Here is a 52,830-nt window from a genome sequence, read left to right as displayed (position 1 = left end):
CGTCGCGATCCACCTCAGCGCGCTCTCGCCACCCACCTTTCAGCGCGACGCCAAGCTAAAAACGCTCTGCATTATGCCGACGTCGGCATAACGTGCATTTCATGAGGAACGTGCTGGCGCATGCCGGCAAGAGCGGGCGCCGCGTCGCACGGCCTTCATCGCCACCGCCTTCGCCCAGGAGACGGCCGAGGCCGCCAGCACCCAATGACGCGCCGTTGCCGACCAGATCCGGCCGAAGGTGCCGAAGCTGGCGACAATCATGGACGATGCCGAGCCCAACGTGCTCGCCTACATGACCTTCCCCAAGGAGCACCGTGCCAAGCTGCATAGCACCAACCCGATCGAGCGCCTCAACGGCGAGATCAAGCGCAGGACCGAGGTCGTCGGCATCTTCCCCAACGACGACGCCATCGTCCGTCTCGTCGGCGCCTTGCTGCTCGAACAGAATGATGAATGGGCCGTGCAGCGGGCCCGCTACATGACGCTTGAGACCATCAGCCAGATGAGCGATGATCCGCTCATCAGCCTGCCGGCAGTGGCGCGCTGATCAGTCCGGCCCATGCCGGAGAGCACGGCGTCCAGTGCCGTCAGCTACACCACGCCAGTGGGCACGATCCGAGGAGTCCCGTCATGTCTAGAGAACGGTTTCTGAGAAGATCGACATCGGTGTTGACTAGGGCTCGGCGGCTCGGACGAAATATCCTGCGCTGGCTGGAGGGAGACAGCCGATCCCAACAGCTCAGCGACGAAGTTCTGTTTTGGAGACACTGGTTCTCCACTCAGGGATCATTCTGGCCAGAGGACTACAAGGAACGTCTTGACCCCAATTTACCAATTCAGGATCACGTTGGGCGATATGTCGACAGGTTGACGACCAACCCAGTTTGCATACTCGATGTGGGCGCTGGCCCCTTGACGAAGCTCGGCAAAGTGCATGCCTCGAAAGAGATCATGATTACTGCAACTGACCTGCTGGCATCAGAATATGATCAAGTTCTGAGAGATTTTGGGATCCAACCTCTAGTGCGAACAGTCTTCGGTGACGCCGAAAATCTTAGGACCCAATTTGGCGATTACAGTTTCGACATCGTGCATGGACAGAATTGTATAGACCACACGACTAGTCCACTCAAGGCAATACAACAGATGCTCTCGGTCACAAAACATGATGGTTTCGTCGTGCTTTATCATGCTGAAAACGAAGGAAAGACGGAATCGTACAAGCAGCTGCACAAGTGGGACTTCACATGTGAGAAAGGACATTTCGTTATCAGAGGGCCTGGACCGGGTGGGGATGCGGTAGATGCCACTAACGCGCTGGCCGCTCTAGGGTCTGTTGAATGTAGCTTGGACGACGGCGCGGTGCTTGTTGCAATCCGAAAGCATCCGCAAAGACGCCAGTGATATTCTGGCTAACCTGCTCGCAGGCGGCCTCCTATTTCGGGGGGCATGGGTTCAGATAGCGGTCACCTGAGGTATCGCGGGGTAACACTTCGGTTCCGCTTCGCTCCACCTCCAATCCTTTGCACCCACTGCACGCGTAGTGTCGGTAGCTTTTCAAGTTGTGCGGTTTTTGTAGCACATCAGCTGTCCGCTTTGGGTTGACGGTTGACCCCGGATGAAAGCGGAAGGACATCCGGGGGCCGCTTGCTGGTTCAGGTGCCTGCCGCGGCAGGCTCCTACGCATGGGCTTGTCGCTGCCCTTGCGTCGTTTCCGGTGAAGCGCCGACCTCGTGTCGAGACGCAGTCAAGGCTGGCCGCCGCGCTGCCGAGAGGGGGGCCGGCTGCGACGCTTCCAGGCCACGCCTTGAGGGCGTCGAGCACGGGTGCAGCATGGGTGAGATCGGCTCGCCGATCTCCCGGCCCTCGGCATCATAACGGCCGATGCAGCGCGGGCCGTGGAAGATGGCCAGCCCGTCGTCCGGATACTGGCTCGCGAAAGCCGTTGCAGGCGAGGCAAAAGTTCCGTTCTTCTCGATCTCGGGCTCAGAATTCGTCGAGATGTTCGTAGGCGTCGGCGCCGCCCGTGTGCGCGACCTGTTCGAGCAGGCACGCGCCAAAGCCCCGGCGATCATCTTCATCGACGAGCTCGATGCGCTGGGCCGCGCCCGCGGTGCGGGCCCGATGATGGGCGGCCACGACGAAAAGGAGCAGACGCTCAACCAACTCCTGGTCGAGCTCGACGGTTTCGACCCGAAAATCGGCGTCGTGCTGCTCGCCGCGACGAACCGCCCGGAAATCCTTGACCCGGCACTTCTTCGCGCAGGCCGTTTCGATCGGCAGGTGCTGGTCGATCGCCCGGACAAGCAAGGTCGCGTCCAGATACTCCAGGTCCACATGAAGAAGGCTAAGCTGGCGGCGGATGTCGATGCTGAAAAAGTCGCCGCGCTGACGCCGGGTTTTACCGGCGCCGATCTCGCCAACCTGGTCAATGAGGCGACCCTGCTCGCCACGCGCCGGAGGGCGGATGTCGTCACGATGGACGATTTCAACAATGCGGTCGAGCGCATCGTGGCCGGGCTCGAGAAGCGCAACCGACTGTTGAACCCGAGGGAACGCGAGGTCGTCGCCTATCACGAAATGGGCCATGCGTTGGTAGCCATGGCGCTGCCCGGAGTGGATCCCGTGCACAAGGTATCGATCATCCCGCGCGGCGTCGGCGCGTTGGGCTACACGATCCAGCGGCCGACCGAGGACCGATTCCTCATGACGCGCGAGGAACTGGAGAACAAGATGGCGGTGCTGCTCGGCGGCAGGGCGGCCGAGTGGATCGTGTTCGGGCATCTGTCCACGGGGGCCGCCGATGACCTGGCCATAGTGACCGATATCGCCCGCGCCATGGTCACGCGCTACGGCATGTCGGAAAAGCTCGGCCATGTGGCGCTGGAAAAGGACCAGCGCTCCTTCCTGAGCCCCAACCCACTTGCCGGCGGTCCGCGCGAGCACGATTACGGCGAGGCCACCGCCGAGGCTATCGACGCGGAGGTTCGCAGCATCGTCGACACAGCTTTCGCGCGAACCGTCGGCCTCCTCACTGAGCGACGGGATCTGCTGGAAAAGACGGCGCGCAAGCTGCTCGAAATCGAGACGCTAAGTGAAGCTGAACTTGCATCGCTCGTCGGAAACGTCTCGGCACCGGATCGCGCGACAACGGAGGCATCCGATCCGCAATCGGGGAAGCGACCGGTACGACGAGGCAAGGCTGCGGCTACAAACGTCTCGCGCCCCGCCGGGTGATGCCCTTGCCCGTCCCGACGGCAGATCCCTGGCATCGCCAATCTCGACGCGGCCTCCCCAAGTGACCCGTTCCCAGTGGCATAGTGTCGCTGCCAATCACTGAGATAGTCGCCCAGGGCCTGGCAACAACGAAGACCAGCACGGCCTCTCACACGCGCCGGGCGGCCGCAATCCGCGTCGCGCGGCGCCGGTTGACCGGCTTGTTCAGTAAAGGCTAATGAGGCAGCGTTACGCGACCGATCGTTGTGTCTGTTTTTCGGATTTGGCGTTGCTTTCGTCACGGTCCGAATCCGCCAGCTACGGTAAGGCTGAATGACCGACCACATTTGCCTCGAATTCGCCCCGATCATTGAAGAGCGGTGCTGATTGCAATGCTGGCGCCATCCGTTTACCAACTCTTGCAGACAAAACGAAGGCTCTTATGATCCAGGACAATGCCAGGGTCGGCGTCGTGGTGCCGATGTTCAATGCCGAGCGAACCATTCGCGCCACCTTGACCAGCATCTGCCAGCAGGATCATCAGGCGCTGGACATTATCGTGGTGGACGACGGGTCGACGGACCAGTCCGCCTCGATTGTGGCCTCCTGTGCTGAGAGAGACCGGCGTATACGCCTGATGAGGCAGTCGAACGCCGGTGTTGCGCAGGCCCGCAACAGCGGTGCGGCCTCTACCGATGCCGAGTTTCTGGCGTTCGTCGACGCGGATGATCTCTGGGCCCCTTCCAAGATCTCACTGCAACTGCGCGCCCTGCAGGAAGGCGGTTCTTCCGCGGGCCTGGCCTATTGCTGGTTTGCCCAAATCGACGAGAACGGCCGGGTATTCTCACTGTACAACCGGCCCGACGCCGACGGCCACGTCTTGCAACGGATGTGCAGAATGAATTTTGTCGGCAACGGGAGTTCGATGCTGATGCGTCGCTCCGCATTCGAGCGGGCGGGACAATTCGATCCTTCCCTGAGGGCCAGGAACGCACAGGGCTGCGAGGACCTTCTCATGTGCCTCAGAATAGCGGAAAATTACGAATTCCGCGTCGTGCCTCAGCACCTGGTGGGCTATCGGATAACGAACGTCAACATGTCGAGCGATGTCATGCAGATGCTTCGTTCATGTGAAATCGTCCTTGCCGAGTATCGCGAAAAATATCCGCAGTTCGGCAGCGATCTCGATGCGCATCTGGTCGACATGATCCATTGGCTTGCCATCAGAGCCTTGGTCGGCGGGCGGCTGTTCGCAGCCGGCGACCTGCTGAAGAGATACTTCGTCCTGGAACCGCGCACGGCAATTTCCCGCCTGCCCCACATGATCGACATGTACTGCCGGGCCAGGCTGGTTCCTCGCTGGGTCAAAATTCGAGTGAAGCGGATGCGAAACAAGAACGCCGAGTTTCGGCGCCTTTATGAAGAGACCAGCTGGTGAGCGCTTCCATTTCGAGCGCTTGCGGCGGCACTTCCGCCTGGCGGCGGCGTCTAGATGGGCGAGGCCGACCGTCGTCGGACTTAGGTTGGCTGCGGCGGTTCTCGAAGGCGTCACCTCGTGTTTGGGACCTAAGCGCCGTTTTCGACGAGAGCGGACGGATCAATACTCCTCGGACCTGACTCGTGAAGCTGGCGCGGCGTCGGGGTCTTGAGGGCCACCTGGACGCGCCTTCGAAGCCACTCCGGAGGAGCTGGCTGGCAGATGAAGGTCGGATCGGCGTCGAAAAAATGCCTGGAGGTACAGATGGAATGCGGTGAGGTCGGAACCATGCGCTGTTTAACGGCAAGCAGTCTCGGCACAAAGCGACGCAGCCGCCGCCACAGGTTTTGTGCGATCGGCTTTGCGAAGACATGAAACAGCGCGGCCGGATCGATCCGTGTTGCGTGGACAAACGGAGCGATGGCCGCGCGCGGCGACGTACGGGCGGCTTCGCTGCCATAATACGCTGAAGCCACGCCATCGGACCAACGAAACAAGAAAGACGCTAGCCCGGGATGTCGCGTGCGGACTGTTTCAAGGACGATGCGGTGCGATGTCAGCATGACGACATACTTGGTCGACATAGAAGACGGTGATCGCCGGTAACCAATCAGATACTCGGGAACGACATCATAATCGGAGATCGCGGCAATGTTGAGCTGCATCTGCAAGTCTTCGGCTCCTTGGGCTCCTGCGGCTCTGAGCGATGGGTCGTATCCCCCGGTTGCCGTAAGAACTGATCGCCTGATTAGCGGTGAACTTGCATTGCCAATAAAATTGTCAACCAGCAGCCAGTTGTGAACGTCCCCGCGAGCGAGAGTTGGCGGGGAGCATTCGATCACCAAATCATCATCATCGATGACCCGATACCATGCGTAGACAAGGCCGAGAGACGGCCGAGATTGGAAGAGGCCGTGCTGCTTCTCCAGCTTTGTCGGGTGCCACACATCATCCGCATCAAGCGGCGCTATAAATTCACTCTTCGCCGCATGAATTGCCAGGTTTCTGGCCACAGCAACCCCTTGGTTCTGCTGTCTCAGAAGAGAAATACGCGGATCACTTGTTGCAAATGTCTCGACGATCTCAGCGGTCCGGTCGGTCGACCCGTCATCGACCACTATGATCTCCAGCTGTTTGAAAGTTTGTGAGGCGGCCGACTGGATCGTGTTTCGGATAGTCTTTTCCGCATTGTAGGCAGGAATGATGACGGAAACGGCGGGTTGCATATCGAAAAAAACCTGCTTTTGATGAAGGATGAAAGAAAAGTGAGCGCCACCGGCCTAAATGCTAACATACTCGAGCGGGATAGTATCAAGCCGCGCCTCTCCCTAGCTACTTCAACGTCTGAGAACTCGCCCGATCTTTCGCACTTTCGGCGGCGACATGTGCCAATATGCTGGTTCCAAATCCGCCCAAACTTGTGATGCCTTCATGCTTTCTTTCATTCGCTCACCTCCGTGCCCGTGGCGTCGTGGTCTTATTGCGATCAGCTATATGCTTTGAACACTCACATGTTTGGCGTTTCTGCCGATCGGGATGGCATCCGCGAAGGGACATGAGCGTGGTTTTCGCGGTTCCCGCGGCTGGAGACCGATGGTGATCCCGCGCGTTCTCCTGCAGCTTGGTCGGCTGGTGCGGCGTCGACGCCTGCGCCGTGCTCCCATCATACTGATGTACCATCGCGTTGCAGACATCGCCGTCGATCCGTGGAGCCTGGCCGTCCATCCGGCGAGGTTCGACGAACAAATCGACGCGCTGACGCGGAGCCGGCAGGTGGTGCATTTGCATGAGCTGTTCGATGTCAACGCACGGGGAAAGCCAGGCAAACCGCTTGCGGTTGTCACGTTTGACGACGGCTATCACGACGTCTACAGCAACGCTCGCCCTATCCTGCAGCGTCACGACTGCCCGATGACGCTGTTTGTTGCGACGGGAGCAATCGGAAGCGGCAGGGAATTCTGGTGGGATGCGCTCACGCGCATCTGTCTTGAGACGTCTGAACTGCCTGACCAACTCGACATCACCATCGAGGGAGCCAGGCAGCACTGGCTTATCCCGAAGATGGTGGATCAGGCCGGCCGTGACAAAGTCTACCGGGAGGTATGGTCGGCGCTCCGAACACTGCCGTATGAGCGACAGAACGCGCACATCGAAGACATTGCGAAATGGGCGGGCGTTGGTCTCGACGCCAGGCCAGAGCACTGTATTATGACCCCCGGGGAGGTTGGTGACATCAGTGACGACCTGATCACGATCGGCGGTCATACGGTCAGTCATCCCACGCTTCCGGCCCATTCCTTCGCGACCCAGCTTCGCGAGATCGTCGACGGCCGTTCGGCCTGTGAGCAAATGACAGGAAAACGCGTCCTCTCTTTTGCATATCCATTCGGAGACCATGACGCTCTGTCGGTATCTGCCGTAAGGGAAGCGGGATTTGAGTTCGCATGCACGACGCGCGCCGGGTACGTTGCGCCCGAGGCAGACGTGCTGCGTTTGCCTCGATTGTATGTCGGCAACTGGTCAGGGGACGAATTCTTGCGAAAAATCGAGGATCATCTGTTCTGATGAACGCACAGCAGACTACCATCATCACCCCTCGACGCGGCTGGTTTGACCTCGATTTCTGGCACCTGTGGCGCTATCGCGATCTGCTGCTCCTGTTCGCGATGCGCGACATCAAAGTCCGCTACAAGCAGACCTTGCTTGGTCCGGCTTGGCTGATCCTGCAGCCCCTGGCGCTTACCGCAGCCTTGACCACCGTCATCAGCGGTATCGCGGGCATTTCAACCGGTGGCCATCCCGCGCCAATCTTTTATCTGACAGCGTTGGTGCTGTGGTCGTATTTTTCCCAAGTCGTCTCCACAGCGAGCCAGGTCTTCATTGCGAACGGTCATCTTTTCAGCAAGATCTACTTCCCGCGACTCGTCGTTCCCGTGTCGTCGCTGCTGTCGAACAGTGTGGCCCTGGCGATCCAGCTTGGCGTCGCATTGGCCTTCTTGCTCTGGTACCAGCTGACGGGAAAAGTGGACGGGTTGTCGTGGCGCCTCGCGTTCTTTCCGCTGGTGATCATCCAGGTCGCGGCATTCTCGTTGGCTGTTGGGCTTTGTCTAGGAGCGTCAACCGCGAAGTACCGCGATACAGCTCATATGACTCCCTTCCTCATTCAGATCTGGCTGTTCGTGACGCCGATCATCTTTCCTTTTTCGGCTATTCCCGAGCAGTACCGGACGCTGACCGGATTTCTGAATCCGCTCGCTGTCATAATTGATGAATGGCGCTGGTGCTTCTTCGGCACTTCGGCAGTCGGTGCGCCACAAATCGCGGCAGCGCTTGTCACGACCTCGGTCGTGCTGTTCATCGGCGTCGTGATCTTTCAACGCGTCGAACGAACGGCCATGGACATGCTGTGAAGAGAAATGATAACCCTTGCGGCCCCGTAGAGAGTGAAGGTCGCCTTTCGTCGGCCGCCGCGCATTCTGCACAATGGGCACGACGCCGATGCCATTGATCTCCGTCATCACGCCTTTCCTCAATGTCGAGCGGTTTCTTCCGGACGCGATCGAAAGCGTGCGCGCGCAAACCTTGATCGACTGGGAAATGCTTCTCATTGACGACGGATCATTCGACGGGAGCGTTGCAATCGCGGAGGCTGCAGCAACCGCAGATCCGCGAATCCGTTTCATTCGATCGAACGGCCGGCGTCGCGGCGCCGCCGCGGCGCGCAATGCCGGAATCGCGGCCGCGTCGGGCATGTTCTTCACGTTCCTGGATGGCGACGATATATTTGAGCCGGAAAAATTCGAGACGGAACTTGCGATCTTTGATGCGCATCCTCGCGCCAAGGTCCTTTACGGACCGACCCTGTGGTGGTTCCCCGATGAGCCTCACAGGAACTGGACCGACTCGATGCCACGCCAATCGGACCGTCTGCACATGCCGTCCGACCTGCTCGACCAGGTCATCGTGCGCCAGCGGGCTCATGTGCCGTGCATCTGCTCGATCATGGTTCGCCGCGAAGCTTTGGTAGCGGTGGGCGGCTTCGATGAGGCGTTCGAGCTCTACGAAGACCAGACCCTTCTAGTGAAGCTGCTGTTGCGCTATCCGGTGTTCGTTACATCCACGCCCACCGGCCGATACAGGCAGCACCTCGATTCGACATCGGCCAAGGCGACTGCTTCCGGCATCTACGATCCACTGCGCCCGCATGCTGCTCGCATCCGCTTCCTCGAATGGGTTGAGATGCATGCGTCGGCCTCGGGATTAATGACGCCGGAGTTGCAGCGGGCGCTCCGCTTCGCATTTGCGCACTATCCGGCCCAGCGTCGGCCCCTGACACTTCGCGATAGGTTTGACCTCGCCATCGAAGCCGCACGCCGGTTCGCTCCGCGGCTGACGCCACGCCGGTTCGCTCGGCGTCTGACGCCACGCCGCATCCTGTCGAAGGTGTTCAGGCTACTGACGAGAGCACGGAAGTAGTGGGCGGGACCGGGTGGCGCGGATTGGATCGCGACCGAGCCTGAGATGTCTGATATCAACGAACACCCGCCCGTTGCCTCTCTGCGAAGCTAAGGAGAATTTGGCTGTTTCATGATCGCAGTCGTCATAACAACTTACAACCACACTCGCTTTCTCGAGGAAGCCATTCAGAGCTGTCTTCGTCAAAGCCGGCCGATGGATGAAATTATTGTCGTCGACGACGGATCCACCGACAATCCGGCATCGGTTGTCGAGCGTCATCCGGGCGTGCGCCTGATCAGGCAGGACAATTGCGGGCTCGCGGCCGCCCGAAACACCGGACTAGCGGCTTCCAGATCCGATTACATCACCTTTCTGGACGCGGATGATCGTCTCCTTCCGAATGCCATTGAGACGGGCGTGCGAATGCTGGTTGCGCATCCAGATGCGGTTCTCGCTTACGGAGCTCATCGCTTCATCAATGGAAGCGGTGCGATCCAGTCAGACAACCATCACGTCGCGCTTGTTGAAGATCCTTATCTTCAGTTACTGCGGACGGGAAACTTCATTGCGATGCATGGGACCGTAGTTTATCGGCGGGAGAGGCTCGCGGCCATGGGCGGGTTCGACGTTTCAATGCGGTCCTGCGAAGACTATGAGCTATTCTTGCGAATCGCCCGGCGCGGTTCGATCGTAACGCACGACGATGTCGTCGCCGAGTATCGCATGCACGGCGACAACATGACGAAGAATCGATCGATGATGCTCGCTGCAGCATTGTCGGTGCTTGACAAGCAGCTAGCAGGTCCGGTTGACGACGATGTGCGTCTTGCAGTCCGCGATGGTAGGCGGTTCTGGAAGACCTACTATACCGGACAGTTGACTACTGATGCCTTGCGCGCGATCCGCGCCCAACCCGCCAAAGCGATTCGCATGCTGCGGCAGGCTTTGCAGATGTCGCCGCCGATCACGCTGCAAACGGCGGCATTTAAGATAACACGCAAGGTCGGCAGGCAGGTGCAACGGCTGCTCGGAGCTTCCGGCGCCGATTGGCGGGCTCCGCGCGTCGGTTCGGTGCGGTTTGGGGATTTCGCACGCACGATGCCGATGAGCCATTCATTTGGATATGATCGGGGCAAGCCAATAGATCGGTATTATATCGAGAATTTCCTACGATTGAATGCGGCCGACATACATGGCCGTGTGCTGGAAATCGGCGACAACAGCTACACGATGCATTTTGGCGGTGCTCATGTCGTCAAGAGCGACGTGCTGCATGTTGATCCCGATGATCCAAACGCGACCATCATAGGCGACCTGTCGCAGCCCGGAGTGCTGCCGTCAAACGCCTTCGACTGCATCATCCTCACGCAAACACTTCATCTGATCTACGACATGTCGGCCGCGGTCGCTGCACTGGCCGAAGCGCTCAAGCCCGGGGGCGTGCTGCTGCTAACTGTTCCTGGCATCACCCCGGTCGATCGCGGCGAGTGGGGCAGCACGTGGTTCTGGTCATTGACGCAGGCGGCGTTGGCGAAGTTGCTTGCGAAATCCTTCAGCACGGCGAACATGGCGCTCGAAACCCACGGCAACGTCTTTGCGGCAGTTTGTTTTCTTCAGGGACTCGCCAAGGAAGAAGTTTCTGACCAGAAGCTCGACGTCCGGGATACCGCCTATCCTATCGTTGTCACGGCGCGCGTCGTGAAGGACGGGCTGACCGCGGATCAACCCGGCAGTCGAACCGCAGATGTTACGGCTTGAGATCGATGACAGAATTGCCAGCCGTTGAGGTCCGAGGACTTTCCAAGCGCTACCGGCGCGGCGCGATCGGCGTGCGCTCATTGCGTGAGGAGGTCGAACAACTTGTCGCGCGTTTGCGCTCGCGGGAAGCCAAAGCTTCCCTCAACGAATTCTTCGCCATCAAGAACATCACATTTTCCGTTCCGACTGGCACCGTGTGCGGTATCATCGGACGCAACGGCTCGGGAAAGACCACGCTGCTCAAGGTTTTGACCTCGATCACGGCTCCGGATGAGGGCGAGGCAGTGATGCGAGGTCGGATCGGAAGCTTGCTGGAGGTAGGGGCCGGATTCCATCCGGATCTCGACGGGATCGAGAACATCTACCTCAACGGCGCGATCCTCGGCATGAGTAAAGCCGAGATCACGCGTAAGCTAGACCGGATCATCGAATTTGCCGATATCGGCAGCTTTCTCGAAACGCCGGTCAAGCGTTATTCGTCCGGCATGTATGTTCGGCTTGCCTTCGCGATCGCTGCTCATCTGGAGCCGGAGATTCTCGTCGTCGACGAGGTGCTTGCTGTCGGCGATGCTGAATTTCAAAGGAAATGTCTCGGCACGATGAAGAACGTCGCGGGTGAAGGTCGGACCGTGCTGTTTGTGAGCCACAACCTGGCCATGGTTCGGCAGCATTGCACAAAAGCGATTTATCTGGACCGCGGCCTTCTGAAGGATTTTGGCGAGGCATCATCGATCATCGATGCGTACCTGTCGAACACCGCCCCGAGCAGCAACGGATCCGAGCGCGTTGGCGATGATGACCTCTGGATGCAGGTGGCTATTGTGTATCCGGGTACGCGCGAGCGCTGCAGCCAGCTCAAGTTTGGCGGCGATTACGATTTTGTGCTGAAGCTGGGCGCGAGGAATTCGTATCACCGAAGCGTGGTTGCTATCAAGATTTTTGATCAGGAAGGCAACTTGATCTCTGTGCTCGAAAGCCTCGCGGAAGGTGTTGGTCAATTTGACATAGTAGGGCAGGCCAAGGTCGTATTTAGCGTGCGATCGTTGGGATTGTTGCCTGGCACTTATAGCGCTGGAGCGGCTCTCTTTTCGTGGGGAGAGGATAACGCGGGCCTCGACAGCGAGAACTTGCTAACGTTCGACGTTGTTGCAGCAACAGTCAATGACTCATATTGGCCATATCAGAAAGAGCACGGGATTGTGCGACTGTCGCATTCTGCCCAGTTGCTTAAGGTGGATTGAAGGCGCGTGAAGAGACGTCCTGGCGAATAAATCTTCGGTGTAGGTCAATCCGTCGACCGCGCGACCGCAACGCTGAAATCGCGCGCGCCCTGCAAAGACTGAAGGACAACCCGGGCTTGCGGGAACGCCTGGGTCGGGCATCGCGAAAACGGATAATTAGTTCCGAAAAATTTTAACGGAATCTTTGACCGCGCTGTCCCAGAATAGACGGCGCGGTCAAACCCCCAAACGGGCGGCGCTGGCGGCTCCGGCAATTCGCCATCCCGCGCCACTGTCGAGCCGCTACCACACTCCTTCAAAATACCAGCATCGGTTGAATCAACTGTTACCGCACGTGCTTGACGGTGCGTTTCCCAGTCCTTAGACTTTGATGGAACAGGGCCTTACTTCGTCCGGACCCCATCGTTCGATGGGAGAACCAACTGCGCTGGCGATCGACGGCTTAGCTTAAAAGCGCGGGTAAGCCGCAGTCGGCACTGCAAATCCGCTGTCCGACGCATAGAGCGCCACGCCCTTGGTGATGCGAACTTCATCCAGCCAGCCGTTCATATCTACGCCTCCAGCCGCCGCATTTTGAGCGTCGCCGGCACCGTGAAGAACCACTCCAAAGCGCCCCCAATCGAGCCATCTTGCCCATGATCCCGCGGGAATTGTCATCAAGCACCGCAAATCTGATAAAACGCCTCGATTGTGAACTGGCCGGAACCAAATTGCAGGCCAGCGCCGTTAGGTACTGGTGTTCCGGTCTCCGGCACCGTCGAAAAGGACAGAACTCGCCCCAAATTTGGACTGCGACGTGTCTAGTTGCGCGTTGCCGACGCAGGTGAGTGACCTAGCGAACGAGTTCTCGTCGGTCGAAGTTGTTGCCCCATCGGCCCCCATCGAAACCGCAGAGCAAGCCAACGCTGGAGAAGCTCGGAACAGCGACCGTCACGTTGATGCTGAAAAAAGCAAGATCAGCGGTGGCGTGTTTGCTCGACGGAATCGACTGGCGCAATCCACGTTGGACGCAGCGCTCGGCGAAGGCCGGTTAAGTTCGGCTAGGAGTGTTTCTGCTGGGATTTGGGCGCTGGACGTGGTAGCTTTGGCCATGTCCGAAACCCCCGCCGAGGTCGCTCTTCTCCGTGCTCGACTGGCTGCCTCCGAGGTCCGCTCCCGAACGGAGGTCGAGTTGGCCGAGGCGCGCGCGGTGGTCTCGACCTCCAAGGCGATGATCGCGCATCTCAGGCTGGAGATCGCCAAACTCCGCCGCGAGCAGTATGGCCCAACTCCGACATCGACCCGAGGGCCTGGCTCGCGGATGTGCTAGCCCGTATGCCGAACCTGCCCGTCTCGCGCCTGCTGGAGTTGCTTCCGTGGAAGTGGGCGCTCGGGACCGGGTACACCTCGGCTGTGCTCGTTGAGGCGGTGGCTGCGCATGATGCTTAACCTTGATTGGTCCAATAGCACATGGTGGCGAGATGACCCAACCTACGAAAGTTGGCCCCAAGCGTATCCTATCGGCCCTTCAAGGCCGTGGTGCACGAGTGGCAACGAAATTACATCTTACTCTTCTCTCCACGTTCTACGTGGCGCGCCAGACGTTATCAAGAAATGCCGATGCAAAGGCGAGACTGGGCAACAAGGCTAAGTGGACTATCGGCCTCCTCAACGAGCGTGATTGGCACGAGTCGTACCATTCCAGTGAGCCGGAGGCTGCTCAATTCCAAGTCGAGGCTCAGAACCCAGAGTGTCCCATATGGGATCCGATGATCACAAAATATTTATCGACAGAATCTCGTACCGACATTGCCATCATCGATGTCGGGGCCGGGGCAATCACCCAAGTTGGGTATACGCATCCCGGTAAGAACATATCCATCACGCCTGTCGACCCCCTCGCTGATCACTACGCTAGCGTGCTGCGCAAGAGGGGCGTCAAGCTGCCGTTCCCGACGATTAAGGGTGAGGGCGAGACGCTACTGAGCCAGTTTTCGCGGGCTAGCTTTGACATTGCATATGCGAGAAATTCTCTCGACCACACCTATGACCCAGTAGCCACGATCGCGAATATGCTCGAACTTGTCAGAGACGATGGCGTGGTTTTGCTCCGCCATTACCGAAATGAAGCCGAGGGCGGCGAATACCGAGGGCTGCACCAGTGGAACTTTGATTGCAAAGATGACCGGTTCGTCATCTGGAACAAGGACACGCATGTGCTTGTTGACAAAGTTCTCGGCCCGAATGCCAAAGTCTCATGTTCCGTTCATTTTGCACGAAAGGGAGAGTGGCGTGACGAAATCCTAGTCATGATTACAAAGGCTGCTTGAACCACCCTGGGTGAGAGGGAGGCTTGTTGGTTTAAGTCAGATAGAGGAAAATTTCTCGCTTACCGCAGTCGCCGCCGCCCTCGATTGCTTGTTGACCAGGCGGTAGGGCTCTTCGGCAAAAAAAGATCCTCACAACCGGCGGCGATACCAGGCCAGCGCCGTTTCGACGATACGGTCGATTCCGGATTGCTCAGGCATCCAGCCGAGTTCCCGGCTCGCCTTGCCGGCCGCGGCGACAAGCGCGGGCGGGTCGCCTGTCCTGCGCGGACCGTAGGCCACAGGAAGGCGCGTTCCCGAAGCCCGGCTCACCGCATCGGCCAACTCGTTCACCGTCGTTCCGGTTCCGGTGCCGAGATTGTAAACATGGACTCCCGGATCGCGCAAAAGCTTCTCCCCAGCCAGAACGTGAGCACGGGCGAGATCGGTGACGTGGACATAGTCCCGCACCGCAGTTCCGTCCCTTGTGTCGAAGTCGGCGCCATTAATGGTAAAAACCCGGCCCGACCTGATCGCCGCCTCGATAGCGAGCGGAATGACATGCGTTTCCGGTTCATGCCGCTCACCGACCTCGCCGTCTGGATCACATCCGGCCGCGTTGAAATACCGCAGCACAACCGCGTTGAGGCCATGGGCATCGGAAAGATTGTCCACCATTCGCTCTATGATGAATTTCGACCACCCATAAGGATTGATGGGAGACTGCGGATGCGTTTCGTCGATCGGAGAACGAACGGGGACGCCGTAAGACGCGCAGGTGCTCGACAAGATCAGCTTGTCGACACCGGCCTTCAGCATTTCCTCGAGCAAGACCAGCGTCCCAAAACTGTTGTTTCGGTAGTAGAGTTCCGGGCGCTCGACGGACTCGCCGACATAGGCGTAAGCGGCGAAATGCGCCACCACATCCGGCCGATAACGGTGCAGCGCTGCTGCCACCGCTGCAGCGTCGCAAATATCGCCATCGACAAGCGGTCCCCATTTGACCGCGTCGCGCCAGCCGCGCGAGAGGTTGTCATACGCAATGACCGACCAACCGGCACCGGCGAATGCCTTGCAACAGTGTGAGCCGATATAGCCCGCCCCGCCAGTGACCAACACTGTTTTCATTCGGCTGCAGCGGTCCGAGCGGATCCCGATGAGACCAAGCCTTCGAAATAGGCGATGGTCGTGGCGAGACCGTCGCGCAATGCGATCCTTGGCTTCCAGTTGAGCTCGCGCAAGGCACACCCGATGTCGGGCTGCCGCTGCCTTGGGTCATCGACGGGCAAAGGTAATAACCTGATCTCGGATCGGCTTCCGGTAAGTTCGATCACGAGATTGGCAAGTTCGAGCATCGTGAATTCGACCGGGTTGCCGAGATTCATCGGGCCGGTAACATCGTCGGCCGTGTGCATCAGGCGAACCAGACCGTCGATGAGATCATCGACGTAGCAAAATGAGCGTGTCTGCTCGCCGGTGCCGTACACGGTTATCGGCTTGTTTTGCAGTGCCTGCATGATGAAATTGGAAATGACGCGGCCGTCGTCCGGACGCATCCTCGGACCGTAAGTGTTGAAGATCCGCGCTACCTTGATCCGCAGCCTGTGCTGCCGCCAATAGTCGAAAAACAGGGTTTCGGCACACCGCTTGCCTTCGTCGTAACAGGAACGGGGACCTATCGGGTTTACCCTGCCCCAATAGTCCTCGGTCTGCGGGTGAATCTCGGGATCGCCATAGACTTCAGACGTGGACGCCTGAAGGATCTTTGCGCGAATCCGCTTGGCGAGTCCCAGCATGTTGATGGCCCCATGGACGTTCGTCTTTGTCGTCTGGACCGGATCGAACTGATAGTGAACCGGGCTTGCCGGGCAAGCAAGGTTGTATATTTCATCAACTTCTACGTAGAGCGGAAATGTCACGTCGTGGCGAATGATCTCAAAGGATCTGTTGTCGAGCAAATGCGCGACGTTTCTCCGACTTCCTGTGAAGAAATTGTCAACGCATACAACCTCGTGGCCTTCAGCAAGCAACCGCTCGCATAAGAACGATCCCAGAAAACCTGCGCCCCCTGTCACCAAGACTCGCTTTGCCTGCTGCATATTTGGGATCCTCACGCCAGTTCTTCACGCAATCGAATGCGCAAAGCCCTAGGGCGAGGATAGGAAAAAAATGCTGCGCCGAAAACACAAAATGTTAACGGACCTGAAATAGTCGCGTGAGGTATGCGCAAAAATACGCGAAAAAACCATTCGTTCGTCCGTTTTGACGGTTTCGTCCGAACGTCGGCTTGCCGGCAATCGGCATTTGGACCTGAACGCGCTGCGCCGCAGCATGATCGATTGTTATTAAGGGAGATGGGTCTTGCACAGTCTTGACCCGGCTACTATCCGCCGATGAACGCGTCGCGACTGGGGGTCAAAAGCTGACATATGCGATGTCCACTTTCGACCCCCTGCGTCCTCTCTCCGCTACGCCGGTTGCAACTCCCTGCGCGGCAGCCGCGGGAAGGCGATCGCCACCGCCACCGCGCCGAGCCCGACAAGGGCCGAGCCGATGAACAGCCAGGAATAGCTGGCATAGGCATCGAACACCATGCCGCCGGCGAGCGGGCCGAAGGCCATGCCGATGCTGGACAGCATGGTGACGGCACCAAACACCGTGCCGAGGATGCGCTGGCCGAAATATTCGCGCGCCAGCACCGCATAGAGCGGCATCACGCCGCCATAGGTGGCGCCGAAGATGACGGCGAGCGTGTAGAATTGACCAAGCTCGCTGACCGCAAGATAGGCTGCGATGACCACGGACTGTATCGCCAGACCGGTAATCAGCACCGGCTTGACCCCCAGCCGGTCGGCAAGCACGCCGTATAGAAGCCTGCCGCCTAAGCCCGCCAGGCCCTCGATGCTGTAGATGCTGACCGCCGCCATCGGCGCTATGCCGCACAGCATGGCATAGCTGACCATGTGAAAGATCGGTCCGGAATGCGCCGCGCAGCAGGCAAAGAAGGTCAGTGCCAAAACGATGAATTGCGGCGAGCGCAGCGCCTGTGGAACCGACATGCCGGTATCGTTGGCGGCAATATCGGCGGCGGCGTCTTCAGCGGCAGGCTTGGGCGGCTGGCGCACCAGCAATGCGGCCGGCACCAGCAGCGCCCATGCCGCGACGCCGATGACGAACATGGCGGTGCGCCAGTCATAGGCCGTGATCAGCCATTGCGCGAAGGGCGAGATCGTCATCGGCGCCACGCCCATGCCCGCCGAGACCAGGGAAACGGCCAAGCTGCGATTGGTGTCGAACCAAGCGACGGTCAGCGCGATCATCGGCGCGAAGAAGGCGCTTGCCGCGAGGCCGACGAGCACGCCATAGGTGATCTGGAAGACAAGCAGCGAGCCGGTGCGGCTGGCCAGCACCAGCGCCAGCCCGAGCAGCAACGCACCTGTCATCACCACGATGCGGGCGCCGTAGCGATCGTAAATGGCGCCCCAGGCGAAGCCGCCGAGGCCCATTACCAGGAAGTTCAGCGTCATAGCGCTCGATATGCCGGCGCGCGACCAATCTGTGTCGAGCGCCATCGGTTCGAGGAAGATCGCCAGCGAGAACATCGCCCCGAGGGCGACACAGGTCATCACAGCACCTGCCGCCACGATGACCCAACGATAGGAAAGGCTCATACTTTTCTCCCGAGATCGTTTGGACACGGCGCGACTTCTTTCAAGCTTCGTCACACCGCTTGCGTCCGAAGGACGATGACGACATTTCGAATCCTACAATCCGGTTGCATTTTTTATCCAGTCAGGAAATCGCGCCATTCAATTGCTCCATTGCATTGACCGTGCACCGTCCTGAGCTAGATTTCCAACCTGGCGATCAGGAGCTGTCAGGCATGGAACTTCATCGCGGCCGTCTCATCGACCACGTCCAGCTGGTGGTCAGGGATCTCAAGGCCAGCCGCCGCTTCTACGAGGCGGTTTTCAAGGTGCTCGATATTCCGATCGGCGGCAGCGCCGAGGATTATTTCTGGGCCGACGAGCTGTTCGTCTCCAGCATCGACAGCCGGGCGGCCAGCGGGCAACTGACGGGGCGCCACCACCTTGCCTTCCAGGCCAGTGACCGCGCGATGGTCGACGCCTTCTACAGAGCCGGCCTCGACGCCGGCGGCGCGGACAACGGCGCGCCGGGTGAGCGGCAGCACTACCATCCCGGCTACTATGCCGCCTTCCTGCTCGATCCCGACGGCAACAACATAGAGGCCGTCTTTCACGGGCCGGCCAACCGCAGCGCCGCTTCGGTGGAGATTACGTTTTAGCTCGATGACAGGTATTCTCGTTACGTCGCGCCGCGCCAGCACTTGATATTCAACTTCAACGCAGCGACGCTCAAAGGCTACCGCATGGCCATCGACGAAGCGCCGCTGTCTTTGCCACGGAGCTCCCGCCCTATCGCGTCAGCGCCGCCATCCGGCCCGCCAGGAACTCGACGAACAGCCGGGCGCGGACCGGTAGCTGTCGCCCATACGCATGGACGATGTGCACCGGCATAGTCGGCATCGCCACCTCGGGCAGAATGCGGACCAGACGGCCGGTGTCGAGATCGTCCTGCACGGCAAACTGCATCAGATGCGCGATGCCGGCTCCGGCCAGCGCCGCTTGCCGGATGGCGCCGCCGTCGTCCGTATCGAGCCGCCCGTTCGGCACGATCACCGCGCCGTCGGCGAAGGTGACCGGATAAGGCCGCCCGGCCATCTGATAGCGGACGGAGTCGTGGCTCTGCAACGCCTCGACCGATGCCGGCCGGCCGCGCCGTTCGACATAGGCCGGCGAGGCCACCAGCACGATCGGCAGATTGGCGATTTTGCGCGCGGGGAGCCCGGTGTCCGACAGCGTCCCCATGCGCACCGCTACATCATAACCTTCGCGGATCAGGTCGGCGTGACGGTCGGTGACGCTGAGCTCGAGTTTCAGTTCGCCGTGCTGCGCCAGGAATGCTTGTGCCCATGAGGCAATCAGGCCGCGCCCGAGTTCGACGGATGCCGTGACGCGCAGCAGGCCGCGCGCGGTATCCGCCATCTGGACGATGTCCTCGGCATCGTCCAGCGCTCTGAGCAAAGGCGCGACCCGCTCGTAATAGGCGAGGCCTTCGCTGGTCAGTGCCAGCCGGCGCGTCGAGCGCTGGATCAGCCGCACGCCCAGCCGCCGCTCGAGCCGCGCCACGCTCTTCGACACCGCCGACGGGCTGGAGCCGACCAGCCGGCTGGCGGCATGGAACGAGCCGGCATCGACCGTGCGCACGAAGGCGACGAGACCGGCGGTCTTTTCGAGGATGGTGGTCATTCAAGAATTCCAGGCACGAAAGAACCGATCGAGGTGATCCTAAATACGCTATCCGATCACCATTAAATACCGCTCATCATCGACAAAGGAGAGATTTGATGAGCAAGCTGAACGGCAAGGTCGCCATCGTCACCGGCGCCTCCAAGGGTATCGGCGCCGGCATCGCCAAGGGTCTTGCGGCGGCCGGTGCCGCCGTGGTCGTCAACTATGCCTCGTCGAGGGAAGGTGCGGACCGCGTCGTTGCCGAGATCAAGGACGCAGGCGGCCGAGCCGTTGCCGTCCATGGCGACGTGTCGCAAGTGGCCGACGTGCGCCGCCTGTTCGAGGCCGCCAAATCGTCGTTCGGCGCGGTGGACATCCTGGTCAACAATGCCGGCGTCTTCGCATTCGAGCCGCTGGAAGCGGTGACCGAGGCCGAATTCCACCGTGAGTTCGACACCAATGTGCTGGGCACCATCCTGACCATCCGGGAAGCGGTGAACCATTTCGGCGCCGGAGGCGGCAGCGTCATCAACATAAGCTCGGTCGCCAGCCTCAACCCGCAGCCGAACTCGCTGGTCTACGCCGCCACCAAGGGCGCAGTGGATTCGATCACGCTCTCCATGTCGAGAGAGCTCGGCGCCCGCAACATCCGCGTCAACGCCATCGCGCCTGGCGGCGTCGACACCGAAGGCCTGCAGCGGATCGGCATCGTCGGCAGCGAGTTCGAGAAGCAGGTCATCGCCATGACCCCGCTCGGCCGCTTCGGCCAGCCCGACGACATCGCCCGCATCGCGGTGTTCCTCGCCTCCGACGACGCATCCTGGCTGACCGGCGAGCGCATCACCGCCTCGGGGGGCTGGCGGTAGGCATCTGATCACACCGGCAAGAGGGCGTTCGGCTTGACGTCGGCGATGGAGGCGAAAGTGTGCGTTTCGCGCACGCCGGGCAGAGGCAGGATGACCCGCTGCAGGAAATCCTGGAACACCGCCATATCAGCGATCCGCGCCTTGACCAGATAATCGAAACCGCCAACCACCATATGGCACTCCAGAACCTCCGGAGCTTTCGCCACGGCTTCGGCGAAGCGGTCAAAGACATGCGGCGCCGTGTGGTCAAGCCGGACCTCGATGAACACCAGCGTTCCCCGGCCGACCTTGCGCGGATCAAGCATGGCCCTAACCGCGGTGATGAACCCGTCGCGGAAAAGGCGTTTCACCCGCTGGCTCGTTCCGGTCGGCGACAGCCCGATACGCCCGGCAAGATCAAGCGTCGTCCGGCGCCCGTCTTCCTGCAGCAGCCGGAGCAGACTGCGGTCTATCTGGTCGAGGTCGTCCATTTTCACAATCCACTCTATCTCAGGGATTTGTGTGCTGATTTCACGCAGAGATGTCAAAATCAACGTATTTCATCACATAAAACCTCGCAATAGCCTGCGCTTCCCTCACCCACTCAAAGCAAACGTGGTGAGCCGATTTCGACAAACAAAAGGAGTGCAAGATGACCAAGGAAGCGTTCAGCCCAGCCGGCAGGAGTGCGGCGGAAATCAGCAAGGGAGCGACCGAGATCCTGGTGCTGAGCGAAGTCGACGTGATGGCGTGCATCGATCTCAGCCAGCTTCTCGATGTTCTGGAAGACGGCTTCAAGGCGCTGTCACAAGGCAAGGTCGTCAATCCACCCCGACCACAGCTCGATATCCCCGGGGCCGGCTACAGCCTCGCCATGCCGGCCTGGATGGAGGGCATGAACCTGACCGTCAAGATCGTCAACGTCTTCGAAGGCAATTTGGCCAAGACCCTGCCCAGCCACCTCGCCACCATCAGCCTGTTCGATCCGCTGTCCGGCCTGCCGGTCTGCATCATGGACGGCACCTTCATAACCGCGGTGCGAACCTCCGGCTCCGCCGTGCTGTCGGTGCGCGCGCTCGCGCGCCGGGACGCCAGGATAGCGACAGTGGTCGGCGCCGGCGTGCAGGCCAACCAGCACCTGCATCTGTTGCCGCTGGTGCGCGACTTTGCCGAAATCCGGGTCGCTTCGAAGAGCTTCGACGATGCGGCAGCGCTTGCCCGGCTGCATCCGTCGGTGGTGGCGGTCGCCGACCTCGAGGCGGCAGTGCGCAGTTCCGACGTGGTGTGCCTGGCGACGCATTCCTACGAGCCGGTGATCGAGGCAGACTGGGTTCGGCCGGGCACGCACGTGTCGTCGGTCGGGGTGGCACCACCCGGCGGTGAAATGCCGATCGAGCTCATCGGCAAATCCAGTCTTTTTGTCGAGACCAGGGATGCGTTCGAACCGACCCCGGTCGGTTCTTGCGAGCTTGCCGGCTTCGACCCGGATTTCGGCACCGAGCTTGGCGCCATGCTGCTCGACCGCGCGCCGGGCCGCGTTTCGGATCAACAGATCACCACCTACAAGGCGATGGGCATTGCCATGGAAGACATGGTCGCCGCCGATCTCGCCTATCGTTGCGCCAAGCGTCTGCACAAGGGAAAGCTCATCGTGCTGTAGGCGTGCCGCGAGCCAGGCGGGATCGACGTTGCTGACAATGGCGCTTTCGCGGAAGCGGCCGGGCTAAAGGGCGGTCCCTCAGGCCGGCTCGCGCTTCAGCGCCTGCGCCATGCAGTGAATGCCGCCGCCGGTCTTCAATATCTCGCTCATGTCGATCGCCGCCACTTCGAAGCCGCGCGCCTTGAGCTGGCCGATCAGTGTCTGGCTGGATGTCGGCGCGATCACCCGGTCCTTGCCCAGCGACATGAAGTTGCAGCCGAGCGCCATCGTGTCCTGGAACGGCACGTCGATGATCTCGTGGCCCTTGCCCTTCAACCAGTCGACGATGCCCGGCTCGGTGCAGGCGAGGCAGACGGCGGTCAGTTTCTCGGCGATCGGCACCACCATCAGATCGATATGGACATAATATTCGTCGATGAAGGCGATGCGGGTTTCCCAGCCCTCCTTGTCGAACCAGGCCTGGACCTGGCAAGCGCCCTCCTCCTGGGTGCGTGCGCCGCCGCAGCCGATCAGCACCACGCCGTCCTCGATGACGTTGAAGTCGCCGCCCTCGAAAGTGCCCGCGGTGACCATGTCGTAGATCGGGATGCCGAGCTTCTCATAGGTGCGGATCGCCGCATAGTTCTCGCCGCGCCGCCACCATTGGGACATCGCGGTGATGATGGCGCCATACGGCGTCATGACGCTGGAATCGCGCGAATAGACCTGCATCGGCAGCTCCGACGTCGGCTCGTGCCAGTGGATGTTGACGCCGAAATGTTCGTAAGCAGCGACCAGATCCTTGTGCTGCGCCTGCGCGATCTGGACGTTGCACGGCGCCTCGCGCAGATGTTTGCGCGACAACGAGCTGGTCGAGAGGTGGCGCAGGAAATTCGGCGAGCCGAGCAGCACGTCGGTCAGGACATCGGTCTCGTTGGCAAAGCCCCAGGCGGTCAGCGGCTTGGTGCCGCCGGCCGGATTGCGGCGCTGCAGTGAAAACGGTTCTGCTACGATGCGGTCATGAACGGTCATGGGGTTCTCCTGGCTTCGAGTGATCACGCGGCTTGCGGTTTGCTTGGTATCCACCAGTCCCGTCCGCGCGGGGTGGTGACATATTCCGGCCAGCGGAAATGGATCGGCGGTTCGTAGTCGCAAAGCGGTGCCAGCCAAGTGCTGCCACCAATGCCGCCGCCGGTGCGGGCGACGAATTCGTCCATCGCCGCGTCGCGGGCCGCCTTGTCTTCGAGCAGGCGAAGTGCTGCCAACGCGATCGTCTTCGCGGCGCAGGTAACCATCGGATCGATGGTGGCGGAAATGCCGCCCAGCGCGTTCATCGCCCAGGACGGATACGCCTGGCCGTTCTCGGACCGCAGCGCCGGCCGGGCGACATAGAACCGCGCCGTCGGCGTCTGCCACGACATGTCGGTGTAATCGTCGGAGGTGGAATTCAGCTGCGACGGCGGCAAGTCGCGGCGCAGCATCGCCTCCGCCTCCTCAGGCGCAATCAGCTGCTCCAACTCGGCGATAAACGGCTCGTCGCTCGCCGCGCCGCCGGCATTGACCTGGATTTCGCGGGCAATCGCCTTGGCCGCCTCGTCCCAGCGCGGCGGCCCGACCGTCGACAGCGCGTCGTAGGCAATACCGGCCATGGCATGATTGGCAAGCCCCGGCCGCGACTTCGACACCCAGTGCCGCTCATGGCGGCAGCCGCTCATCTTCGCGGCGGCCTCCGCGTTGCGGTCGAGCACGGCGGTGACCTGCTCGGCCATGGCAATCGTCGGCACGCGGATCATGTACTGGATCTCGGCCAGACCCGCCGGCAGATTGTCGGCGGTCGCCTGTCCCGCGGTCAGGATCGCCTCGCTGATCGACCAGCCGCCCTGATGCGGCAGCATGGAATCACGCAGCGCCTTGGACGCCATGTACATCATGACAAGCGCGTCGTTGGCGCCGGGCGCCCTGACCGCCGAATGCGCCTGCGGAATCGGCGCTCCATCGCTTGCGCGAACCCAATTTTCGGGTTCGTCGCACACAAAGCGATAGATCATCGCATAGGCCGCGCCGCAATGCGTGTCCCAGCGCGCCGTGTTGCAGAGCGGCAGCATGTAAAAGGGATGGAAGGAGATCATGCCGGCGAGGCCATCGTAGTAGCCTTTTGCGGCATGGATCGGCTTCGACCCCCGCACCTTCTCCGCCGGCTCGCCGGTGAAGCGCAGCGTGCCCGATATGCCGTGGCGCTGCATCGCCGCCTTGGTCGCCAAAAGCCCGCCCAAGCTGGCAACGCCGAGACCGGAGTGCGGATCGGTGTGGCCGCCGGCCTCAGCGCCGAGCCCAGGGCGCGGGCGCTTGACGGTCGCCGCGTCCTGGCAATTGCCCGGCACCGCGTCATACTCGGCATACATGCCGAGCGTCGGCCCGGCGCCGTTGGTCCAGTGGGCGCAAAGGGCGGTCGGCATCCCGCCGGAGCCTTCCTCGACCGAAAAGCCCTCGTGCTTCAGACGCTCGACATACCAGGCGGCCGACTGGTATTCGCGCCAGGCGGTCTCGCCGAAATCGAAGATCGTCCGCGTCCATGCCGACAGCGACGGCTGGATGTCGTCCAGACAGGCAAGCGCGGTCGCTTGAGCCGAGTTCGTCACCGGATCCTCCATCGGTCAAAGAAAGCAGTGAAGCGCCTCGCCAAAAAGTGATATGTTTTCCCGGCTCATGCAAATTCGGTTCACCTCTTGAGAATTCCCTCGACTCAGGCGCTGCGCGCCCTCGACAGTTTCGCCCGCCACGGCAGCGTCTGGCGCGCCGCCGACGAACTGCATCTGACCCGCAGCGCGGTCAGTCATCAATTGCGGCTGCTCGAACGCGATCTCGGCTTCGACCTGCTCGAGCGCATCGGCAAGGGCGTGGCGCTGACGCCGCGCGGCCAGCGTTACGCCAGCGACGTACGCAAGGCGCTGACGGTGCTCGGCGATGCGGTAACGCGCCATGCCGGCACCGGCGTCGGCGGCTCGTTCAGCGTCAGCTGCACGCCGGGCTTCGCCTCGCTGTTCCTGTGCACGCACATTGGCGAATTCCGGCAGATGTACCCCGATGTCGCGCTGCGCATCCTGACGCCGCGGCGGCTGGACGACGTCAGCAATGCCGAGGCCGACGCCTTCATCGCCTTCGGCGTCGGCAACTGGCCGAACCGGGCGGTCGAGCTGTTGTGCGAGATCTCGTTCACGCCGCTGTGCAGTCCGACGCTGCTCAACAAGATCGGCGGGTTTTCCAGGCCGGCCGACGTGCTGCGCGCCAACCTCCTGCATCTCGGCGATACCGAGGACTGGGCGCGCTGGCTGGCGCTGTCGAAGGTCGAGAATCCCGACACCGAGGGCGGCATCTTCTTTTCCGACATGAACCTGGTCTTTTCGGCCGCCATCGCCGGCCAGGGCATCGCCATGGGCGACGAGCTGACCAGCCGCCGGGCGCTGAGCGAAGGCCGGCTGGTGCGCCCCTTCGACATCGCAATCAGTTCGCCACGCTCGTATTTTCTCGTTTCCGAACATGCCAAGGCGGCGCATCCGGTGCTGGAGGCGTTCGGGAGGTGGCTGAGGTCGAAACTGTCGGAGATTAGCTAATGTCCCCCCTCGAGGGGAGATGTCGCCGAAGGCGACAGAGGGGGTCGCCGCGCGTGAAGTCCCAACCTCCATCCGCAGCAGCGGGCCGAGCCCAGTCGGACCGACCCCCCTGGCCGCTTTGCGGCCATCTCCCCCAAAAGGGGGAGATTGGCGCCATAGATGAATCAAATTTGCCGGTCAGGCGAAAACTATTCGGTTGCGGTGAGCCGCCGCCCTGCCTACGATTTCAATCAGCATTGAGGACAAGGCAGGATGCAGCAACCCGGCCGTGCCGCAGAGATCAAGGCAATCGGGATCGGCAAGAGCTTCGGCTCGTTCCGTGCGCTGGACGACCTGACGCTCGATATCGGCCGCGGTGAGTTCCTGACCCTGCTCGGGCCATCGGGTTCGGGCAAGACCACCTTCCTGATGATCCTTGCCGGTTTCGTGCAGCCGACCGACGGCCGCCTTTACAGCGACGGCGTCGATATCACCGAGCGGCCGGCCGAGCAGCGTGCCGCCGGCATGGTGTTCCAAGGCTATGCCCTGTTCCCGCATATGAGCGTCGAGGCCAACATCGCCTTCCCGCTCAAGGTGCGCAAGAAGTCGGCGGCCGAGATCAAGCGTCGCGTCGGTGAGATGGTCGAGCGCGTCGGGCTGAAGGGCCACGAGAAGAAACTGCCGTCGCAATTGTCCGGCGGCCAGCAGCAGCGCGTGGCGCTGGCCCGCGCACTGGTGTTCGAGCCGGGTGTGCTTTTGCTCGACGAGCCGTTCTCGGCGCTCGACAAGGGCCTGCGCGGCCAGATGCAGGCCGAGATGAAGCGGCTGCACCAGGAAACCGGCACCACCTTCGTCTTCGTCACCCATGACCAGAGTGAGGCGCTGGCGCTGTCGTCGCGCGTCGCCATCTTCAACCACGGCAAGTTGCTGCAGGTCGGGGCGCCTGACGAGGTCTACGACCGGCCGGCCAACCGCTTCGTCGCCGAGTTCCTTGGCGAGATCAACATGCTGCCGCTGAAGGGCGTTCGCAACGCCGACAACGGCGCCACCGGCCTGTGCGAAGACCGCACCATCACCCTGCGCGGCAATGCAAGCGCCGTCGGCAGCAACGCCATCCTGGCGATCCGGCCCGAATACATGTCGATCGCCCCCGAAGCGACAGCCGGCGAGAACGGCATCGCCGCGACTGCGGTCGCCTCGACCTATCTCGGCGCTGCGACGCGGCTCGATCTCACGACGCGCCAAGGTGCCAAGGTGACGGTCTCGGTGCCGAACGAGGTCGCCGCTTCGGCACTCAGCAAGGGCAATTCCGTATGGCTGACATGGCCTGCGGAAAAAGGTTTCCTCCTTCCGGACGGAGGACAATGACGATCGGCGTGGCGGAGCTGAAGTTCGCCAGGCCGGCTTTCGGGAAATATCAACGACAAAAAGGGGAACTGACATGACAAACAATTCAGAGATGAGCGAAACCAGGAAACACGCCATCGAGACACTGTCTGCCAGGGCGGTGCGCGGCGAGATCTCGCGCCGGCAGTTCACGCAGCTGGCTGCGCTCGTGCTGGCCGGCACGCCGATGCTGCTGCGCTCGACCGGCGCCTTCGCGCAAGCCAAGGAACTGGTGCTGGTCAACTGGGGTGGTGACGCCATCACCGCCTATGACGCGGCCTATGGCCAGGCCTTCACCAAGGAGACCGGCATCACCGTCAAGATGGACGGCTCCGGTCCGACCGAGGGTGCGATCGCCGCACAATTCAAGAGCGGCGCCCCGACCTGGGACCTGGTCGACGTCGACCCGTTCTCGGCGATCACACTCGGCGCGCAGGGCATGCTCGAGCCGATCGACTATTCGATCGTCGACAAGAACAAGATGCGGCCTGGCTTCGGCTGGGAGCACGCCGCCTCGACCTATTTCTTCTCCTATGTCATCGCCTACGATTCCGAGAAATTCGGCAGCCAGGCACCGACCGGCATGGCCGACTTCTTCGACGTGACGAAATTCCCCGGCAAGCGCTCGCTCTACAAATGGGGCGTGTCGAGCTGGGAAGCGGCACTGCTCGCCGACGGCATCGCGCCGGCCTCGCTCTATCCGCTCGATCTCAAGCGCGCGCATGACAAGATCGCCGCCTTCAAGGAGAATGTCGTGGCCTATTGGGGCGGCGGCGCCGAAAGCCAGAGCGTGCTGCTCGACGGCGAGGCTTCGATGGCCATCGTCTGGTCGACCCGAGCCTCGCTGATCGAGCAGGATTCCGGCGGCAAGATCAAGTTCATCTGGGACCAGGGCCTGATCTCACCCGGCGCGCTCGCCGTGCTCAAGGGCAATCCCGGCGGCAAGGACGCGGCGATGAAGTTCATTGCCAGCGCCCAGGATCCGCAAAAGCAGCTGATCATGTTCGACAAGCTCGGCCAGGGCCCGGCCAATCCGGCCACCGACGCGCTGATCCCCGCCGACAAGAAGCGCATCAATCCGGTCGACCCCGAAAACATGAAGAAGCAGATCCCGCTCGACATGGAATGGTACGCCAAGAACTACGGGGCCGCACTCGACGAATACACGAAGATCATCTCCGCCTGATAGACCGGGATAACCGGGCCGAGATGAAAGCATATATCTCCGACAGGATGGGCGCGGCGCTGTTGATGGCGCCGCTGCTGCTGTTCCTTGGCGCCGCCTATGCCTGGCCATTCTTCGGCGTCGTCAATTGGAGTTTCACCCTGCCCGAGCCGGGGCTCGGGCAATATGGCACGCTGCTTAGCGACCCGCTGGTGCAGTCGGTGTTTGTCCGCACGCTGCGCATCGCTGCGATCGTCACGATCGTTTCGGTTGCCGCCGCCTACGCCATCACCGTGGTGTGGGTGCGCGGCACGCCGGCGCAGCGGGTGATCGCCGAGTTCTGCATCCTGGTGCCGTTCTGGATCTCGGTGCTGACGCGCGCCTTCGGCTGGGTGGCGCTGCTTTCCAATCGCGGCCTGTTCAACACCTGGCTGCAAGCGATCGGCTTCATCTCGGAACCGCTGACGCTGGTGCGCAACGAATTCGGCGTCATCGTCGGCATGACGCATTTCCTCATTCCCTTCGCCGTGTTTCCGCTGGCGTCTTCGATGCGCAGCCTCGACGACCGCGTGCTGCTGGCGGCGCGCGGGCTCGGCTCCAGCCGCATGCGCACCTTCTGGTCGGTGTTCGTGCCGATGACCCGCTCCGGCATCATCGGCTCGGCGCTCATCGTCTTCGTGTTTTCGCTCGGCTTCTTCGTGACGCCGGCGATCCTTGGCGGCGGCCGCAGCGTGATGGTCGCCGAGCTGATCTATCTGCGCATCTTCCAGAGCCCGGATTGGGGGCTGGGGGCGGCGATCAGCGTCGTGCTGGTGCTGTTCGTCGGTACGCTGATGGCGCTGCTGTTCCGCTATGTCAGACCGAAGCAGCTGATCTGATGCCGACCTACCGCCCCGGCCCCGTCTCGCTGATCCTCGCTGCACTGGTGGCGCTGTTCCTGCTGTTGCCGCTGCTCGCCGTCATACCGGTGTCGCTGACGCCGACCCGCATGCTGGCGATGCCGTCCGGCGAATTGTCGCTGCGCCACTACCGGGCGCTGATCGAGGATCCGCGCTGGATCAATTCGATCCTGCTCTCGATCAGGATCGGTGTCGTCAGCAGCGCCTTTTCCACCGTGCTGGCCCTGTGCTTCAGCCTCGGTGTGTGGATGTTCCAGCCGCGCTTCACCGCCGCGCTGGTCGGCTTCGTGCTGCTGCCGATGGTGGTGCCGCCGGTGGTCTCGGCGATCACGCTCTACTTCCTGCTGACCTCGATCTCCGGCGTCTCTTCGTTCTTCGGCTACGACACCTGGCTCGGTGTCGCCATGGCGCATGCGGTGATGACGGTGCCCTTCGCCACGGTGCTGATCCTGGTGTCGCTCAGCCAGCTCGACCGGCGCATCGACCTTGCCGCGCGCGGTCTCGGCGCCACCGTGTGGGAACGCGCCACCCGCATCATCATGCCCAACATCAAATTCGGCATCGTCACCGCCGCCCTGCTGTCCTTCGTGCTGTCCTGGGAAGAGATCGGCGTCACCCTGTTCATCACCTCGGTCAACGCCATCACGCTGCCCAGGCTGATGTGGATGGGCCTGCGCGACAATATCGACCCGGCGATCGCCGCCCTCTCGGTGATCCTGATCATCATCACGGTGCTGGTGCTGGCGGCGCGCAGTGCCGTGGTCAGGCTGCGCGCGGGGCGAGGAACCCAAGTTCTTGGCCGGCAGGCCAGAGGGGGGCGCTGTCCCGCCAACAGTCGAGCGATATGCGCTCCGCTTCGGGCGACGGTCTTCTACCCCATTGCGTGGCGAATGGTCTTGGACAGACGGCTCAGGAATGCCGGTCTAGACGATGCGTCGAGCTTCCACGACAGCACCGCCGTCGCCAGTTTCCGCGGCAGCACCCCGACCGACAGGAACCAGGCGGCAAGGACGGCGCGCCGGCGCAGCGACGCGGCCATTTCGAGGCTGGCGACGGCGCCCGCCGCCCCAAGCGCCAGCCGGGAATCATTGGCCACGGGGTGCCGGCGCCTGTCCGCGCACAGCGACGCCAGCCGCTCTTCCAGGTGGACCGGATCGTGGCGGACAGCCTCCGACGGGACGATGGTCAGGCCGATCCCGGAGGCTTGGTCCGACAGCGCCTGCATGCGGCGGAAGTCGTGGGTTACCCGCCAGCGTGCCCGCTCGGCGAGCTTTTCACCGAACACCGAATGGTTGGCGCCGTGGATCCGGTAGGCGCCGACGCATTCGTCGATGGACTGGACGTGTCCGTACATGGGCGCCAGCGTTACAAGGTAGCCATCGGCGCCCTGGCGGAACTCCGCCTCCGGTATAGGCATGATCGATTCGAGGGTTGTGCGATCAAAGGCCAGCCCGCTGGTCACAGTCGTCTGATAGCGGCCCTTGTGCAGGAGTTTCGGCATGACGTCACCGCTGTCAAAGGGCAGTTCGGGCGGCGGAAAGACGTCCTTGATGCGTTGTCGTTCGTCGACGATATGCAGCCTTGACTGCACCTGGGCAGTTGCCGCATCCCAGGTGTCGACGATCCTGGAAACGGCGGTCGGATAAAGAAAGTCGTCGGCGTCGAGGAACAGGACGATCTTGCCCGAGCTTGCCGCGAACCCGGTGTTGAACGCCGCCGCATGCCCGCCATTTTGCGCGCGCGGGCAGGCGAGGATCCTGTCCCCATATGATTCCATGATTGTCGTGGAATTGTCCTGCGAGGCATCGTCGACGACGATGACTTCGACATCCGCGTAGTCCTGCTCGAGGGCGCTGTCGATGCTGCGTTTGAGGAAACGCGCGTAATTGTAGTTCGGAATGATGATGGATACCGGAACCCTCGGGACAGACTGCATCGCGTTTGACCTCGCATCTTGCTTTGGTTTCAGCAAACCCGCGCGCGGGCCTGGTTCCTCCTCAAGCGCGTCCCACGAATTCCTGGGAGAAGGCTCGTGCCTTTCGTCAGGACGGGTCACGTCTCTTGCTTTGCGACTTCATGCTGAGGCCGCCATTGCCTTCAAGAGCTGCCGCCGAGATCATGGTCGACGGCAGCAAGGGCTCCGACGGCTCGGCTCGGATGACACGACAACCGAGCCTGACGGAAAGGCTTGGGTCGCGATCAGGTCGGGACCGCAGCGGACAGGCACCTTGAGGCATGGCGGATACTGGCCTTCAAATGCGGCTGGAGCAAGCCCCACGCCAAGACCAAAGGCTCACAAGCCTGTTACGTCTCAGGCGGCATGCAGCGTTGGAATGGCGCTGACATCCACTTCGCGCTCCGCGTGCCAGGCATCATACGCGGCCTGCATCCTGAGCCAGATCGCGGCGCCGTCGCCGAACATCTTCCCAAGGCGGGCGGCGACGGCCGGCGACACCGGCTTCTTCTCGCGGATGATGTCGTAAAGCTGCTGGCGCGAGATTCCGAGCAGATTGGCGATTTCCACCTTGGTCTTTCCGGTTGCCGGGATAATGTCGTCAAGCAGCGCTCCAGGGTGGGAGGGGCAGCGCTCCATCGGACGAATCGGCTCATACACGCTCATATCCGACTTCTCCAATCTGACCGCCTCAATGGTATTCTTCGAAATCGACGCGGGCGACATCAGTGCCGTCGAACTCGAATGTGATGCACCACGGCCCGTTGACATGCACCGTGTAGTGGGTCGGGCTGAAATCTTTCAAAGCGTGGAAGTCGAAGCCCGGCATGTTCATGTCTTCCGGCCTTTCCGCGACTTCCAGACGGTCAAGCCGGACAAGGATGCGCTCGTGCATCTTGGCGTCGATCTTTCCGGTTCCTCCGGTTTGAAAGAGGTCCGCCAGCGCCTTGTGTTTGAACGATTTGATCATGCAAAACGTAAGCACATTGCTTACGCAAGTCAACTGAGTGTAAGCAAATGATTTACGGGATGGTCTGCTATCAGCCGCTATCGCGCGGCAACCGGCAGGATACGACCTGCGACGATCGGCTTACAAGGCCGATCGTCTTTCCCGGAGCCGGCGAACCGGCTCCGGGCCGTATGGTGGCAGGCCTGAACAGTCACGCAGCCTGCAGCCCCGGCAGCGACAGATCGGCTTCCTCAGGCAAGTCGCCGGCCATCGCGGCAGCGAACCTGGTCTGGTCGAGTTCCCCTTCCCAGCGCGCCACGACCACGGTCGCCACCGCATTGCCGATGAAGTTGGTCAGCGCCCGGCATTCCGACATGAAGCGGTCGACGCCGAGGATCAACGCCATGCCGGCGACCGGCACTGCGGGCACGACCGAGAGCGTCGCGGCCAGCGTGATGAAGCCGGCGCCGGTGATGCCGGCGGCGCCCTTGGAACTCAGCATGGCGACGGCGAGCAGCAGGATCTGGTCGCCGAGGGTGAGCGGCGTGTCGGTCGCCTGGGCGATGAACAGCGCGGCCAGCGTCATGTAGATATTGGTGCCATCGAGGTTGAAGGAATAGCCGGTTGGAACGACCAGCCCGACCACCGAGCGGTTGCAGCCGGCGCGCTCCATCTTGGCCATCAGGCCCGGCAGTGCCGCTTCCGAGGACGAGGTGCCGAGCACCAGCAGCAGCTCTTCCTTGACGTAGCGGATCAGCGCCAGGATCGAGAAGCCGTTGTAGCGGGCGACCGAGCCCAGCACCACCAGCACGAACAGCAGCGAGGTCAGGTAGAACGTGCCGATCAGCATGGCGAGGTTGGCGATCGAGCCGATGCCGTATTTGCCGATGGTGAAGGCCATGGCGCCGAAAGCGCCGATCGGCGCGGCCTTCATCAGGATGGCGACGAGGCGGAAGATCGGCGTGGTCAATGCCTGCAGGAAATCGACGACCGGGCGGCCGCGATCGCCGACCGCGGCAAGAGCGAGCCCGAACAGCACCGAAAAGAACAGCACCTGCAGGATGTCGCCCTTTGCGAAAGCGCCGGTGATCGTGTCGGGGATGATGTTCATCAGGAAACCGACGATGCTGGTGTCGTGCGCTTTTTCGGTGTAGGTCGCCACCTTTGTGGCATCGAGCGTGGCCGGATCGATATGCATGCCGGCGCCCGGCTGGACGACGTTCGAGACGACGAGGCCGACGACAAGCGCCAGCGTCGAGAATGCCAGGAAGTAGATCATCGCCTTGCCGGCGACGCGGCCCACCTTCTGCAGGTCGGAAACGCCGGCGATGCCGGTCGCCACCGTCAGGAAGATCACCGGTGCGATCACCATCTTCACCAGCTTGATGAAGGCGTCGCCGAACGGCTTCATCGCCTCACCGGTTTCGGGATAGAAGTGGCCGAGCAGCACGCCGGCGGCGATCGCCGCCAACACCTGCACATAGAGATGCCGGTAGAACGGAAGTTTGCCGCGCGGCGCGGCGGCAGCGAATGCTGTCTGCATGACGTCCTCCATTGTGCTCCGATCGAAAGCTCGACCTCCCGGAGCGTTTGCATTTGACCCAGCAGCCTCGTGACCGCTGAAGTCGTGTTTGCAACTGCCGTGCCAGACTGCGGGGAAGAGAATTTCTCTTTGATTTTATTGATGATTCTCGAACTGACGGTTCGTATCGCTCACACACAAAGTGCGGATACTCGCATGGCCGAATTGTGCTTTGTGCGAAATCATGCACAAATGGGCGATGCTGCAACGCCCCGCCGCTGCCTTGCCGTCGACGCCCGAGCAACTCGGCAGGCGAGCGCGCCGTGCCTGGCTGCTGTTTGCGGCCATCGCCCTTGCGACGGCCACGGCGGCACTTTACGGCGCTGGTCTCTATGGCCGTACCACGGAGCTCAGGGGACTGGCGGCGCAGGGCCGCACCGACGCCAATCTGAAGGTCGCGCTATTGCGCGCCGTTCTGGAAAGCCCGCGCGCCCTGCCCCTGCTTTTGTCGGAAGACCAGCAGGTACGCGACGCGCTGGCGCAGAAAAGTGCTGCTGCAATCGATGTGCTGAATCGCAAGCTTGAAGGGCTGGTCTCCGGCACCAAGGCCTCGGTACTCTATGTCATCGGCAGCGACGGACTGGCGATCGCCTCCAGCAACTGGCGCGACCCGATCAGCTTTGTCGGCAACGACTACCGGTTCCGCGACTATTTCTCCGCAGCGATGCAATCCGGAACCGCCGAATATTTCGCGCTCGGCAATGTCAGCAAACGCCCAGGCCTCTACATCTCGCGACGCGTCGGCGATGCTGCCGCACCGCTCGGCGTCGTCGTCGTCAAGGCGGAGTTCGATCAGCTCGAAGCCGACTGGCACGAGGTGAACCGCCCGGCCTATGTCAGCGACGAGCGTGGTATCGTCCTGATCACCAGCGTGCGGTCCTGGCGCTTCATGACGACGGCGCCGCTTGCCGCGTCTGATCGTGCCGCCATCCAGAACAGCCAGCAGTTCGGCGACGCACCGCTGATGCCGTTGCCGATCACGCGCCCGCAGGCGCTCAGCCCGGACACATCCATCGTCCACGCGGTGACGCCCGGCGGCAGCGACGCGGAATATCTCCGGCTTTCAGCCCCGGTTGCTTCGACCCCCTGGCGGCTCGACTATCTCGTCCCGGCCGAGGCGCCGATCGCCGCCGCGGCCCGTGAAATGCGGCTCCTTGCGCTCGGCGTCTTGGTCCCGTTGCTCGGCCTTGCTGCGTATCTGTTGTGGCGCCGGCAGTCGGGACAAATGCGGATCGCCGCCGAACAGGCGGCGCGCACCGAACTCGAGCGCCGCGTCGTCGAACGAACCGAGGATCTGAGCCGTGCCCGCGATCGGCTGCAGGCGGAGATATCAGACCATCGCAGCACGGAAGCCAAGCTGCAGGTGGTGCAGCAGGATCTGGTCCAGGCCAACCGCCTCGCCATCCTCGGCCAGGTCGCCGCCGGCGTCGCCCATGAGATCAACCAGCCGGTTGCCACCATACGCGCCTATGCCGACAACGCCCGCGTCTTCCTCGACAGGAAGCAGACCGCGCCCGCCGAGGAAAACCTCGGCGCCATCGCAGCATTGACCGAGCGCATCGGCACCATTACCGAAGAATTGAAGGCCTTTGCCCGCAAGGGCCGCACCCCCGCCGAGCCTGTCGCATTGCGCGGTGTCATCGAGGGCGCCGTCGTGCTGTTGAGAAGCCGCTTTGCCGGCCGGCTCGACGCACTGGCGATCGACCTGCCACCGCCGAGCCTCAAGGTCATGGGCAACCGGGTCCGGCTCGAACAGGTGCTGATCAACCTCTTCCAGAACGCGCTTGAAGCGCTGGACGGCCGCAACGACGCTCATGTGCGGGTTTCGGTCGAGGAGACCGCGGACGGCGTGATGGTCGGCGTGTCCGATAACGGACCTGGCATTCCGCCAGGGATTCTCAAATCGCTGTTCACGCCGTTCAATACATCCAAGGAAAAAGGCCTCGGTCTTGGCCTTGTCATCTCGAAGGATATCGTCGCCGACTACGGCGGACGCATCGAGGTTTCGAGCGACGGCTGCGGCACCCGCTTCGCCATCCATCTCTTGAAAGCAGCATAGTGGCCAAGGCAGCATGACGAACGACGACGCAGCGCCGGTCATCTTGGTCGATGACGACAGCGATCTCCTCAAGGCCACCGCGCAGACGCTCGAGCTTGCCGGCTTTTCGGTCTCGGCTTTTTCGGTGGCGGCCGAGGCGCTGGCCAGGCTCGACACCGGTTTTGCCGGCGTGGTGGTGTCGGATATCCGCATGCCTGAGATTGACGGCTTGCAGCTTTTCAACCGCATCCTGCGGCTGGACGCGGACATCCCGGTCATCCTCGTCACCGGGCATGGCGACATCGCGGTTGCCGTCAAGGCGATCAAGGACGGCGCCTACGACTTCATCACAAAACCCTTCGCCGCCGACCGGCTGGTGCAGAGCGTGCGCCGCGCCGCGGAAAAGCGCCGCCTGGTGATGGAGAACCGCGCCTTGCGCGAGGCGGCCGGAGAGGCGCAGGACGGCCTGCCGCTGATCGGCCAGACGCCGGCGATGGAAAGGCTGCGCCGCACGCTGCGCCAGATCGCCGACACCGATGTCGACGTGCTGGTGACCGGCGAAACCGGTTCCGGCAAGGAAGTGGTGGCCAGCCTTTTGCATCGCTGGAGTCGCCGCGCCAAGGGCAATTTCGTCGCGCTGAATTGCGGCACGCTGCCCGAGACGGTCATCGAGAGCGAATTGTTCGGCCACGAGGCCGGCGCCTTCACCGGGGCGCAGAAGAAGCGGATCGGCCGTATCGAGCATGCCAGCGGCGGCACGCTGTTCCTCGACGAGATCGAAAGCATGCCGGTCTCGACACAGGTGCAGATGCTGCGCGTGCTGGAAATGCGCGAGGTCACCCCGCTTGGCACCAACGAAATGCGGCCGGTCGACCTGCGCGTCGTTGCGGCCGCCAAGGTCGATCTCGGCGATCCGCGCCAGCGCGGCGCTTTCCGCGAGGATCTCTATTACCGGCTCAACGTGGTGACGATCTCCATTCCGCCGCTGCGCGAGCGCCGCGACGACGTCGCACTGCTGTTCTTCTACTTCGCCGAGCGCGCCGCCGCCCGCTTCCGGCGTCCGCTGCCGGCGGTGCCGGCCGCGGTGCACCGCCATCTCAGGGAGCATGACTGGCCTGGCAATGTACGCGAGCTCGCGCATTTCGCCGAACGCTTCGTGCTTGGACTGGAGGAAGACGCCGGAGTGGCATCCCCTGCCCCAGCCCAGCCGGATGCCGCCATGAAACTGCCGGAACGGCTGGAGCGCTACGAGGCCGACATCATCCGCGAGACGCTTAACCGCAACGAGGGCGACGTCAGGCGCACCATCGAAGCGCTGGGGATTCCGCGCAAGACCTTTTATGACAAGCTGCAGCGCCACGGCATCGTGCGCAGCGAGTTTTCGAGGTAGAGGGGCCAATGTCGGCGCTGCCCCTCATTGCCCTGCCAGGCATTTCTCCCCGTAGAACCGGGAGAAAGAAGCCTTCGCCGAGATTTCGCCAAAAACCAACGTTGCAGAAAGAGCGCCCGAGGTTGCAGGCCAGCCCCTTCTCCCCGTTCTACGGGGAGAAGATCCCGGCAGGGGGATGAGGGGCAGCGCCAACGTCTGCAAACGTCCCTCCCGCAGCAACTCTCCTGACGCGAACCGATTCCGGTTTTCGCCATCCTGCGCTACACTTGGTCCACTTCAACCGGACCACTCTCATGATTGTCCAGACCTGCATCAATGGCGCGCGCAGCGCCGATTTCCATCCGCAGCTGCCGCTTGATCCCGAAGCCATGGCGCGTGACGGCGCGTCCTGCGTGGCCGCCGGTGCGGCCGAGCTGCATGTCCATGCACGCGGGCTCGACGGCCGCGAAAGCCTTGCCCCGGCGACGATGGACCGGACCGTGTTGGCGCTGCGCCGCGCCTGCCCGGGAACGCTGATTGGCGTGTCGACCGGCGCGTGGATCGAGAACGACGACGAGCGCACACTTGACGCGATCGCCGGCTGGAGCGAATTGCCTGACTACGCCTCGGTCAACCTGAGCGAGAAGGCCGCGCCCGAGGTCATGCAAAGCCTGCCGCAGCGCGGCATCGGTATCGAGGCCGGGCTCGCCTCCGTCGCTGATGCCGAGCGCCTGGTCCGCCTCGACCATGACAACCAGGTGCTGCGCATCCTGATCGAGATTTCCGAGCAGGCGCTGGACGCGGCGCTGGAAGCCTGCGACGGCATCGCCGCCGTGCTCGACCGCGCCGGACTGCGTCGCGCCATCCTGCTGCACGGTGCCGACGCCACGGTGTGGCCGTTCGTGCACCGGGCGGCGGAACGCAACTGGTCGACGCGCGTCGGGCTGGAAGACGGCAAGGCGCTTCCGGACGGCACTACGGCATCCGGCAATGCCGCACTGACGGCTGCTGCGGTTGCGATCTTCCGGGCCGGTCGTTGATTCATCCCGTAGGCTTCGGGCGCCTTGCCGATCTTCTCGGGATGCTGCGTCAGGCCACGTCCCGCAAAGTCGAACGCGGCGTAGCCGATTTCGCGGTTGCGCGATCCTGGTGAAGCGCGAACCCTGCGGCGCCCGGGTCGCCCAGTTCAGAGCGGAGCTGCATGCTCGGGATGTGGTAGTCGCCGCCATTCTGCTGCCGGTAAGGAATGGGCCGGGTTGTCTCGAGCGTCCGCATCCTTTCGCGCAGCCGCTCCGCGACAGGCTCGAAATCGGCCTCCCCAAAACGATCCACTCTGTAGACGACGAACGGCGGAAGCACGTCATAGCCCGGATAGTAAAGGATCCCGTGATTGATCGGAAACAGCAGGTCGTCGATTGGGCCGTTGACGCCGCGGGCGGAGTAATGCTCCTCCCAGCCGCCGGCGGTCACGATCAGCATCGCGCGCTTGCCGGCGAGCATTCCCTCGCCAAAGCGGTCACCCCACCGCTTGTCGCTGTGCTCGCCGACACCATAGGCGAAGCCGTAGGCGTACACCCGGTCGACCCAGCCCTTGAGGATTGCCGGCATGGCATACCACCACAGCGGGAACTGGAGGATCAGCGTGTCGGCCCACAGCAGCTTGTCGATCTCTGCTTTAACATCTTCGGTTAGCGTGTTGGTCGCAAAAGCCTTTTTGGATGCCCCAGCCGGCAGGAAGCGCGCTTCGGGCGGCCACGACGGAAAGTCGGCACGGTCCACCTCGGCTTTCCAGCCATCGGCATAGAGGTCCGATATCAGCACCTCGTGGCCCTGGGCCTCGAGTTCCCTGATGGCGACGTCGCGCAGTGCGCCGTTGAGCGAACGCGGTTCAGGATGAGCAAAAACAAGCAGGACTTTCATGGGTCAACTCCGAAGAAGGACGATAGACGCTGAAGGTAGCCAGCCCCGGGATTATCCGCTACATCTGAGCAATGCATAAGATTATGCCGAATAATGGATAGGTCTGACGTGACACTCGAGCGCATGCGCACCTTCGTTCGCGTCGCCGAGCGCGGCAGCCTCTCGGCGGTGGCGCGCGAACTCGGAGTTGGGCAGTCGACGGTCACACGGCATCTGCGCGAGCTCGAGGAGGCTATCGGCGTGCCCTTGCTCAGCAGGACCACCCGGCGTGTCACGATGACCGATGAAGGCAGCCGTTACTATGCCGACGCCGTCCAGATCCTGCGCCTCGTTGAGCAGGCCGGCGATGAGGCACGGGGCACCCGCGGCGCTTCGGCCGGCACGATCCGGATATCCTGCACGGCGGCGCTCGGGGTCTTGCACGTCAGCCGCCTGATCTTCGCCTTTCAGGACCGCTATCCCGACATCGGGATCGATCTCAACCTCACCGACGAGCGCATCGACCTTGTGCGGGAGGGAGTCGACATCGCACTTCGCCTCGGTCCGCTCACCGACAGCTCGATGAAGCTGCGGGCGCTCGGCCAATCCCGGCGCCTGCTGGTGGCGTCGCCGGCCTATCTGGCGGTGCGGGGCAGACCGGCTGTCCCGCAGGACCTGCCTGGCCATGAAGGCATCCGGATGTCGAACATCGCAGGAAGCGACACGCTCGCCCTGCAGGGGCCGGGCGGCGAACGCCATGCGGTGCCTTTCGGCGGCCGATTTCGGATCGATCATGGGCTTGCAGCGCGCGAAGCGCTCGTCGCCGGGCGCGGCATCGCACCTGCCCATCACTGGCTTGTCGACGATCTCCTGGCGGCCGGCCGGCTGGAAGTGATCCTGCCGGACTACGCCCCGCCTCCCATTCCGCTGAGCATGCTGATCGTTCCGGAGCGCGCGGGCATTGCCAGGGTCCGGCTGCTGGTCGACTTTCTCGCCGAGCGGATCGGCGGCATTCCGGGGATTGGGAAGCCGCGTTAGCCGGCGTGTCCTCGGTCGGCTGCGGCACCGGCAAAACCCTCCGTCTTCCGGGATACACCGTCCGGCCTTGTTGACAGACGGCCGAACGCTCTTGCGATTTCAAAAGATACACCCTAAGCTGTTTTCATATCAGAAAGAAAACTCCATCATTTCTTTTCATTTATGAAAGTTTGAACGCTGCGGGAACATCTCGATCAGACCGACCGGCGACTGGTCAAGCTGCTGTCGCAGGATGCGCAGCTTGGCGTCAATCGCCTCGCCGAGAAGATGGCCGTCTCGGTGCCGACGGTGCGCATGCGGTTGCGCAACCTGCTCGACCGCAACCTGCTCAAGATCGTCGGGCTGCTCAACCTGACCGAGCGCCCAGAATTGATCTCGGCGATCGTCGGCATCAATGCGCAGGGGCGCGGCCGCGCTCGGGAACTGGCGCAGCGCATCGCCGAACTGCCTTTCGTGAACTCGGCCTCCGTCGTCACCGGACGCTTCGACATTATCGTCGACGTGACGGTGGCCGGCGATGTCGCCGATCTCTATCGCGTCACCAGCGAGCTGATCCCCGGCGCGGGCGAGCCCGGCGAAGTCGTGCGCAGCGAGACGTTCGTCGTCATGGCCTCCTGCAACAAATGGGTCAGCCTGCCCGAAGGCTGCTGGTCGGACGAGACCAAGCGCGACGAAACTGGGCGCGACGAACCTGGGCGAAAGGAAATACCATGAAGATCGCGGTTCTCGGCGGCCTCGGCCTGCAAGGCCGGGCGGCGATCGCCGATCTCATCGCCAGCGCCGATGTCGAAGAGGTCGTCTGCGTCGATACCGTGCCGGATGGCGCAGCCCGACTTGGCGGCCTGACCGACCTTACCCGCGTGCGTTTCGTCGTGCCCGACGGCGCGATCGCCCCTGTGTTGGCGAATGTGCTGGCAGGTGTCGACGCCGCCATAGATCTGTTGCCGCAGCCGCTGATGCGCGAGGCGGTGCAGGCCGCGATCGCGACGCGCACGCCGCTGGTCACCACCAATTACGGCAAGACGATCGCCGACCTTGCCCCCGCAGCGGAAGCGGCCGGCGTTTCGATCATGACCGAATGCGGGCTCGACCCCGGCATCGACCTTGTGCTCTACGCGCGCGCCGCCCGTCAGTTCGACGCCATCACCGCGATCGATTCCTATTGCGGCGGTATCCCCGAGCCGAAGGCGATGGCCAAGCCGCTGTGCTACAAGGTGAGCTGGAATTTCGACATGGTTCTGATGAGCCAGAACCGCGACAGCGTGCTGGTCGAGGATGGCCAACGGGTCGATGTGCCGGCCGGCCGCCAGCACGACAATCCGTTCATCCATCAGATCGAGGTCGAGGGGCTGGGCAGACTGGAAGCCTTCCCCAATGGCGATGCACCGCATTACGCCGGCATGCTTGCCGCCGCCAAGGGGCTGCAGCGCTCCGGCCGCTATTCGCTGCGCTGGCCGGGCTGGTCGGCGTTCTGGGCGCCCCTGAAGGAGCTCGGCTTCCTCTCCGAAGACAAGGTGCCCGGCGTTGGCGCCAGCCCACGCGAATTTCTCGGCCGGCTGCTCGGCCCGCAACTGAAATATGGCGCCGACGAGAAGGACCTGTGCGTGATGCGCAATGTCTTCTCAGGCACCCAAGGCGGCCGCCGCAAGACGGTGACCTTGGAACTGATCATCGAACGCGATCTCGCCTCCGGCCTGTTCGGCATGAGCCTAGGTGTCGGCTATCCCGCCAGCATCGTGGCGCAGATGCTGGTGCGGGGCGAAATTACCGAGCCCGGCCTGCTCAATCCACTGTTGCATGTGCCCGACGGCCGCTTCCTCGACGAACTGGCGAGACGCGGTATACGCGTATCCGAAACGATCGACCGGGACTGAAGGATTTTCGAACGGTGGTTCGCCGCCGGCAACGGCGCTGCCGCTCAAAAAGCACCCCCAAGGGGTGGAACAACAAAGTGAAAATAACAAACGACAACAAGGAGGAATGCCCAATGAAGATTGCCAAGCTTTTCATAGCAAGCCTTGCGCTCGCCGGCCTCACTGCCGCCGCCAGTGCCGGAACCCTCGACGAGATCACCAAGCGCGGCGAGTTGCGCGTCGCCGTGCAGACGCAGGGACCGCCCTTCTCGCTGGTCGGCGCTGCCGGCGAGCGCACCGGCAGTTCGGTCGAGCTTGCCGAACTGATGGCCAAGGAAATGGGCGTGAAGATCACCTTTTTGGATTTCGATTGGGACGGCCTGATCCCAGCGCTGCTGTCGGGCAAGGCCGATCTTCTGGTCGCCGATATGACGCCGACGCTGGCGCGGGCGATGAAGGTCGCCTTCACCAAGCCTTACATGTACACCGGCAGCACCGTCTTCACCAAGGCCGACGGCAAGTTCAAATCCACCGAGGATTGCAAGGCCAAGGGCACCAAGATCGCCGTGCTGCTCGGCGCCACCGGCGAGAAGGAGGCCAAGAAGGCTTTCCCGGACGCCGACATCAAGAGCTACAAGGGCGGCGGCCCGCTGCTGCTTGACGCCGTCAACAACGGCCAGGCCGATTGCGGCGTCAACGACGTCTCGGCGGTCAAGGGCCAGTCGACCGCCTACCCGGCGGGCAGCTTCACCATCATGCCGGAGATGCTGTCGAAGGAGCCGCTGGCCTTCGCCACGCGCTATGACGAGCAGGACCTGCTGACCTGGATGAACCTGTTCCTCGATCAGGTCAGCCTCGACGGCCGCCTGCAGAAGAACCTCGACTACTGGGTTAATTCCGACGACTGGAAGAAGGATCACTGAGTAGAGTGAATAGTGAATAGTGAATAGTGAGTAATAAATCGCTACTCACTACTCGCTATTCGCTATTCGCTAATCCCTATTCACCATTCACTACTCCCTATTTCAATATTCACCATTCACCATTCACCGCCCAGCGATGCTCGAAAATTTCAGCTTCCGCACCATTGTCGAATATCTGCCCCTGTTCGGGCAGGGCCTCGTCACGACCGTGTGGCTGTCTGTCCTCGCCTTTGCCGGGGCGCTCGCCGTCGGCATCGTGCTCGCCGCCATGAACCTTCAGCGCGGCCGGCTGTTCCGCATGCCGGCCAAGGCCTATATCGACGCGGTGCGCGCCACGCCCTTGCTGGCGCAGCTTTATTTCCTCTATTTCGGCCTGCCGCGGCTCGGCATCATCCTGCCTGAGCTCGTCGTCGGCATCCTCGCTCTGTCGCTGAACAGCGGCGCCTATGTCGCCGAGATCATCCGCGCCGGCATCCTGTCGATCCCGCGCGGCCAGGTCGAGGCCGGCGTCGCTTCGGGGATGACCTATGTCCAGCGCATGCGACTGGTCATCCTGCCGCAGGCGTTCAAGGTGACGATCCCGCCGCTGCTCGGCCAGGCGATCGTGCTGGTCAAGGATTCCGCCCTGCTGTCGCTGATCGCGGTCGCCGAACTGACGCGCGCCGGGCAATTGCTCGCCTCCGACCGCTTCATGCCGGCGGAAGGTTTCATCACCATCGCCGCCTTCTACCTGCTGCTCTATTACGGGCTGAAGGGACTGGCGGCGCTGTCCGGGCGCTGGCTCGGCCTGGCGGGGGCACGGACATGATCTGGCAGCAGCTGCAAAGCATAGCCGGCAGCTATCCCCTCGCCCTGCGCGGCCTCGGCATGACCGTGATGCTGTCGCTGGTCAGCCTGGTGCTCGGCACGCTGATCGGCTTTGGCCTCGGCATCCTGCGGACCGGCGGCAACCGGCTGATCAGCGGCGTGATCGGCGCCTGGGTCGACCTGATCCGCGGCACGCCGTTCCTGGTGCAGATTTTCCTGATCTTCTTCATCCTGCCGGAACTCGGCATCGAGCTCGACGCCTTCACCGCCGGCATCATCGCGCTGACCAATCTGGCCGCCTGCTTCATCTGCGAGATCGTCGTCGCCGGCATCCGCTCGGTGCCGACCGGCCAGGTCGAGGCGGCGCTGGCGTCCGGTCTGTCGCGCTGGCAGCGCATGCGCCAGGTGGTGCTGCCGCAGGCAATGCGCATCGTGCTGCCGCCGCTGGTCGGGCAATATGTGCTGTTGATCAAGGATTCCTCCGTCGTTTCGGCTATCGGGCTCACCGACCTCACCCGCGTCGGCTGGCTGGTTGTGCAACGCGTGCCGAACGGCCTGCTGGTCTTCTTCCTCGTCGGCCTCGGCTATTTCATCGTCTGTTATCCGCTGATCCTGCTGGCGCGCCGGCTTGAGCAGCGCATGGGTGCGGCCCATGGCGAGGTGCAGTTGTGACGTTGAACCTCAGCAAAAATGGCACCGGTATGATCGAGTTTCGCGGCGTCAACAAATGGTTCGGCGCGCTCAATGTGCTCAAGGACATCACGCTCAGCGTCGAGCCGCGCGAAGTGGTCGTCGTCTGCGGGCCGAGCGGTTCGGGCAAGAGCACGCTGATCCGCTGCATCAACGGGCTGGAGACGATCCGCGACGGCGACCTGGTGGTCGACAGCCAGCGCCTCGGCGACCCCGCCACCAACATGACGCGGCTGCGCACCGAGATTGGCTTCGTCTTCCAGTCCTTCAACCTCTATCCGCATAAGACGGCGCTCGAGAACGTGACGCTGGCGCCGATCCATGTGCGTAAGATCCCGCGCGCTGAAGCCGAGAAGGCCGGGCGCGAGCTGCTCGCCAAGGTCGGTCTTGCCGACAAGGTGAACGCCTATCCGGCGCAACTCTCCGGCGGTCAGCAGCAGCGCGTGGCGATCGCCCGCTGCCTCGGCATGCGCCCCAAGATCATGCTGTTCGACGAGCCGACCTCGGCGCTCGATCCAGAGATGATCTCGGAGGTGCTCGACGTCATGGTCGCGGTGGCAGAGGAAGGCATGACCATGATGGTGGTGACCCACGAAATGGGCTTTGCCCGCAAAGTCGCCCAGCGCGTGGTGTTCATGGATGCCGGCGCCATCGTCGAAAGCGGCACGCCGGATGAATTCTTCTCGCACCCCAAGACCGACCGCAGCCGCGCCTTCCTGAGCAAGATTCTGCGGCATTAGAGTCAAAACTCAACCAGCTGGCTGTCGCCAACGGCCGAGACGGGTGGAATGTTGCCATTCGTCTCGTCGATGGTAACGAGCAATTAGCGCCAGAAGCGGTCACTCCGTAGCAAGCCCTTGAATGACCGCAATGGGGCCTTAACGGTCAGTCGGCTTGCGGTGCAGGGGATAACGATAGCGGACATTCAACCTGCAAGGCCCGATGTCGTGGCCTGACCCCAGGCGGACCTCCCACCCGGTCTGCTTTTGCGTGGCTGTAATGACCGGACCTGACCTACACCGCCTTGACCACAGGGCGTGCAGCGATTCGCGAGAGGCGAGGGATTGTCGCCGCGTCAACCAGGAGGGCCTGTCTTTCGCAGCGCGTTCGGATGCTTTGCCGGAATGGGCGTTAAGCAGTGCCTCGGACTGCCCAGGCAACGCTCGCAAATCCGCGAGGGCCGTCGCTGTCGCCGCCAAGGTAAGCTGCTCTCACCGCGTCCCGAAGCCGGTCTCGCCTCGTCTCAGGTAGACCGTCAAAAAAGCCGCCAAACGTTCCCTGTCCGTAAACCATCGGATACCAGAAGTCTTCGAAATTTGCATAGTCCATACGGATCGCGAGCACCGTGTCTGCGACATCCGCAAAGCCTGCATGCTCGAAGACTTCGCGCAACTCTCCTTCGCCGGTCATCGGCTGCTTTGCGCTTGTCGGGCTTATATCGGCTGCTTCCGGCTCGATCGCGACGATTGCGTCCCAGAACAAACGCCAACTCGGCATGCCGCCGTAAGCCCAGACCGCAGCCGCGGCCCTGCCGCCGGGCCGCAGGACACGCCGCATTTCCCGCACCGCTCGATGCGGATCCGACGCGAAGTGTAGCACCAAGAGGGAGTAGACGCCGTCAAACTCCCCATCTCCATGGGGCAGCGCACAGATATCACCTTTTTGGGCTTTTATTCTGGGATCGGTCGTGCGCTTGCGCAGAGCGGTGACGAAGTCCTCCTCAAAGTCCACGGCCTCGATCGCTGCCAGATTGAGATAAGCCGCCAACGCCAAGGTCAGACTGCCGGTACCACATCCCGCATCGAGCACGCAGCCACCGGGTGGCACTCCCGAAAAATCGAGGAATGGTTCGGCCAGCCGCCGGCTCCAGCGTCCCATGATGGCTTCATAGCCATCCGCACCTTTGGCGACGAAATTTGATGGCATGTGATCCTCGACGCCTTTCAGGTGGTCTCCGTCAGGCTGAGCCCCTTTTGCAACGCGACTATGGCACATGTGTCAGGATAATCTATCCAGTGACGGGCTGATCCCTTTTTGCTGGTCCAAGAGCAGACTTGTTAACCACGTGCCGGATGTCCGCTTCTGGCGCAACGTGCTCGTTCTGGCTGTTGAGCCGAATGGCAACTTCCCATCCATTTCGGCCGTTGGCGGCGGCCAGCTGGTGGAGTTTTGACGCTGCACGTCGGCGTGCGAGATCGCCGCTGCCGGGACGGCCGGTCGCCGGCACGCGCTCGGGCGGGGGTGGGGTCGAATGTGGGGCCTACCCGATATGCAGGCGGCTGGTTTCAGCGGCAGGCCCAGTCGACAGCTGGGGAGGTAATGATCACAAATACCCACCGCTCGCTTCAACACAAGTGCATGGTCTGCGGTCTCCCACTGCACTGATCGGCCCCGACGATGTGGTGTGCGACCTGACGTGGAGCGCATCGCGTCAAGCCCTTGAGACCGGTTCGGGGGCCGCCGCCCGCCACTTAGTTACAGTAGCGATGCTGTGGTGGTGATCGCAATAGACGCGGTCCGGCGAGGTTGGCCCAGCACAAAAGCGGTGGCCGCCGGGCACTAACGGGTCTTCGCGAACCGGAAAGCGGCATTGACAGGAACCCAGCCTAATGAGGGGACGCCGCTCGTACTTACTTAGTCTGGCAATTTCAGGCATGATGTCTTTCAGGATCCTAGGGTTGGCAGTAGGCCATCGCCATGACGTACTAGTCTGCTTCCACCGTGAAGGGCAGCACGACCGTGTCGGGGTGAGCTTTCCTCGCCTTGGCTGGCTATGGACCACCATGTGGTATCGGGCGCTGCTTCAATGAAGTCCGAGGTTTGCTTTCAGAAGCCATTTGATTGCTGCTGGAGGCCACAGCTGCTGATGGTAGCTGCGCTTGGACTTTCCAAGACAGGAAGACCGTCGGACCCGCTGCGGCTCCACCTTTGCCGATTGTGTTTGCAGCTTCGCGGCGTTTGGCGACCATGTTGCGCCTTGCGACCGCCGAACCCGGCTGACGCGAGGTTGGAGCTCCAATGCGTCGCTTCAACCAGCGGCGTCAGAGTCCGTGTTCCGGTACGGTGAACAGGCTCACAGGGTCAGGGATGCCGCGGATGGGGAAGTCGCCCAGTTCCTCGACGGGCTCTTCGATCAATTCAGCAACCCTGTCGGACAGGAGCAAGCGCCGCCCGGTCGTTTTCGATAGCGGTTCGATCCGCGCCGCCAGATTGACAGTGCGCCCAATGGCGGTGAAGTCGAGCCGATCCCTGGATCCGATATTGCCGAAGAATACCGGACCGCGATGCAGCGCAATTCCCATGCTGAGCGGCCGCCAGGAAAGGTCGCGCGACGGCTCGCCGGACTGAGCCTCGTTCAGGCTGTCCACCGCAACCAAACCGTTCCGAGCGGCGGCGAGTGCCGCAGCGGCGGCGGCCGGCGCCGACTGCATGCCGAAAATGGGAAAGGCCGCCAGCATGCCATCACCGACAAATTTCAGGACCTCACCGCCTTGTTCATGCACCGCATCCACGAGACCTTCGAAAAAGGCGTTCAGCAGCCGGATCATCTCGGCGCTATCGATGCGATCCGAGAGGCTGGTGAAGTTGCGCATGTCGGATACCCAGATGACCGCCTCGATGGTCTCGCCAAATCCGCGCCTTATGTCACCGGCGAGGACCCGCTTGCCAATGCGTCGGCCGAGATACGCATCGAGCACGTGCTCGGCGATCTTGCCACGCGAGACGATCTCGACATTGAGCGCCAGAGCCGGGCGCAACGCCTCGACGGCTTCGATGGTGGCGCGGGAAAAGCCCCCTGCTTGCCGTGTGGCAAGCGTCATCAGCGTAAACTGGCGGTCGTCCCGCTTCAGCGCGAAGCCCCAATAGTCCGTGTATCCGGCCTCCGCGAGGGTCTGCATGATCGGGTATGTCGACTGCGCCACTGAATCCTGGGGGTTCACCCGAATTGACCGGCCCTCCTCGATGATCGGCCTGAGGGGGCTGGTCAAGTAGTCGGTTGTTTCGCGGACATGCGCGTTGACTTCCACCTCATCACAGACACCGAGATCTCCGCGCCAGTGCGCCGTGATGCCCACAAGCTGCGGATGCAGCGTCGACATGTTGAGCGTTGCCCGCTCGATCGGCTGGCCTGCCGCGACCAGTCGGGCGATGACGCCGTCCAGCAGCTCTGCCGGTCCGGCGGATGCTGCCGTCCCCGACATCAGCCAGTCGAGCGCCGTGCCATCATCTGTCGTGACTAGCGAAATGGGTCGGCGCCGGACCAACTGGAGATCAGGCGGATATTCCAATCCCACCGGACCAGTCGACAGCGATGCTTCAGCGAGTTCGGATCGTTGAGCCGGCATCATTCCTCGCGGCGTCATTCAAACGACAGATAGGCTTCCGAGGGGCAATCGCCAAGCTCCTATCATACGGCCTTTGAGCCCATCACTGTCTACAAACGATCTTGCCGACTTCTGCTTCTCCCTACGTTCCTTTCGTAGACTTCCGTGATCGGGAGCATGAGGTAGCAACATGTCCAAGCTGAAAATCGCGGTCATCATTGGTTTCACGCGCGATTCCCGTTTCGGGCCGGCGCCCGCACAGCGGATCTTCGAACTGGCCCGGAAGCGCGAAGAACTCGATGTGGAAATTCCCGACCTGAAGGCGAGAGGTTAGCGGAAAGGTGACTGCAAAGCCCTGTGCCAGCAGGTGGATCTGGTCACTCCGCCGAAGCAGGCGCCAGCAATGTCTGGCGCGACCTGCTCGCGCAGATGAGCCAAGGGCAACTTTTCGCTCTCTACGGTCATTCAGTTGCGAGCGTTGCATGACGCGATTTGACCCCTTACTGACCTTCTTGAGCCGGTGCTCTTGCCAGAAAGCACACATAGGCCGCGACCAGTGCTGATCCGTTTCTGACCTTCCTACGAGGTAGGCCGGGGTCGGGCTGATAGACTCGTTCACGAAGCGTCGGTACACTGCCGGACTGCTTTCAAATGAGAGCAATCGCCGCACATGACCGACGAACGCATCCAGCGTCGACTCGCCGCCGTAATGGCGGCCGATGTCGTTGGCTACAGCCGCCTCATGGAAACGGATGAGGCCGGCACGCTGGCCGCGCTCAAGTATCGACGTAAGCAAGTGCTGCAGCCGTTGGTCGCCAGGCACCATGGCCGGGTCTTTAAGGTGACTGGCGACGGCGTGATGGTGGAGTTCGCCAGCGCCGTCAATGCTTTGCAATGCGCCATAGACGTGCAGCATGCGATGGCTGCGGCCAATGCCGCTCTGCCTGAGAAGCTCCGTATTGTGCTGCGCATTGGCGTCAATTTGGGTGATGTGATGGTCGAGGGCAGTGACCTTTATGGCGATGGCGTCAACATCGCTGCGCGACTGGAAACCACCGCCGAGCCAGGCGGCATCCTCATCTCTGGAACGATCTACGACCACGTCCGAAATAAGATCGAGGTTGGTTTCGAGGATCTCGGGGCCCAGACCGTGAAAAACATTGCCCTGCCAGTTCGCATCTACCGCGTTTCCGGCACGCCGCCTGTTGTGACTTCCACATCCAAGGCCATCACCGACAAGCCTTCGATTGCCGTTCTGCCATTCACGAACATGAGCAGCGATCCCGAGCAGGAGTACTTCGCTGACGGTCTGGCGGAAGACCTGATCACTGACTTGTCGAAAGTGCCTGGTCTGTTGGTGATCGCACGCAACTCCACATTCGCTTACAAGGGGAGGTCAGTCGATGTCCGCTCCGTCGCCAGGGAGCTGAGGGTGCGCTATGTGCTTGAAGGTAGTGTCCGCAGGGAGAAGGCGAGGGTGCGGATCAATGCCCAGCTAATCGACGCGACGGACAGCAGTCACCTCTGGGCTGATCGCTTCGATCGCGATTTGGCGGACGTTTTCCTGTTGCAGGACGAGGTCGTCAGCACGATTGTAAGTGCCCTGTCCGGCGTGTTGCCGGCCGCGGTGACCACCAGCACACGTAGGACAGCAAGTCTCGAAGCGTATGACCTCTTCGTCCGCGGCCGCATGCTGGTGGTTCAGTCGCCCGAAAGCAACAGGGCCGCTCCCGTGCTCTTGGAGAGGGCCATCGAACTTGATCCTGGCTTCGCCGATGCTCATGCTTGGCTTGCGATGAGCCACCATTTTGCCTGGGCGTATTGGCTGGATGCTCCAGAGCGCCATCATTCGCTGGCTCTGGCGGCAGCCCGGCGCGCCGTATCGCTTGATCCGGAAAATGCCGTGGCCCATGCAATCCTCGGCGACGTGCTGATCTACGATGGCAAGCCGGATGAAGGCGCGGCGGAGCTGGCCACTGCCCTTCGGGTCAACCCCAATCATGCTGATGCCTGGGCATTCCTGGGGCAACTGAAGGCATTCGAGGGAAAGGCTATCGAGGGCATCGGACATTTGCGCCACGCCATTCGCCTCAATCCGCACCCGCCGGGGTGGTACTATTGGCTTCTCGGGCTCGCCCAATACGCAGCGGGTCAATACGCCGATGCCGTCGAAACACTCCGGCATGAGGCAACGCACCGGCTCGGCTCGCAACGTATCTTGGCTGCAAGTCTGGCACGGCTGGGGCATATGGAAGAGGCCAGGGAAGAAGCAAGGCAATTCCTCGCCTCGAATCAGGATTTCTCGATACAGCACTGGGCCAGCACACAACCGTTCCTGCACGAGGCTGATCGACAGCATTTCATCGATGGCTATGAAGACGCCGGCCTGCCACAGTAGGGCCGGACGTGGCCGCAACCCCATCCGTGCAAATTTGGATATCTAGCCTTGCTGACCATTCGCACAGCCACACTTGCCGACGCAGACGCCATTTGGAGCATACTCGAGCCCATCTTGCGGGCAGGCGAAACCTACGCGTTGCCGCCTGACTGGAGCCGATCCGACGCGCTGTCATACTGGTTTTCCCCGGATCACGAGGTGTTCGTCGCAGAGACGGACGAACTGGTGATGGGAACTTATTATCTGCACGCGAACCAACGGGGCGGCGGTGCCCACGTCGCCAACTGCGGTTATATAACCGCGCCGGACTCGGTCGGCCGGGGTATTGCAACGGCGATGTGCCAGCACTCTCTGGGTCGCGCGGCTGCGCGAGGCTTCCGGGCCATGCAGTTCAACTGTGTTGTCAGTACCAACGAACGCGCGGTCAAGCTTTGGCGTCATCTTGGATTCGACGTGGTCGGAACCATTCCGCAAGGTTTCGAGCATCCGGTTCTGGGGTTCGTGGACACGCTGGTAATGCACCGATCGCTCTGACTGCCTTGCGCAGGCGCATAGCAGCCCTAACACGCTGGTCAGATCGCGTCATGCAACGCTCGCAACTGAATGACCGCAAAAGGGTCGAACTCGGTCGTTCAGAGTGATTTGGGTTTTGGGGATGAGAGCGGCCGGCCATGAGAACTTCCCGAAATGTGAACGAGGGTGTCGGTAGCGCGCGCCTGATAGGGGCCACAAGCCACCCCACCCCCGCCACCGACGAACCCGGGCGGGGCGGGTGCCGGGGGCTACCAGCGCGACCCGAGCGGTGTCCGCGTTGCGGGCTCAGCGGCCTCTTGTTGCAGTTCTGCGGCGATTGGTTCGAACGTCGACGATGATGATTTGGCGTCGACCTTTCGTGGCGTGGTGCGCTTACTTCTCCTTGATACCAGCATCCGCGAGACGGCAGTGGGTGTGTAAGGCTTTCCGGCACTCGACAGATATCCCGCCCCAGCCAGCGCCTTAGCGACGTCGGCCAGGGTGCGTTGGCGGCCATTGACTGGATACCGATGCAGCTTCTTTGCGAGCGCAATCAGCTCAAGTCCGCCATCGAGTTAGCGGGAACTCCCGAGAATCGACGGAGGACATCTGAGCCATCCCGGGGACGCATTCGCTCCGATAATTGTATCCCGTACCGCTCGTGTTTGCAGCGTCGCGCGCGGTTGGCAAAGCAAGGCGCGACACGAGCCGAATTACTGCAACGTTGCCGCCTGGAGCCGTCTATGGATCAAAATTCTGATGTGCCGACCTTATGCCAAGCATTGGTTCACTGTGGCGTCCGCGAGGCGCTCGATCCGCGGCAACTGGTGGGATTCGCCAGGACATCCTCGAAGGCGCGCCGTCGCTGCGGACGTTCAAGCGAAGGGCGAGACTCCGAACAGCCAGCCGTGCAGCCAGAGCCCGAACAATGCGAAAGCAACCAAGCCGATGCCCACAGCAATCAGGTCGCTACGCGGTCGCACGACCGCGGGTGCCGGATCGCCGCGTGGAATGACGGCAATGAGATCGACAATCGCGTAAACCAGAAACGCTCCGAAGACTAGGAGCGAGGCAAGGTCGCCATTGGCCAGGAGGTGGCCGATGGCCCAAAGGATGATGCCCACCAGCATCGGGTGCTTCAGCCTGCGCGGCGACAATCAAGGTGAGACTCAGCGTCAATCAGGATGAGACTCGGCGGCGGGGGTGTGACGAAGGGAGGGC

The 52,830-nt window shown here is 62.1% G+C and carries 44 protein-coding genes, 1 tRNA gene and 5 pseudogenes; 33 read left to right on the top strand and 17 right to left on the bottom strand.

Translation table 11 applies throughout. The features are described from left to right. Positions 1-80: 80 nt before the first annotated feature. The 4 genes and pseudogenes from AC0L3D_RS25450 to AC0L3D_RS25435 form a co-directional block, all read left to right on the top strand. Positions 81-547 (top strand): annotated as a pseudogene (locus AC0L3D_RS25450) (transposase); the annotation flags it as partial. 83 nt (positions 548-630) lie between these two features. Continuing rightward, entirely contained in the window at positions 631-1,404 is a 774-nt protein-coding gene (locus AC0L3D_RS25445) for a class I SAM-dependent methyltransferase (protein ID WP_287250633.1), read from the top strand. 522 nt (positions 1,405-1,926) lie between these two features. Next, positions 1,927-3,237 (top strand): annotated as a pseudogene (gene ftsH, locus AC0L3D_RS25440) (ATP-dependent zinc metalloprotease FtsH); the annotation flags it as partial. Between the two features lie 349 nt (positions 3,238-3,586). Continuing rightward, complete coding sequence (locus AC0L3D_RS25435; protein ID WP_287065393.1) at positions 3,587-4,654, top strand: glycosyltransferase family 2 protein; 1,068 nt, start codon at positions 3,587-3,589, stop codon at positions 4,652-4,654. A gap of 128 nt (positions 4,655-4,782) precedes the next feature. On the opposite strand, the gene AC0L3D_RS25430 is transcribed toward AC0L3D_RS25435, so the two are convergent. Then, positions 4,783-5,919, bottom strand: a complete 1,137-nt coding sequence (locus tag AC0L3D_RS25430; RefSeq protein WP_287065391.1) for a glycosyltransferase family 2 protein — start codon at positions 5,917-5,919, stop codon at positions 4,783-4,785. Positions 5,920-6,286: 367 nt separating this feature from the next. On the opposite strand from AC0L3D_RS25430, the gene AC0L3D_RS25425 reads away from it, so the two are divergent. The 8 genes and pseudogenes from AC0L3D_RS25425 to AC0L3D_RS25390 all read left to right on the top strand — a co-directional run bounded on the left by AC0L3D_RS25425 (position 6,287) and on the right by AC0L3D_RS25390 (position 14,459). After that, positions 6,287-7,258, top strand: a complete 972-nt coding sequence (locus AC0L3D_RS25425; RefSeq protein WP_473646195.1) for a polysaccharide deacetylase family protein — start codon at positions 6,287-6,289, stop codon at positions 7,256-7,258. Then, a complete protein-coding gene (locus tag AC0L3D_RS25420; RefSeq protein WP_287065387.1) occupies positions 7,258-8,103 on the top strand; it encodes an ABC transporter permease in 846 nt (281 codons plus the stop codon). Before AC0L3D_RS25425 ends, AC0L3D_RS25420 begins: the two co-directional genes overlap by 1 nt. 88 nt (positions 8,104-8,191) lie before the next feature. Next, positions 8,192-9,169 carry a glycosyltransferase family 2 protein gene (locus tag AC0L3D_RS25415; protein ID WP_473630219.1) on the top strand — a complete coding sequence of 326 codons (978 nt, stop codon included), beginning with the start codon at positions 8,192-8,194 and terminating at the stop codon, positions 9,167-9,169. 111 nt (positions 9,170-9,280) lie between these two features. After that, positions 9,281-10,909 (top strand): glycosyltransferase, encoded by a 1,629-nt coding sequence (locus AC0L3D_RS25410; RefSeq protein ID WP_473630218.1) that lies wholly within the window; start codon positions 9,281-9,283, stop codon positions 10,907-10,909. Between the two features lie 5 nt (positions 10,910-10,914). Further along, positions 10,915-12,150 (top strand): ABC transporter ATP-binding protein, encoded by a 1,236-nt coding sequence (locus tag AC0L3D_RS25405; RefSeq protein ID WP_287065381.1) that lies wholly within the window; start codon positions 10,915-10,917, stop codon positions 12,148-12,150. 1,090 nt (positions 12,151-13,240) lie between these two features. Continuing rightward, positions 13,241-13,414 (top strand): annotated as a pseudogene (locus AC0L3D_RS25400) (IS66 family transposase); the annotation flags it as partial. A 5-nt stretch (positions 13,415-13,419) separates the two neighbouring features. Further along, positions 13,420-13,578: pseudogene (locus AC0L3D_RS25395) on the top strand (transposase domain-containing protein); the annotation flags it as partial. Positions 13,579-13,610: 32 nt separating this feature from the next. Next, positions 13,611-14,459, top strand: a complete 849-nt coding sequence (locus tag AC0L3D_RS25390) for a class I SAM-dependent methyltransferase (protein ID WP_473646194.1) — start codon at positions 13,611-13,613, stop codon at positions 14,457-14,459. Positions 14,460-14,588: 129 nt separating this feature from the next. Here AC0L3D_RS25390 and galE read toward each other — a convergent pair whose 3' ends face one another. The 3 genes from galE to AC0L3D_RS25375 all read right to left on the bottom strand — a co-directional run bounded on the left by galE (position 14,589) and on the right by AC0L3D_RS25375 (position 18,106). Continuing rightward, positions 14,589-15,563: a UDP-glucose 4-epimerase GalE gene (galE, locus tag AC0L3D_RS25385; RefSeq protein WP_473630216.1), complete on the bottom strand. Its 975-nt coding sequence runs from the start codon at positions 15,561-15,563 to the stop codon at positions 14,589-14,591. Next, a complete protein-coding gene (locus AC0L3D_RS25380) occupies positions 15,560-16,534 on the bottom strand; it encodes a UDP-glucuronic acid decarboxylase family protein (RefSeq protein ID WP_473630215.1) in 975 nt (324 codons plus the stop codon). The genes galE and AC0L3D_RS25380 overlap by 4 nt, the downstream gene beginning before the upstream one ends. A 369-nt stretch (positions 16,535-16,903) precedes the next feature. Beyond that, positions 16,904-18,106 (bottom strand): MFS transporter, encoded by a 1,203-nt coding sequence (locus tag AC0L3D_RS25375; protein WP_128170481.1) that lies wholly within the window; start codon positions 18,104-18,106, stop codon positions 16,904-16,906. Between the two features lie 203 nt (positions 18,107-18,309). On the opposite strand from AC0L3D_RS25375, the gene AC0L3D_RS25370 reads away from it, so the two are divergent. Continuing rightward, on the top strand, positions 18,310-18,741 hold the full coding sequence (locus AC0L3D_RS25370) for a VOC family protein (protein WP_128170493.1): 432 nt from the start codon (positions 18,310-18,312) through the stop codon (positions 18,739-18,741). A 130-nt stretch (positions 18,742-18,871) separates the two neighbouring features. Here AC0L3D_RS25370 and AC0L3D_RS25365 read toward each other — a convergent pair whose 3' ends face one another. Next, the gene (locus AC0L3D_RS25365; protein WP_128170482.1) at positions 18,872-19,765 is read right to left on the bottom strand and encodes a LysR family transcriptional regulator; all 894 of its coding nucleotides are present in this window, start codon (positions 19,763-19,765) and stop codon (positions 18,872-18,874) included. Positions 19,766-19,863: 98 nt separating this feature from the next. On the opposite strand from AC0L3D_RS25365, the gene AC0L3D_RS25360 reads away from it, so the two are divergent. After that, complete coding sequence (locus tag AC0L3D_RS25360) at positions 19,864-20,613, top strand: SDR family NAD(P)-dependent oxidoreductase (protein WP_128170483.1); 750 nt, start codon at positions 19,864-19,866, stop codon at positions 20,611-20,613. Between the two features lie 8 nt (positions 20,614-20,621). On the opposite strand, the gene AC0L3D_RS25355 is transcribed toward AC0L3D_RS25360, so the two are convergent. Continuing rightward, positions 20,622-21,083: an Lrp/AsnC family transcriptional regulator gene (locus tag AC0L3D_RS25355; RefSeq protein ID WP_128170484.1), complete on the bottom strand. Its 462-nt coding sequence runs from the start codon at positions 21,081-21,083 to the stop codon at positions 20,622-20,624. Positions 21,084-21,244: 161 nt separating this feature from the next. On the opposite strand from AC0L3D_RS25355, the gene AC0L3D_RS25350 reads away from it, so the two are divergent. Next, positions 21,245-22,252, top strand: coding sequence for an ornithine cyclodeaminase family protein (locus AC0L3D_RS25350; protein ID WP_128170485.1), 1,008 nt, complete (start codon positions 21,245-21,247; stop codon positions 22,250-22,252). 78 nt (positions 22,253-22,330) lie between these two features. On the opposite strand, the gene AC0L3D_RS25345 is transcribed toward AC0L3D_RS25350, so the two are convergent. Together AC0L3D_RS25345 and AC0L3D_RS25340 are read right to left on the bottom strand one after the other, a co-directional pair. After that, a complete protein-coding gene (locus AC0L3D_RS25345) occupies positions 22,331-23,263 on the bottom strand; it encodes a dimethylarginine dimethylaminohydrolase family protein (protein ID WP_128170486.1) in 933 nt (310 codons plus the stop codon). A gap of 23 nt (positions 23,264-23,286) precedes the next feature. Next, positions 23,287-24,882 (bottom strand): zinc-binding metallopeptidase family protein, encoded by a 1,596-nt coding sequence (locus tag AC0L3D_RS25340; protein ID WP_287375647.1) that lies wholly within the window; start codon positions 24,880-24,882, stop codon positions 23,287-23,289. A gap of 75 nt (positions 24,883-24,957) precedes the next feature. Here AC0L3D_RS25340 and AC0L3D_RS25335 point away from each other — a divergent pair, with 75 nt between their 5' ends. The 5 genes and pseudogenes from AC0L3D_RS25335 to AC0L3D_RS25315 form a co-directional block, all read left to right on the top strand. Then, on the top strand, positions 24,958-25,842 hold the full coding sequence (locus AC0L3D_RS25335) for a LysR substrate-binding domain-containing protein (protein WP_128173076.1): 885 nt from the start codon (positions 24,958-24,960) through the stop codon (positions 25,840-25,842). 252 nt (positions 25,843-26,094) lie between these two features. Continuing rightward, the gene (locus tag AC0L3D_RS25330) at positions 26,095-27,189 is read left to right on the top strand and encodes an ABC transporter ATP-binding protein (protein WP_128170907.1); all 1,095 of its coding nucleotides are present in this window, start codon (positions 26,095-26,097) and stop codon (positions 27,187-27,189) included. A 91-nt stretch (positions 27,190-27,280) separates the two neighbouring features. Next, on the top strand, positions 27,281-28,393 hold the full coding sequence (locus AC0L3D_RS25325) for an ABC transporter substrate-binding protein (RefSeq protein ID WP_128170923.1): 1,113 nt from the start codon (positions 27,281-27,283) through the stop codon (positions 28,391-28,393). 23 nt (positions 28,394-28,416) lie between these two features. Further along, positions 28,417-29,250, top strand: coding sequence for an ABC transporter permease (locus AC0L3D_RS25320; RefSeq protein ID WP_128170908.1), 834 nt, complete (start codon positions 28,417-28,419; stop codon positions 29,248-29,250). Continuing rightward, positions 29,250-30,050, top strand: a pseudogene (locus AC0L3D_RS25315) (ABC transporter permease); the annotation flags it as partial. The gene AC0L3D_RS25320 and the pseudogene AC0L3D_RS25315, both read left to right, overlap by 1 nt. 92 nt (positions 30,051-30,142) lie before the next feature. On the opposite strand, the gene AC0L3D_RS25310 reads toward AC0L3D_RS25315, so the two are convergent. The 5 genes from AC0L3D_RS25310 to AC0L3D_RS25290 all read right to left on the bottom strand — a co-directional run bounded on the left by AC0L3D_RS25310 (position 30,143) and on the right by AC0L3D_RS25290 (position 33,717). Further along, a complete protein-coding gene (locus AC0L3D_RS25310) occupies positions 30,143-31,207 on the bottom strand; it encodes a glycosyltransferase family 2 protein (RefSeq protein WP_287375652.1) in 1,065 nt (354 codons plus the stop codon). A 375-nt stretch (positions 31,208-31,582) separates the two neighbouring features. Then, complete coding sequence (locus AC0L3D_RS25305; RefSeq protein WP_128170910.1) at positions 31,583-31,891, bottom strand: HigA family addiction module antitoxin; 309 nt, start codon at positions 31,889-31,891, stop codon at positions 31,583-31,585. A 25-nt stretch (positions 31,892-31,916) separates the two neighbouring features. Beyond that, complete coding sequence (locus AC0L3D_RS25300) at positions 31,917-32,195, bottom strand: type II toxin-antitoxin system RelE/ParE family toxin (RefSeq protein ID WP_128170911.1); 279 nt, start codon at positions 32,193-32,195, stop codon at positions 31,917-31,919. An 85-nt stretch (positions 32,196-32,280) separates the two neighbouring features. Continuing rightward, positions 32,281-32,358, bottom strand: a tRNA-Thr gene (locus AC0L3D_RS25295). A 27-nt stretch (positions 32,359-32,385) separates the two neighbouring features. Then, positions 32,386-33,717: a dicarboxylate/amino acid:cation symporter gene (locus AC0L3D_RS25290; RefSeq protein WP_287180417.1), complete on the bottom strand. Its 1,332-nt coding sequence runs from the start codon at positions 33,715-33,717 to the stop codon at positions 32,386-32,388. A gap of 238 nt (positions 33,718-33,955) precedes the next feature. Here AC0L3D_RS25290 and AC0L3D_RS25285 point away from each other — a divergent pair, with 238 nt between their 5' ends. The 3 genes from AC0L3D_RS25285 to AC0L3D_RS25275 all read left to right on the top strand — a co-directional run bounded on the left by AC0L3D_RS25285 (position 33,956) and on the right by AC0L3D_RS25275 (position 38,203). Then, positions 33,956-35,815, top strand: a complete 1,860-nt coding sequence (locus AC0L3D_RS25285) for a sensor histidine kinase (protein WP_473646191.1) — start codon at positions 33,956-33,958, stop codon at positions 35,813-35,815. Between the two features lie 13 nt (positions 35,816-35,828). Continuing rightward, the gene (locus AC0L3D_RS25280) at positions 35,829-37,184 is read left to right on the top strand and encodes a sigma-54-dependent transcriptional regulator (protein WP_128170914.1); all 1,356 of its coding nucleotides are present in this window, start codon (positions 35,829-35,831) and stop codon (positions 37,182-37,184) included. Between the two features lie 293 nt (positions 37,185-37,477). After that, positions 37,478-38,203 carry a 3-keto-5-aminohexanoate cleavage protein gene (locus tag AC0L3D_RS25275; RefSeq protein ID WP_473646189.1) on the top strand — a complete coding sequence of 242 codons (726 nt, stop codon included), beginning with the start codon at positions 37,478-37,480 and terminating at the stop codon, positions 38,201-38,203. A 49-nt stretch (positions 38,204-38,252) separates the two neighbouring features. On the opposite strand, the gene AC0L3D_RS25270 is transcribed toward AC0L3D_RS25275, so the two are convergent. Then, on the bottom strand, positions 38,253-39,083 hold the full coding sequence (locus AC0L3D_RS25270; RefSeq protein WP_473646187.1) for an NAD(P)H-dependent oxidoreductase: 831 nt from the start codon (positions 39,081-39,083) through the stop codon (positions 38,253-38,255). A 93-nt stretch (positions 39,084-39,176) separates the two neighbouring features. On the opposite strand from AC0L3D_RS25270, the gene AC0L3D_RS25265 reads away from it, so the two are divergent. From AC0L3D_RS25265 to AC0L3D_RS25235, 7 genes are all read left to right on the top strand, one after another. Further along, entirely contained in the window at positions 39,177-40,100 is a 924-nt protein-coding gene (locus AC0L3D_RS25265) for a LysR family transcriptional regulator (protein ID WP_128170917.1), read from the top strand. Positions 40,101-40,277: 177 nt separating this feature from the next. Next, positions 40,278-40,814, top strand: coding sequence for an Lrp/AsnC family transcriptional regulator (locus tag AC0L3D_RS25260; protein ID WP_128170918.1), 537 nt, complete (start codon positions 40,278-40,280; stop codon positions 40,812-40,814). After that, positions 40,811-41,974, top strand: a complete 1,164-nt coding sequence (locus AC0L3D_RS25255) for a saccharopine dehydrogenase family protein (RefSeq protein ID WP_128170919.1) — start codon at positions 40,811-40,813, stop codon at positions 41,972-41,974. Before AC0L3D_RS25260 ends, AC0L3D_RS25255 begins: the two co-directional genes overlap by 4 nt. Before the next feature lie 113 nt (positions 41,975-42,087). Continuing rightward, on the top strand, positions 42,088-42,876 hold the full coding sequence (locus tag AC0L3D_RS25250) for an ABC transporter substrate-binding protein (RefSeq protein ID WP_128170920.1): 789 nt from the start codon (positions 42,088-42,090) through the stop codon (positions 42,874-42,876). A gap of 136 nt (positions 42,877-43,012) precedes the next feature. Next, positions 43,013-43,684 carry an amino acid ABC transporter permease gene (locus tag AC0L3D_RS25245; RefSeq protein ID WP_236391119.1) on the top strand — a complete coding sequence of 224 codons (672 nt, stop codon included), beginning with the start codon at positions 43,013-43,015 and terminating at the stop codon, positions 43,682-43,684. Then, complete coding sequence (locus AC0L3D_RS25240; protein WP_128170922.1) at positions 43,681-44,355, top strand: amino acid ABC transporter permease; 675 nt, start codon at positions 43,681-43,683, stop codon at positions 44,353-44,355. The genes AC0L3D_RS25245 and AC0L3D_RS25240 overlap by 4 nt, the downstream gene beginning before the upstream one ends. Positions 44,356-44,384: 29 nt before the next feature. Continuing rightward, positions 44,385-45,113: an amino acid ABC transporter ATP-binding protein gene (locus AC0L3D_RS25235; protein WP_128170924.1), complete on the top strand. Its 729-nt coding sequence runs from the start codon at positions 44,385-44,387 to the stop codon at positions 45,111-45,113. 391 nt (positions 45,114-45,504) lie between these two features. On the opposite strand, the gene AC0L3D_RS25230 is transcribed toward AC0L3D_RS25235, so the two are convergent. Continuing rightward, entirely contained in the window at positions 45,505-46,251 is a 747-nt protein-coding gene (locus tag AC0L3D_RS25230) for a class I SAM-dependent methyltransferase (RefSeq protein WP_353728120.1), read from the bottom strand. Positions 46,252-47,414: 1,163 nt separating this feature from the next. Then, a complete protein-coding gene (locus AC0L3D_RS25225; RefSeq protein WP_473630049.1) occupies positions 47,415-48,473 on the bottom strand; it encodes an adenylate/guanylate cyclase domain-containing protein in 1,059 nt (352 codons plus the stop codon). 415 nt (positions 48,474-48,888) lie between these two features. On the opposite strand from AC0L3D_RS25225, the gene AC0L3D_RS25220 reads away from it, so the two are divergent. The 3 genes from AC0L3D_RS25220 to AC0L3D_RS25210 all read left to right on the top strand — a co-directional run bounded on the left by AC0L3D_RS25220 (position 48,889) and on the right by AC0L3D_RS25210 (position 51,630). Next, the gene (locus tag AC0L3D_RS25220) at positions 48,889-49,032 is read left to right on the top strand and encodes an NADPH-dependent FMN reductase family protein (protein WP_287260806.1); all 144 of its coding nucleotides are present in this window, start codon (positions 48,889-48,891) and stop codon (positions 49,030-49,032) included. Between the two features lie 336 nt (positions 49,033-49,368). Next, positions 49,369-51,096: an adenylate/guanylate cyclase domain-containing protein gene (locus AC0L3D_RS25215; protein WP_023797877.1), complete on the top strand. Its 1,728-nt coding sequence runs from the start codon at positions 49,369-49,371 to the stop codon at positions 51,094-51,096. A gap of 51 nt (positions 51,097-51,147) precedes the next feature. Further along, entirely contained in the window at positions 51,148-51,630 is a 483-nt protein-coding gene (locus tag AC0L3D_RS25210; protein ID WP_031254455.1) for a GNAT family N-acetyltransferase, read from the top strand. Between the two features lie 854 nt (positions 51,631-52,484). Here AC0L3D_RS25210 and AC0L3D_RS25205 read toward each other — a convergent pair. Beyond that, positions 52,485-52,766: an NnrU family protein gene (locus tag AC0L3D_RS25205; RefSeq protein WP_473646185.1), complete on the bottom strand. Its 282-nt coding sequence runs from the start codon at positions 52,764-52,766 to the stop codon at positions 52,485-52,487. Positions 52,767-52,830: the final 64 nt, after the last annotated feature.

The sequence above is a fragment of the Mesorhizobium sp. WSM4837 genome, from assembly GCF_055811435.1.
This window is presented reverse-complemented; position numbering and strand designations above follow the sequence as displayed.

Bases quoted from the DNA above. Each gene is read 5' to 3' on its own strand.
- AC0L3D_RS25445 (WP_287250633.1), top strand. From the start codon at position 631: ATGTCTAGAGAACGGTTTCTGAGAAGATCGACATCGGTGTTGACTAGG.
- AC0L3D_RS25430 (WP_287065391.1), bottom strand. From the start codon at position 5,919: ATGCAACCCGCCGTTTCCGTCATCATTCCTGCCTACAATGCGGAAAAG.
- AC0L3D_RS25425 (WP_473646195.1), top strand. From the start codon at position 6,287: ATGGTGATCCCGCGCGTTCTCCTGCAGCTTGGTCGGCTGGTGCGGCGT.
- AC0L3D_RS25420 (WP_287065387.1), top strand. From the start codon at position 7,258: ATGAACGCACAGCAGACTACCATCATCACCCCTCGACGCGGCTGGTTT.
- AC0L3D_RS25415 (WP_473630219.1), top strand. From the start codon at position 8,192: ATGCCATTGATCTCCGTCATCACGCCTTTCCTCAATGTCGAGCGGTTT.
- AC0L3D_RS25410 (WP_473630218.1), top strand. From the start codon at position 9,281: ATGATCGCAGTCGTCATAACAACTTACAACCACACTCGCTTTCTCGAG.
- AC0L3D_RS25405 (WP_287065381.1), top strand. From the start codon at position 10,915: ATGACAGAATTGCCAGCCGTTGAGGTCCGAGGACTTTCCAAGCGCTAC.
- AC0L3D_RS25390 (WP_473646194.1), top strand. From the start codon at position 13,611: ATGACCCAACCTACGAAAGTTGGCCCCAAGCGTATCCTATCGGCCCTT.
- galE (WP_473630216.1), bottom strand. From the start codon at position 15,563: ATGAAAACAGTGTTGGTCACTGGCGGGGCGGGCTATATCGGCTCACAC.
- AC0L3D_RS25380 (WP_473630215.1), bottom strand. From the start codon at position 16,534: ATGCAGCAGGCAAAGCGAGTCTTGGTGACAGGGGGCGCAGGTTTTCTG.
- AC0L3D_RS25375 (WP_128170481.1), bottom strand. From the start codon at position 18,106: ATGAGCCTTTCCTATCGTTGGGTCATCGTGGCGGCAGGTGCTGTGATG.
- AC0L3D_RS25365 (WP_128170482.1), bottom strand. From the start codon at position 19,765: ATGACCACCATCCTCGAAAAGACCGCCGGTCTCGTCGCCTTCGTGCGC.
- AC0L3D_RS25360 (WP_128170483.1), top strand. From the start codon at position 19,864: ATGAGCAAGCTGAACGGCAAGGTCGCCATCGTCACCGGCGCCTCCAAG.
- AC0L3D_RS25355 (WP_128170484.1), bottom strand. From the start codon at position 21,083: ATGGACGACCTCGACCAGATAGACCGCAGTCTGCTCCGGCTGCTGCAG.
- AC0L3D_RS25350 (WP_128170485.1), top strand. From the start codon at position 21,245: ATGACCAAGGAAGCGTTCAGCCCAGCCGGCAGGAGTGCGGCGGAAATC.
- AC0L3D_RS25345 (WP_128170486.1), bottom strand. From the start codon at position 23,263: ATGACCGTTCATGACCGCATCGTAGCAGAACCGTTTTCACTGCAGCGC.
- AC0L3D_RS25340 (WP_287375647.1), bottom strand. From the start codon at position 24,882: ATGGAGGATCCGGTGACGAACTCGGCTCAAGCGACCGCGCTTGCCTGT.
- AC0L3D_RS25330 (WP_128170907.1), top strand. From the start codon at position 26,095: ATGCAGCAACCCGGCCGTGCCGCAGAGATCAAGGCAATCGGGATCGGC.
- AC0L3D_RS25325 (WP_128170923.1), top strand. From the start codon at position 27,281: ATGAGCGAAACCAGGAAACACGCCATCGAGACACTGTCTGCCAGGGCG.
- AC0L3D_RS25320 (WP_128170908.1), top strand. From the start codon at position 28,417: ATGAAAGCATATATCTCCGACAGGATGGGCGCGGCGCTGTTGATGGCG.
- AC0L3D_RS25310 (WP_287375652.1), bottom strand. From the start codon at position 31,207: ATGCAGTCTGTCCCGAGGGTTCCGGTATCCATCATCATTCCGAACTAC.
- AC0L3D_RS25305 (WP_128170910.1), bottom strand. From the start codon at position 31,891: ATGAGCGTGTATGAGCCGATTCGTCCGATGGAGCGCTGCCCCTCCCAC.
- AC0L3D_RS25300 (WP_128170911.1), bottom strand. From the start codon at position 32,195: ATGATCAAATCGTTCAAACACAAGGCGCTGGCGGACCTCTTTCAAACC.
- AC0L3D_RS25290 (WP_287180417.1), bottom strand. From the start codon at position 33,717: ATGCAGACAGCATTCGCTGCCGCCGCGCCGCGCGGCAAACTTCCGTTC.
- AC0L3D_RS25285 (WP_473646191.1), top strand. From the start codon at position 33,956: ATGCTGCAACGCCCCGCCGCTGCCTTGCCGTCGACGCCCGAGCAACTC.
- AC0L3D_RS25280 (WP_128170914.1), top strand. From the start codon at position 35,829: ATGACGAACGACGACGCAGCGCCGGTCATCTTGGTCGATGACGACAGC.
- AC0L3D_RS25275 (WP_473646189.1), top strand. From the start codon at position 37,478: ATGATTGTCCAGACCTGCATCAATGGCGCGCGCAGCGCCGATTTCCAT.
- AC0L3D_RS25270 (WP_473646187.1), bottom strand. From the start codon at position 39,083: ATGAAAGTCCTGCTTGTTTTTGCTCATCCTGAACCGCGTTCGCTCAAC.
- AC0L3D_RS25265 (WP_128170917.1), top strand. From the start codon at position 39,177: ATGGATAGGTCTGACGTGACACTCGAGCGCATGCGCACCTTCGTTCGC.
- AC0L3D_RS25255 (WP_128170919.1), top strand. From the start codon at position 40,811: ATGAAGATCGCGGTTCTCGGCGGCCTCGGCCTGCAAGGCCGGGCGGCG.
- AC0L3D_RS25250 (WP_128170920.1), top strand. From the start codon at position 42,088: ATGAAGATTGCCAAGCTTTTCATAGCAAGCCTTGCGCTCGCCGGCCTC.
- AC0L3D_RS25245 (WP_236391119.1), top strand. From the start codon at position 43,013: ATGCTCGAAAATTTCAGCTTCCGCACCATTGTCGAATATCTGCCCCTG.
- AC0L3D_RS25240 (WP_128170922.1), top strand. From the start codon at position 43,681: ATGATCTGGCAGCAGCTGCAAAGCATAGCCGGCAGCTATCCCCTCGCC.
- AC0L3D_RS25235 (WP_128170924.1), top strand. From the start codon at position 44,385: ATGATCGAGTTTCGCGGCGTCAACAAATGGTTCGGCGCGCTCAATGTG.
- AC0L3D_RS25230 (WP_353728120.1), bottom strand. From the start codon at position 46,251: ATGGGACGCTGGAGCCGGCGGCTGGCCGAACCATTCCTCGATTTTTCG.
- AC0L3D_RS25225 (WP_473630049.1), bottom strand. From the start codon at position 48,473: ATGTCGACGCTGCATCCGCAGCTTGTGGGCATCACGGCGCACTGGCGC.
- AC0L3D_RS25220 (WP_287260806.1), top strand. From the start codon at position 48,889: ATGTCCAAGCTGAAAATCGCGGTCATCATTGGTTTCACGCGCGATTCC.
- AC0L3D_RS25215 (WP_023797877.1), top strand. From the start codon at position 49,369: ATGACCGACGAACGCATCCAGCGTCGACTCGCCGCCGTAATGGCGGCC.